Source organism: Sphingobacteriales bacterium (assembly GCA_016719635.1).
Lineage (GTDB): Bacteria > Bacteroidota > Bacteroidia > Chitinophagales > JADIYW01 > JADJSS01.
On record JADJYT010000016.1, the window covers coordinates 288,357 to 329,597 of the forward strand.

The following is a 41,241-nucleotide window of genomic DNA, read 5'->3' on the forward strand; positions in this document are numbered from 1 at the left end:
ACATTTATGAATAACTCAAGTATTGTATAAAATGAATAATGTATTACTTTTATATTGCAGAATAGTTAAAAGAGAATTTCAATCTGCATATAAAAAATAAAGTTCTCTGACAGAAATGTTTCGACTGTATAAAATGAAACAAAAAAACAAAATCAAAAAGCAATGGCAAAGAAAACAGCAAGCGCAAAGCCAGCAGCAAAAAAAGCTCCAGCTAAGAAAGCAGCAGCTCCAAAAAAAGCAGTAGCAAAAAAAGCTCCGGCTAAGAAAGCAGCAGCTCCTAAAAAAGCAGCAGCTCCTAAAAAAGCAGTAGCGAAAAAAGCTCCGGCGAAAAAAGCTCCGGCGAAAAAAGCAGCAGCTCCTAAAAAAGCAGTGGCGAAAAAAGCTCCGGCTAAGAAAGCGGCAGCTCCTAAAAAAAAGTAATCGCATCCGTGCGACGAAAACAATAAACCCGATACCTTTAAAGGTGTCGGGTTTTGTTTTTTAACCTTGCGATTTACAGAAATGAGAATGCACTGACACGCTCAGATTCCTTCCATAATAACACCTGTAAATTTATATCATAAGACGCCGATGATGATTTTTTAGCTTTACAGTTGTGAAAATACTTTCCGGTAATACCCTTCACTTCATCACTGCCCGCCAGGTAGATATGAGAACTCGCGCCTTTTTCTACCGTTAAACCAAATAATCTGGAAAAGGTACTCCAGGCCACTCCAAAGAATGTATTTCCATTCTTAGAGCCTATCGGTGTGTATACGAAACCGGGGTGCAGTGCATTGACGGTAATATTGAATGGTTTGGACTTCTCTGCGAGATAATAGGTGAATAGTACATTTGCCAGTTTGGATTGTTCGTAAGCTTTCAGTACAAAATAGTTTTTCTTTTTATAAAACGATTCTATGTCTATTGTCTTAGCCTGGTAATGGGAGTCGCTGGCAACATTAACAATGCGGGCGTCCGTGCCTTTTTTCAGCAAATCGAACAGGTAATATGTCAGCCAGAAATAATTGAAGTGATTGTTCGCTATCGTCATTTCTATCCCATCCGGAGACAGTTCAAATTTGGAAAACACGCCACCGGCATTATTCAGCAACACATCCAGCTTGCTGAAATCTTTTTTGATTTGTTCGGCAACCTGTTCCACTGATTTCTGAACGGCCAGATTGGCGACATACAAATGTATCTTGCTGTTGCCGGAAAAAGCCTGAATGCCTTTAACTGCCTGTTCTCCTTTTTCTCTGTTGCGGCACAACAAGATAATTTCATGACCCTGTTTGGCCAGTTGTCGGGCGGCTTCGAAACCTAAACCGGAATTGGCCCCTGTGATAAGAATGGTTTTATTGTTCATATAAAAATTTTATTCGTTATAATTAAATCCGCTCCTGCCATTTAAACATCTCATCCCTCAATCGTGCCGCTTCCATAAAGTCCATTTGCTGGGAAGCTCGCTGCATGGCTTTTTTAATTAGTGCTATCTTCTTTTCGATTTGTTCTTTAGTCATGTATGCCGCTTCTTCATCCGCTGCAAAGCTCATCTTCTCCGTTTCTTCTTTGTATTTTCTTTCTTCCCTGGTTTCCGGGCGTTGGCGGATATCCAAGATGGATGCGCGGTGCAAAATGTCTTCCCTGCTTCGAAAGATGGTTTTTGGAGTAATATGGTGTTCGATATTATAGGCAATTTGTTTCTCCCTTCGGCGGTTGGTTTCATGGATGGTTTTCTGCATCGATTTTGTAATGGTATCTCCGTAGAAGATTACCCGGCCATTGGCATTTCGCGCCGCACGGCCAGCTGTCTGTGTGAGCGAACGTTCGTTGCGCAGGAACCCTTCCTTGTCAGCATCTAAAATGGCGACCAGCGACACTTCCGGAATATCCAATCCCTCTCTTAATAAATTTACTCCTATCAGTACATCAAAATCACCGAGGCGCAACCCTTGAATGATTTCCACCCGCTCCATCGTATCCACATCGCTGTGCAGGTATTTGCATTTGATGTTGAGTTTGGTTAAATACTTGGCCAGTTCTTCCGACATTCTCTTGGTTAGCGTCGTCACCAACACCCGCTCATCCTCTTTTATCCGCAACTGTATCTCATGCAGCAAGTCGTCTATCTGGTTTATGCTCGGACGGACATCAACGGGAGGGTCTAACAGCCCGGTCGGACGAACCACCTGTTCAATAAATTCTCCTTCCGTTTTCATCAGCTCATAGTCACCCGGCGTTGCCGATACAAAAACAACCTGATTCAAGAGCGATTCAAATTCATTAAAATTCAGTGGGCGGTTGTCCATCGCACTCGGCAGCCGGAATCCGTATTCTACCAGATTTTGTTTTCTGCTCCGGTCGCCGCCGTACATGGCACCCACTTGCGGAATGGTTACATGGCTTTCATCCACCACGAGTAAGAAATCTTCGGGAAAATAATCTAACAGACAGAACGGCCGGTCACCGGGATTTCTCCGGTCAAAGAAGCGGGAATAATTTTCGATACCGCTGCAATATCCCAGTTCGCGTATCATCTCCAGATCAAAGTTGACACGGTCATCCAGGCGCCTGGCTTCCAGGTGTCTTCCAATGGAATTAAAATAGTCCACATGCGCTTTCAGCTCATCCTGTATCTCATGGATGATGGTTGGCAGCTGGTCGCGCGGAGCGATGTAGATATTCGCCGGAAAGATGGCGATATCTTTCATCTGTTCGATGCGTTTTCCAGACACCGGATCAAACGATTCCAGTTCCTCTATGTCATCACCCCAAAAGGTAATCCGATAGGCATAATCCGCATATGCCAAAAATACTTCTACCGTATCCCCAACCACCCTGAAGTTGCCGCGCTGGAAATCGGCAGTTGTTCTGGCATACAAAATGCTAACAAGATCAAACAGAAAAGTATTTCTGCTCAGGGTTTGCCCTTTCGTTATGCGGATGATTTGATTTTTATATTCAGCAGGGTTTCCCAAACCATAAATACAGGAAACTGATGCAACGACAATCACATCTCGCCTGCCGCTCATCAGTGAAGTGGTGGTACTGAGACGCAATTTCTCTATTTCCGCGTTGATGGACAAATCCTTTTCAATATAAGTATCCGTTACCGGGACATAGGCTTCCGGTTGATAGTAATCATAATAGGAAACGAAATACTCCACCTTATTCTCCGGAAAAAACTCTTTGAATTCAGTATATAATTGTGCGACCAATGTCTTATTGTGCGTCAGCACAAGTGTCGGCCGTTGTGTTCGTTCCACCACATTGGCAATGGTAAAGGTTTTACCGGAGCCTGTTACACCGAGCAGTGTCTGATATCTCTCTTCCTTTGAAACACCCCTTACAAGTTGGTCAATGGCGGCAGGCTGGTCGCCGGCAGGCTGATAGGAAGAATGTAGTTTGAATCGCATATATCACCATCAAAGATATACAAAAGATAAGAATGCACAATTGCTGATAAATACGGTATGGTTTACGTGGGAAATTTTAGTATTTTTAATTAACGTAAAGTATAGTATGCAGAAGGTTCTTTACACGCTTCTTCTTATTTCTTGTTTCTATGTTCCGGCAAAAGCGACAGACTGCTATAATGGCAGGTATAAGCACAAGGTGTTTTCTGACTTCACATTGGTGAATAATGTCATCTATGCACGTAAGCAGCGCAGCGACGGCATGTGGCAAAATTTAGGGTATGATGTGTATCTGCCCAAAAATGATACCGTTACCAACAGGCCGGTGGTAGTGTTGGCGCATGGCGGGGGATATATTGATTTATTGGATCAAAAAAGCCCGGATATAGCCGAACTGGCAATAGACTTAGTTTTACGCGGATATGTTGTCTTTTCTTTGGAATACCGTGAGGAAGGCAACCCGCTTTCCTTATTATCCGAAGAAAATATGGTGAAGGCTGTCGGTCGTTCGCTGATAGATATCCGGGATGCCACCTGTAGTATCATGGATACGACCATTAACCGCGGAAATCCTTATGGCGTGGACTACCATAAAGTGATAGTCGGGGGTGTATCGGCGGGCGCGGTCAGTTTTTTACATGCAATTTTCTTAGACAGCCTGAGTTGGATGCCTCCTCAATATCAGCAGTGGATTTTACAGGTAGAACCGAACTCACAGGCTTTATTAGATAACAGATACTGCGGTGCTAATGTGCTGGGCATGATTGGTATTTCCGGTGCCGTCATGGATACTTCCTGGATAAAACCAAATAGGGAATACCCTGCACTGCTCTTACAACACGGTACTGCCGATCCGATAGTTCCATACAATTATGACCGCCCTTTTCATTTACCGATGCTGCCCTATATGATGGGAAGTTATCTGGTGGATAAGCGCTTCCAGCATCTTGGCCTGCGCTCTGAACTGGAAACCTGGGTAGGTTATTCTCATGTTCCGTTTCTCGGAAATGACTTAAACCTCGCAGCACTGTTTACCAGAAATCCGCTGGCGCTAATCTTTAACAGGGTGGTGTTAGACAGTACAAAACGCCATGTAGCCAATTTTTGTTATAGCTTAATTGATTGCATTGAACGTACCACCGGCATCCGGGAAAATCTGATGGGTACGAATATTGGAGTATTTCCCAATCCGTCCAATGGAAACTTCCTAATTCAGGTTCCAAATGACACCAGAGCAAAAGATTGGAATCTGACTGTTTTTGATGTTGCCGGGAAAGAGCAATATCTTTCTTCTTATCCCGGAAATCCTGATTTTATCCAAATTGATAAACAATTGGGTTCTGGTATTTATTTTCTGAAATTGTTATTTGAAAAAGACGGCGAATCATTTGTGTATACCGGAAAAATAATAATTACCCAGTAAATCAATTTACATGCAAAGAATACTTTACCTGCTGCTTTTTATTTTCATCCTTACGTTATGGTCAAATGCCGACGATTGTACGAACGGCCGATATTTGAATCCCATCTTTCAGCGGGTGGATGTGACCAAAAATATTATTTATGCCCGTAAAAAACAAAGTGACGGTCAGTATATAGATTTGAAATACGACATTTACCAGCCGAATGGGGATACATTGGCAGAGCGGCCGGTTATGCTGTTGATACACGGCGGGGCTTATCTGAAACTATTAGACCAAAACAGCCCTGATATCGTATTGTTATCCGAATATTTTGCCAAACGCGGCTATGTCTGCGTATCGATTGATTACAGACAAGAGACCAACCTGTTGGGATTGTTATCGGAAGAAACGATGGTAAAGGCGGTTTCACGAGCGCTCATTGATACGAAGGAAGCCGTGGATCATCTGGTCAGCACCTACCAGGCAGGAAACCCCTATCGTCTGGATACTTCCAAAGCCATTATAGGCGGTGTTTCGGCAGGTGCCGTTTCCACCATGTTTATCAGCTTTCTGGATAGCTTGCAGATGCTGCCAGCCCAGTACCAGCAATGGATAATCGAGGCCAACGGCCCGGAAGCCGACTCCATCCTGCGTCATAAATTTGATTTCATCAAACCCAAAATAGCCGTCAGTATTTCAGGTGCCGTACTGGATACCGCCTGGATTAAACCAAACGGAATAGATTTACTGCTGGTGCATGGTTCAGCAGATGAAATTGTTCCATACAAATATGACCACCCGTTCCATCTGCCGATGCTGCCTAAACTGTATGGCGGAAAGCTGCAATACCCTGTTGCCGTTCAGAAAGGGATACGCTGCGAATTTGAGGACTGGATTGGAAAAGGGCATGTCCCATTCTTCAACCTGGATTTGGGAAGTATCCTGACGCTCAATCTGATAAACTATACTCTGTTAGACAGCACAGAAAGGCATATTGCTAACTTCTGCTACAAACTATTTGACTGTGACAGCCGTACCACTTCTGTAAAACAAAATCTAATATCCACGCCGCTGGACTTGTTCCCCAATCCAAGTGCAGGAAATTTCTATGTTACACTACCTAAAGAAACCAAAGCGGACAAATGGATGTTGGAGGTCTATGATTTTTCAGGTAAAGTCCAGTATTATAACACATTTCCCGGAAACTCAGGGGTAGTTTCTGTTGAAAGGTCTTTACCGGCAGGTATGTATTTCATAAAACTTTGGCATGAGAGGAATAATCAGGCAGATGTGTATACCGGTAAGATACTAATTACCCGATAGTTATACCTTAACACTTTTTACCCATGACTTTACGCAACAATTTCCTACTTTTGCGTAATAATATAAGTATATGGAATTCAGAGAAATTATTGCCGTAACAGGAATCAGTGGGTTAAAAAGATTAGTAGCCAACAGAAATGACGGATTGATACTGAGCGAACTGGATGGAGAAAACAAGAAATTTTATTCCAACCGCCAGCATATGTTTTCGCCTTTAGAAAATATTGCCATTTATACCGATGAAGATACCGTGCCCTTGCTGGAGGTGCTGATTGAAATAAAAAACCAGAAAGCAACCCTTCCGCCAGTGGAACCAAATGCATCCAATGATGAGCTAAGGAATTACCTGGGGAAAATCCTCCCCAACTTTGACAGGGAAAGGGTGAACATCTCGGATATCAAGAAATTAATCAAGTGGTTTGCCATCCTGGAAGATATGGATGTGCTGAAAAAACCGGAAACAACGGAAGAATCTAAAGCGGTGGTGAAAAAAGAACCAACACATGTTCCTAAAACGCCGGCTAAAGATATGGTGGTACATCAGCAATCGGTAGCCAAACCAAGGATGACAAAAAATAAAGTGTAACAAACAAGGACACAGCCATGAAGGTTTTATTCAGAAGCCTTCATGGTTTTTTATTTATAAAATACTATTCCTATGAAAACCATCACCCGTAATAAAAGAAATTATCTGGCAGAAGATTTAATCATAAATACCTGGAATGATATATCCTCGTATTACGATAAGCTTTCCAACAGAATATTTGAAGACAAGGAGGAGTTGTTAAGATGGATGGCAGACAGAAGCGAAACGGATGCGGCGCTCGATGAAGAATACCGCTGGAGGTACATCCGTCAGACCTGCGATACGGAAAATGAAACCCATACGAAAGTGTATGAAAATTTCATCGAACACATCATGCCGAAATGGATGTCCGCAACTAATGGACTGAACAAAAAAATGGCGGAATGTACATTTGTCCGGGAGTTGGACGCAGACCGCTTTTATGTTTATCTCCGCAGCCTGAAGACACAACTACAGATATTTCGGGAAGAGAATATTCCGCTTTCCCAACAGACGCAACTCAAATCGCAGGAATATGGCAGCATTATCGGTGCGATGACCATCACACACGATGGCCATGAATATACCCTTCCGCAGGCAGCTGTATTCTTACAAAATCAGGACAGGGAACTACGCCTAACCATTTTTGAGAAAACGGCCCATCGACGTCTGCAAGACAGAGACAAGCTGAATAACCTGTTCAATGAACTGGTACAGATACGACATCAGATGGCGTTGAATGCTGGGTTCAGCAACTTCAGGGACTATATGTTTGCCGAGCTTGGCCGGTTTGATTATGATGTCAAGGCATGCGAACAGTTTCATGAAGCCATCAAGACAGAGGTGCTGCCGTTAGTGAAACAAATCCATCAGAAGAGAAAGGCACAACTGAAGGTGGAGACACTCTATCCATACGATTTGGAGGTTGATGCACAAAACCTCCCTGCGCTGAAACCATTTAACACACAGGAAGAGCTGGTGAAGAAATCCATTGAGTGTTTAAATACGGCAGATTCATTTTTCGGGCAATGTATTTCCATCATGAATAACATGGACTACCTCGACCTGAGCTCGCGAAAAGGGAAAGCTCCGGGCGGTTACAATATGACCCTGCCGGAAATTGGGGTACCTTTTATATTTATGAATGCCGCCGGTACGCAGCGTGATGTGGAAACCATGCTGCACGAGGCCGGGCATGCGGTACACTCTTTCCTGATGCGCGACCTGCAATATAATTTCGATCAGGACATCTCCTCCGAAACCGCTGAGCTGGCTTCCATGAGTATGGAATTGATGACCTTCGACGGGTTGGATGCATATTATGATGATGCGAATAAGAAGCGTGCAATAGAAACCCACCTCGAGGGGATCATTACCATGCTGCCCTGGATTGCATTAATCGATAAATTTCAACACTGGATCTATCTGCACCCAACCCATACGACAGAACAAAGGGAAAACAAGTGGGCAGAACTGCATGAAGAACTGAGCAGCGGCGAAGTGAGTTGGGAAGGATATGAGGATCTTAGAAAATGTTTCTGGCAGAAGCAGCTTCATATCTTTGAAGTGCCATTTTACTATATTGAATATGGCATTGCACAGTTAGGAGCCATTGCGGTATGGCGCAACTTCAAACAGAATAAACACAAAGCCATTCAGGATTATAAAGATGCACTAAGCCTGGGGAGTATGAAGAGTATACCGGAAATTTATAAAGCTGCGGGGGTGGAATTTAATTTTTCCCGGGAATACGTTCGGGAACTGATGCAGTTTTTGAAGAGTGAGCTGGTATAAAAAGAAGATGGCAGCTAAAATTGCTGCCATCTTCTTTTTATCTGTATGTATTATTTCTTCCATTTTATGGAACAGCCTATGGCCTTTGTGGTTTTTGTCTCCACTTCCTTTTTGGCCAACAGGGCATTTACAGCATCCTCCACGTATTTTTGATTGACGGTTTCCGGATTCTCCCAGTTATCATCAATGGCACCAATGTATTTTACCGTTAAGCTCTTACCTTCTTTCTGCACAATATAAATATGTGGTGTTTTTATGGCACCGAACTGTTTGGCAACCTCCTGTGTTGCATCCACCAGATAAGGGAATGTAAAATTCTTTTCATTTGACCGTAGTTTCATGTTGTCATAATTATCGTCCGGATATTGTTCGGCATCGTTCGGATTGATGGCAATTACAGGATATCCCTTTCCTGCGTATTTTTTGTTCAGGGCAATGGTTCTGTCTTCATAGGCCTTGGCATAAGGACAATGATTGCAGGTAAAAGTGATGATAAACCCTTTGGCGTCAGGATAATCCGACATGGAAACCTCTTTGCCGTCAATGTTTTTGAGCTTGAAATCTGCAACGGGAGAACCGATTGTGTAAGCATCTGCTGCGACAGTGTAGGATGAGATGCCTAGAACGGTTACCAGGAATAAAAATAGTTTTTTCATGATTTATAATTTAGCGTGAATAATTTTTTCCAGTGTTTCATAATTCTCATAGTCGCCTTCGTGAAAATAAATCTTCGTTCCATTTTTGTACAGCATGGTAGCCGGTATAGTTCCGGACCACTGCTGTTCAATTTTGTCTATCCAGATGTTTGGATTGCCTGCGGACAAGATAAAACATTCTGAGGAATAAGCATTTTTCTTTAAAAAGTCCGCTACATTGTCATGGCGGCTTTTGGCATCCTGGCTTACTAAAATAATTTTTATAGGTTTGTCTGCAAAGCCTTGAGCCGCTTTTTCAAAATAAGGCAATTCCTCCACACAGGGTTTGCACCACGTTGCCCAGAAATTCACCACATATAAGGTGTCATTTTTTTGCTGCACCCGGTTTTCGTAAGCCGAAAGATTCAGAACAGGAAGCTGTGCATGTATAAAGGTGAATGCAAGCAAAAACAGCGCAAAAGCGCTGACACGAAGGATAAGCTTGCGTTCAGGTAAAAACATATCTCAAAGTAACAAACACTATGCTGTAATGTTGGAGTTCAGATGTTAAAAAGGGTGAAACGCTCAATAACCGGTAATCTTTACCAACGGATAGAACCAGCTTCTCACCTGCTGAATGGCGGCAATATTCGCATCGAGATGATTTAAGTTGCCGAGGCTGTAGAGTTGTACATTGCCGCCTTTTGTCTTAAATGTCTGAAAAGCTATCTCACTGTTGTTATAAAAAGCTATCTCATCACCCTCACTGTGATAAAACCGGGTAGGTGTTTGGGGTATCCAGCCATTGATGATATCATATTCCTTAGCAGCATCTAAAAAAGGGGTGTTGGGTTGATTTTTCAGTGCATTGATAAAGGATGGTTGCAGTGCATTATAGATTGTATCCGGGAACTGTTCATTTATAAACGAAGCATCGTGTTCGCCGTCAAACACTACCTTCACCAGGGAGTCATACGGTGGTATAAAAATAGAATCAAAATCGGGATAAATTTTCTGGGTGGTGTTGATGCTGTGCAGCAGAAAAGGATAGATGCCGGAAACAGGATAGGCAACAGGTGCTTTCAATACATTGAATTGGGTGGATTTTTCAAAAGAAAAAAAACCAGCCATAGGAGCACTGGCTTTGAGTAGGAACTCGTATGGATAGTTGGTTTCCAGGAGTCGCTGTGCGGCCAGCGTCGCGTGTCCGCCCTGAGAATATCCCATTAAGAATAATTCGCGCGACAAATTTATATTGCGAAAGGTTTTTTGTAATAATCTTTCCACGCTCCGCAATAAATCGACCACCGCATTCGCTTCTTCCGTCGGTTCAAAATAATGCTGAACGCCTTCGCTGAACCCCAGCCCGACACCATCCGTTTCGCAGATGATGGCACCTGTTTCGCCGGCAAATAAAAAAGGCACATAATAGTCCAGGTCTCCCGTCATAGAAGCGACTTCGGATTTTCGAATCGCCGTACCGTGCTGATAACTGATGACAGGCAGAAAATAGTAGTTGAGTTCGGGAATATATATCAGCCCGCTGGCAGTAATTTCCTTGTTCTCATAATCATGTGTCTTATAAAAAACCCGGTAAACAGAGACATCGTACTTTGGTTGGAAGAGGCTGCCTGCGTTCGGAATATAAACACTGATTCTGTTTATAATCTGTGCTGCTGTAAGCTTGTCTTTATACTGATGAGAAATGTAGGTAACAGGCGGTGGCGGATACGGATCTATGAATCCAGATTTCGTACAGGAGAGCATTAAGAATACTACACCGGAAAATATAAATCTGAACAGAACTTTTTTCAGCATGGGGCCTGCCATTAGGGTGCAAAATTTACTCTTTCTTTACCCCGTATTTTAAAAATGTGACAGCAGTCATGTCCAACGACGAATGTTTCCTGAACGACTACCACATCGTTGATTTCCCCGAAAAATTCTACGGTCAGGCTGTCTGTTTGTTTGGGTATCTGTCCGTCGCTGACCACCGGATAACCGTATAGCCTGTAGCGGTCAAAATCGGCAGGCGTGGCTCCGACGGATGTGTTGATGAGTGTATCGTTCATTTTATTTTTCGTATAAAACTTAGTCAGGGTTCTCGCAACCGGAGGCATGGTGATATCATCTAATATAATACTAATGGACTTGTATTCCATTGTACACATGGTATTATCACAGGAGTTATTCTTATTGCAGGAGCCAGCAAGAAAAGAAATGACCACCATGAAGACAATGAATATTCTTTGCTTTTTCATAAATGAAAACCGATTATTCAAAATTACAACAAAAATAGATTATCAGCCGCAAAATTAGAAAAGAGCTGTTGGTTCACAGCACCTCCTGTTCTTCGCTGATGTAGTAACGAAACAGAAAATAGGTAGAAAGGCCGCACAGCAAATGCCAGACGCCGTGCCATTGAAACAGGGAATCCGGATTACAGAAACAATGTCCGTCCCAACCGAAATGCCACACGAAGAATGCCGTTAAAAAACTAAGGGAACAAAAAACCGCATATTTAAACTGTACCACCGGCCGGTTCTTCCTGAAATGTAGATATTCATATAACATCCCGGTACAACACACCAGCCCGAAAGCGGCGCTGCCCGGATAAAAATCCAAACCGAATACACTTCTGTAAGTGCCCGCAATATTACAAAGCACTAAACTGAGGATGTAAATGGAAATGAAAACCACGGAACGAAGGTTGTAATAACGCGCCAGTCCAAATGCAAGCATAAATGACCCGAAAAGATACATACTGTTCATATCCAGCAAGCCGCCGGTATGTGTTTCCGTAGCATGCATGGCCATAGAACAAGGGCCAAGCAAGACGGTAACTAGGCAATAAAAAAGCGGAATGAATGGATGTTTAAAAAAGAAACCACTTTTATTGATGGCACTATGGCTTAACATCCACGCGCAGCTGATACCTGAAATAATAAAACCTATATTGGAGAAGGAGTTCACCGGTTGTAATATCAGGCCGCTCCCGGTAGCTTCACAAAAATTACCGCCTGAACCATCCGGTATACCAAACCACGCGGAAGCCAGTGCCACATAAAACAACAACAGTATAAAGAGTGTGAAGACAAGCGTAATCCGAAACGTATTTTTTAGCATGCAGATAATTTATCCGGATTTATAAAAACGGCAGTTTTACCACTTTGGCCTTCAGCAATTTTCCTCGTATGTCTATATAGATTTCCGAATCAACGGCGGCCAATGCGGATTTTACATAACCGAGCCCCACGCCATAACCCAGACTGGGCGATTGGGTGCCGGAGGTAACATGGCCTATTTCTTTTCCACCGGCATCTTTTATCAGGTAGTGGCCGCGCGGGATGCCGCGGTCAATCATGGTGAAGCCCACCAGTTTTTGCGGCAGGCCCGCTTCTTTCCGTTGCAGCAGAATATCCTTTGCAACAAAATCCTTGTTGAATTTGGTCACCCAACCCAACCCGGCTTCCAATGGAGAAGTGGTGTCATCTATATCATTTCCGTACAGGCAAAATCCTTTTTCCAGCCTTAAGGTATCCCGGGCGCCTAAGCCGATGGGTTGTAATCCAAAGGGTTTTCCTGCTTCCAGTATTTTATTCCACACCTCCACGGCATGATCTTTATGGAAATATAATTCAAACCCGCCGGCGCCGGTGTATCCCGTTGCGGAAATGATTACGTTGTCTACGCCGGCAAAACTTCCCCTTACAAACCGGTAATAAGGAATGGATTTCAACGCCACAGACGTGAGGGATTGTAAAGCATCAGCTGCCTTTGGCCCCTGTATTGCGAGCAGCGCCACCCGGTCTGAAATATTGTGCATTTCCGCATTGTCGCTATTGTGCCGGTTAAACCAGGCCCAGTCTTTGTCGATATTTCCGGCATTGACCACACACATATAGTTGCCGTCATCGAGGTGATAGACCAGCAGATCATCCACGATACCGCCCTGCTCATTCGGCAGATAGCCGTACATCGCCTGCCCGCGCTCTAATTTCGACACATCGTTGGAAACGATTTTCTGCAGCAGCGGCAGCGCTTTTTCTCCTTTCAGCACAAATTCGCCCATGTGCGATACGTCGAACATGCCAACGGCATTGCGCACACAATGGTGTTCATCCAAATCAGAAGAATAGCGTACCGGCATATAGAATCCGGCAAAGTCCACCATTTTTGCGCCTAAGGCAATATGGGTATCGGTGAGAGGGGTGGTTTTCATGGAAACAAAAGTACGAAAATTGCAACAGATGAAAGTAACTTTTGAAAAGCAGGCTAAAATATAAAAATGCCTAAGATTTTTAGCAACTATATCAAAAAAGAAATTTACATCTTTAATTTTAAATTAGTAACTTTGAAATATAAATTCAAATAAAATGGAAAAAACACGAATCATAGGAAACAGCACAACCGTTTTCTTATCTCTGTTTTTTAGTATACTTATATTCAGTTGTACCAAAGAAGTTAGGTTAGATGAAACAACGGCATCAGCATCTGCTCATTTAAGGACAGCAGCGGATGGTACAAAAAAAGAAGAGAGTGCCGATTTAAGTATGCTAACCTCTCCGTTAAGGGATATATTAAGATATAATCCTGAATACCTGAACACTATTTCCAGGTCGGCGGTTAGTATCAATGCGAGCGGTGGCGGCGGCGGAGAAGATTTTCATTGCTGTAACGGTATTTGTTTAACAGTACCCACCAACCCCGACCCGGGTACTTTTTATTATCCGTATGATGCTTTTGGGAATAAGGTAAATTACATAGGCCAATATGGTCCTGACGACAGACAGAAATATTATGTGTACCTGCCAAACAATGTAACCGCCAATTCCCCGGTGGTAGTGATGATACCCGGTGGTGGTTGGTTTTCAGGGCAAGAGGTGAATGTTTTGGGATTTCCTTATAACTGGGGAGGCAGCTCAAGTGTTAGTATGGTTAAGGATTTATTGGATAATGGATATGTAGTGGTATCTATGGTTTATCGATTAGTACAATTGGGCAATAATCAATCAGAATTTACAGCTAATCCTATTGGCTGGCAAAATCAGATTGACGACATTACACTTGCTGTTAATCATATAAGAGCTAATTTTTCAACTTGTTTATGGGGGAAAAGCTTAAATGCAAACATTATACACATACTTGGCGAGAGTGCCGGGGGGCATTTGGCATTAATGTATGCCTATACACATCCTAATCAAACATACATACACTCTGTCATTTCAATGTATGCTCCAACAAACTTGCAAACTATGGATAACTGGATTAATATTATTCCTTATTCATTTACTTGTATAACCGGTAGTTATTCTACATATGATATCCCATTAGAGTATAATTGTGATTGGCATTTTAGATTTAAAGGACACCATCTACCGTACTATTGGCCCGTAAATTATAACGAGTCAGGTGTAGATAATAATGTGTATTTTAACAACTGTACTACAAATAATCTCGCAACTGTCTTTCCTGGATCAGACTATCATATATATCCAGGGCATAATTTATTTCAATCAGCAAGAAAAGATATTATAACCACACCATTAACAGATGCAACTCTTTTTCAATTTAGTCCAAGGTACACCACTAATGTTGGTGCATATCCTACATTTATTATGCATGGGACAGAAGACAATATTGTGCCGTATGATAAAGGAACTGATGGAATGCAGTCTGCATTACAAACAGCTGGTGGTGTAAAATTTGAAGACAATTTGACTAGTACTTCAGCGATGCCTACAAGTTATATTATACCACACTTGATTAGGAAATATTGTCGTGCGGATCATGGATGGAAAGCTATAGACCCATACAACTCTAATAACACTCAAGTATTAACTACTAATTTAAGAAATAGAATACGAATTGATGTTATTACTTGGCTAAACAATCACTGAAAAAAATGAGAATAATATATTTAATGATTGCGGTAGTATTGCTGTCCTGCAAAAGAACAGATCAGAATATGAACATTCTGTCTGGAAAAATAAAAGCGCTGAAAGTAATCGACTCTGTTAGCAGCTTTGCGTATGAATATGAGTTTTATTATAATGATTCTACAGGCGAATTAATTAATGTAAAAAAGAATAACGCTCCGTATATTGATATCTATCCTGTTAACGATACCACATTGGGTGTTAATAGGCTAAATGATACATCCGGAGTCGAACATTATGAAATAATATACAACCGCCAACGACAGGTTCAATCCATGAAGTGGGTATACGACTCTGCCTTCAAGATGGATAATTATTCCTTTATATACAACACGGATAAACCGGATACAATAAGGGAGTTAGGTATTCCTCCCTTAAAATTTGATATTGTAAATTATGACTTTGCGTTTGAAAATAATAATTGTACTTCACTGGTCTCAAGCTATCAGAAAGCCTTTCTTAGCGGAACTATTCAGGAAACAAAAACGATAAGCTATACTTATTATGATTATGAAAACAACTATACAATCCCGCTTCAAACCATACTGCAAAATCCGGATGTATACATAACAACCCCAACAGATGTACTGACTTTAGCCTATATAGCAAATTTAAGAGAACTTACGGTTGGTTATACGAATCGGAATTTAATTAAAGAAAGAGAAAGTATCTGGAAATACAATTACTATTTTAATTCTAATGGCCTTGTCTCAAAGATAAATTGGTTTGATATTAACAACCCTTCCCTGTTAAACAAAGTTTATTTGCTGGAATATTATTAACTTATCGGCTCCTTCAGGGTTACTGTGAACCTCCTGCGTTCTGTTAGCATCGTGCAATATTCCGATAATTTACCTATTTAGATAAATCCGGAACTTTTAACGTAAAAAAACAGTTATACTCTTTCACAACCAGGTATATTTTTATAAATTGGATAAAATTAAAATGCGAACACCATGGGACTTTGGGACAAACTAAAACACGAGTTCATTGATATCATCGAATGGACGGACGACACACAGGACACGATTGTATGGAAATTTCCCCGCTATCAAAACGAAATTAAAAACGGCGCACAACTCACCGTCCGCGAATCACAGGTGGCGGTTTTTCTGGATGAAGGGAAACTGGCCGATGTTTTTCAGCCGGGCAGATATGAACTGACCACTGCCAATACACCCATCCTGGCCACTCTGCGCGGATGGAAATATGGTTTCAATTCTCCGTTTAAGGTGGACATTTACTATGTCAATACCAAACAGTTTACCGACCAGAAATGGGGTACTAAAAACCCGATTACACTCAATGACCCGCGTTTCGGTATGATAGAAATCCGGGCGTTCGGGAACTTCTCCTTCCGCGTGACGGATGCCGGAAAATTCATGAAAGAGATTGTGGGTACCGATGGAAACTTTACAACGGAAGGGATCTCCAATCAGCTGAGAGCACTGGTAGTGACTAAACTGACGGATGCCATTGCGGAAAGCAAATTGAAAATTGAGGAATATGCTTCCAACCTCGAAGAGCTTTCCAAATTCGGAACGGAAAAGTTATCCGATGATTTTGATGCGTATGGATTAAAGGTAACAACCCTGCTGGTAGAAAATATCTCGATGCCGGAAGAGGTGAAGAAGGAAATCTTTGAATTATCCCGTCTGGATAAGATTGATATGCAGAAACTGACCCAGTGGAAAACCGCCCAAGGCATTGAAAAAGCCGCAGAAAGCGGAGGCATGGCGGGCGCTTTTGTGGGTGTCGGCATGGGAGGTATCTTACAGGGCGGTATGGCAAACGCACAAAACGGTGGTGCCACACCACCACCGGTCATGCAGATTTTTGTGGCGGTGAACGGACAGCAGTCCGGACCGTTTGATGTGCCGCAACTGACACAACTGGCACAGAACGGACAGCTGAAAGCGGATACGCTGGTATGGAAAGCGGGCATGGCAGCCTGGGCCGCAGCCTCTACGCTGCCGGAGTTGTCAGGAATCTTAAATTCGGTTCCGCCGCCGATTGCTCCACCGGCTCTATAATTGAACGAATGAATAAAAATTAAAAGCCCTGTTACAAATTGTAACAGGGTTTTTGAATATATCGTCTGAGTTAGAATTATCTTCTTACAATCTTCAGGGCATATTTTCCCGGTCCTGTGAGAAACAGTGCCAGGAACACGACACCACTCTCCAGTGCGTGTGAATAGCCGTTGAATCCATCGCCGTTATTGTAATGTACAAGGCAGGCTATAAACATGGTGAAAACAAGCATAGCCAGTGCAGGCCGGAATAAAAACCCCAACACGAGACAGAGCCCTCCGCCAAACTCCGCCAATGAGGCCATGAAACCCCAGAATACGGGAAAAAAATTTACACCAATATTGCTCATAGCACCACCAATCTTAACCCACATGTCCGGGCCTCCCATCACTTTGGGATAACCGTGCAGCATAAAAGCAATGCCGATTCCAAGGCGGATTATCAGCAATCCGTAATCTGTATTGTACTTGTTTAACATCTTGGTTTTGATTTATTTACTAAAGATACTTTTTTATTCGTATTCCCGGCTTTTCTCTACCGGTGGTTTTCCCTGAATTATTTCTTTGGTGGTTTGGGCTGAAGATAAAGTTTCCCGTTTGGCGGAATTTTACATCATCAAACAAACACATTCATCACCACTAAAAAATAACCAAAATGAAAACAGTAACCACCACCATCGCAGCCATCCTGTTCGCAGTAATGTCCATCACTTCTGCTTCGGCTAAAACCACCACCATGACCAAAGACCGGTTTGACCTGGTGTTCAAGGGTATCGACAACAGCATCGTAGGTACCTGGGAGAAGAACAAAGATGCCGCTTCCGGCACCGCTTCCGAGTTCTGTCAGTTCAATGCCAATGGAACCTATGTTTCCTTTACACAGGCAAACGGCAAGATCATGGTAACGGGCAGAGGCAGCTGGATGGTGAAAAACGGACAAATCACCATTGTGAACGGCGGAGAGGTTTCTTCCGTCGCGGCATACAGCGCAACAGACAACCAGCTGGTTTTCGGGGAAGAAACTGGGTATTCCAAACCGACGGCAGCGTTTGCCAGCAGATAAGATCATTGCGGAAAATCATTCATCAACAATATAAAATCAAACAAAATGAAAACAGTAAATCAAATCAGAAGCATGGCGGCTATAGCAGCAGTCATCTTCACAGCCACCCTGAGCGGATGCAAGAAAACAGAGGTCGCACCGGTGACACCGCCGCCTGTTAATAACACACCGCCACCCGTTGTGGTGCAGCCGTCAGTAAATACCAAACCACGGTTCATTACAACCACAGAAAATGGAAGCACCATAAAGTCCCAGGCTTATGAGTACGATTCTCAGGGCAGACTGATACGGTTTTTTTCTAAGAATACCACATCCGTTGATACCGTTATTATAAACTTCAATGTAGTACTATTCAAGTCAGAGCGAAATTCCGGTGTCAGCATCCAAAAGCTGTTTTTAAACGGAGATAAGACAATGAAAAATCTGTTTACCTCTAACATCGAAGTACAATTTGAAAACAACCAAAATAAAATAAGCAGGTTAGCTCAAAGCGTCGATAACGGACCCTTTAATAATATTGCAGGGTTGGACTATACCAATAACAACCTGAGTTCCATTACCGCAGAAGCTGTATTGTCCTTTAATTACTATAACGATCTGCCTTACCAAAAGGGCATTAACGAACCGCCTACAGCCTTCAAGCCTTTTCAGTATTATAAGGTATTGGAACAGGAAGGAGCTACAACCAGCGTATTATACAATAAACTGCTCAAACAATCCGTCCTTAATGCAGGAATCCGCCGGGAGCAGCATGATTATATCTATACATTCGATTCCGACAACCGGGTAACGAAGATTTCAGAGACAATTACAATCACCATCGGCAGTTCTTCCACCCAAAAAATACATGAAAACATTATTGCTTATTAAACAACAAACAATATTCCATCACTTCAAAATCTTCAGTCATGAAAACACAAACAAACATACTCTGCATTGCTGATAACAGCTTAAAGAGTTTACAACAGAAGATCATTCGAACCACCCTTGGTATAATCCTGCTGATACTGATGCTTTTTATGCAGTCCTGCAAGAAGGAAAGCCTCTCCGGACCAGGTGGTGTTGATAGCAGGCTTACCGGCACCTGGCAAAACCAGGAAATACTGGGAAGCGGCGATGTCACACAAACCAGTGTGGCAGAAATAACGTTTAATGCTGACGGCTCCGGATTTGAAGAAACATTTAGCCTGGGCCCGTTCGGACAAACCCCGAGAGAAAGAAGTAACTTTTCCTGGACAGCCAGAGGCGGTAATGTCATTCGCCTGCAGTTCGAGAATGGCTCTGCAGATTTTAAGGTTACCATTACCGACAGCGGCGATGGAATGGCCTTAACCTTTCCAAACGGCAATAGGGTAATATACTCAAGAATCGGATAGCTTAAAATGCCGTTCTTTATATATAGCCGCCCCGGCGGTGGTTATATATCTTAAAGCTACCGGTGGTTTTCCCTGAATATTTTCTTTGGTGGTATAAGCTGAAGATAAACGCCCCTGTTTGAACGAATTTTACACTATCAAATAACAAACACTAAAAATAAACAAAATGAAATCGAAGATTCACGAACTCAAAAACTTAAAAACGAAGACAATGAGTAAGATTGTCACAACAATCGCAATCCTGGTATTTATGACATTATCAACGGCATTCGGACAAACTAAAAAGATTGACAGGGCCATCGTTGGCAACTGGGCTCAGCAGGACATGATTGCCAGCAGCGGATACGGTGATTATGCCTCTTACACATCTGTGACCTATTACCAGTTTTCGGCAGACGGTACCGTTTGTGTGACAGACGGAGGATCGGTAAGCAGCGGAAACGACTGGAGCTACAGCGGGAAAGGCGGAAACGCTAATTGCGGCAAATGGTATGTTCAAGACGGGTATATCTGCTTTGAGCAAAACGGTCAGCCATACGGATACATCAAATACACGCTCCACAACGGAAAGCTGGTGTTGGGTCAAAGTGGAAATTACAAATTCTTAGAACCGGCAAATTAATCAAAAAAATTAATAATTATGAAAACGAACAAAACAATCAGAAGTAGGGTAGCCATGATGGTTATCCTCTTCGCAGCAGCGGCAACAGGTTGCAAAAAAGAAAGTGAAATAACGCCCGGCAACGGCATAAACACCCCGCCGGTCAACCCGGTTGCGACAGCGGTATCTACCAAACCAAGAAGTATTATTACTTCTGAAAACGGAACAGATTTACGAAAGCAGATTTACGAGTATGATGCTCAAGGCAAGCTGACAAAATATGAGTCAACCGGCACTTCATCAGATTCTGTATTAGTGAATGGAAACAGCGTTACATTTAAAAGACCTGGTTCAAATAATGCCGTCCTGGTGCTTACTTTTAATCCTGACAAGACCTTCAAGGCATCATTTACTGCTAACACACAGTTTGATTTCATAAACAACCAGTCAAAACTAAGCAGGATGACGCAGGCCAGCCCTAACAACATACCTGCAACAGATGCCGTATTTAACTATACCAATAATAATATTGGCTCAATGGCCTCTGAAATCCGAGTTGAGTTGGATTACTTCGATAACCTGCCATACCAAAAGGGTATCAATGAAATACCAATAGCGCTGAAACCGATAAAATATTATAAAATAATGGAACAGGAAAACGCCACATCGACGGTATTGTACAACAAAATGCTTAGAAGTGTAAGCCTGGTTTCCGGCAGCAGAAGAGAAACGCACGAGTATACATATGCGTTCGATGCAGATCGCCGGGTAACTCAAATAAATGAACTGATAACAAATTCAACCGCTACATCATCTTCTCAAAGAATTTTAAAAAGCAGCGTTTCCTACTGATTCTTAAAACCCAAAAGAATAAAGAGATATTCGGTAAGTTTTTATTTGATGGGGTTCCGGAACTTTAATAGTTTCGGAACTTTTTTTTATTTCTCAATCAGCAACGGGTGGTTTTCCCTGGGTATTTTCTTTGGTGGTTTAGGCTAAAGATAAACACTCCCGTTTGAACGAATTTTACACTTTCAAATTACAAACACTATAAATATACAAAATGAAAACGAACCAAAAGATCAGAAGTAGGACAGCCATGATGGGTATCCTCTTCGCCGTAAATATGTCCTGCTGTAAAAAAGAAACCCTCAATGCAGCTCCTGCTGGCGTTAACAGAAAACCGGTTTCTATAATTACCCAAACCGACAGAGGCGAGATTGTATCTGAAGAAAAATTTACCTGTGAAAAAAAATCTGTTGGTGAAATATATTTCTATCGGATCTGCCCTGAAAGATTCTATGCTTATCATTCAGGACAATAACCGTTCCGGGGTGGAGGCATACTTTACCTTTGGAAGAAGGGTTTTTAAAAATGAAACAATACTTGACCCCGGACAGCAAATAACACAATCCTCCACCAATCCGTTAAGTTCTCAAATGGCAGATGTTGTATATACAGATAATAACATCGCCGGTTTTGTTACAGGGAATGACACGGTAAGTATCACGTATTATGATGAACTGGATTACCAAAAAGGAATAAATGCAATTCCTGCCGGACTGCCGATGCTCAGACATTTCCGTTTGCTCGAACTCAATGATATGACCTCCACCAAACTGTATTCAAAACTTATAAAGTCCGTAAGATTCAAGAATTTCAGTTCAATCAACAACCTGTTTATAAACAATTATGATTACACATTTGACGCACAAGGGAGAATTACAGAAATCCGAGACGAATCGTCTTTTGGAACTATCGGATTTGTATTTTCAAGTTCAACAAAAACAAGAACCATTTCCTACAAATAAATCCCCTATGCTGTTTGAAAAGTAAGAACCGCTCCTTCCGGCGGTTTTTGCTATAACGGTATCTCAACATTTATGGAGGTTCCCTTTCCTGCTGCAGAATCAATATCCATTTTTCCACCCATCAGCTCTATCCTTTGCTGCATACTGTGCAGGCCGATACCCTCCATGTTTATAATCGTCTCCACATCAAACCCTTTGCCATCATCTTCCACTGCCAGGGAAAGCCGCTGTTCATGTCTGCTTACCTGTACCAATACTTCTTTTGCGGCAGCATATTTTAAAATATTATTCAGCAGCTCCTGAATAATACGATAGGCCAGTAGTTCCATTTTAGCCGGCAGGCGTTCTTCCAGTCCATAATGCTGAAAATCTATTTTCAGATTACCGCTATTTTCCGCCTGCCTGCAAAACTGTTCCAAAGCCTCCACCAGTCCTAAGCGCTCCAGCGCGGAAGGCATCAGCGCATGCGATATCTTTCGGATGTCCTGTGAAGCCGTATTCAATAAGTCCAGCGCTGCATTATATTCGTGGTCGTTTTGAATCTCCTTACGTGATTTTTTAAAATTCGTGAACTGCAGTTTGATCATACTCATCAAGCCGCCGATACCGTCGTGCAGCTCTTTGGCCAGCCGCATACGCTCCTGCTCCTCACCATCCATAATCGCCTGGGTCAGTTCTAATTTTTTCTGCTGCTCAATGGTCACAATTTTATTTTGCAGCAAGACCTGCCGTTGTCTGAAAAAGATATAAACCATAACCGCGCCCGCCAGTAAAACCGCCAGTAAAAAGATTGTAATAATCAGTCGTGTTTTTGCCTGTCTTATTTTCACCTGCTGTTGGGCAATCTGCGTTTCCTTCTTGGCGGTTTGGTATTTCGTTTCGAGTTCATTCAGTGTGTTGTTTCTTTTTTCAGAAAAAACACTGTCGTTGTATTGCTGGAAAAGCTGTGCCGCCAGGTAGGCGTTTTTATAGTCCCCGGTGAGCGCATAATATTCTTTTTTCAACGCATACAGATTCTTATACAACTGGAACGAATTCGATTTCTGCGCATATACCATCCCTTTATCAATGGCGGTATTGGCATCCGGCAACCGTCTAAGTTTCAAATGTATCGCTGCATTTTTGATATACGCCAGGCAAATATCATATTCTGCTCCCGTCTTTAAAATATAGGATAAATAGGCAGCTGCGGAGCGTTGCGCTTCTGTGGGCTTGTTGTCTGCCAGATAGTATTCGGTGAATGCCTTACAGGCATACGCCTGCACAAAATCATCATCGATAGCCTTACCGATGCCAAGCGCCTCGGCCGCGAGTGTCTTCGCACTGTCCGGCATTTTATTGTTCACAAATGCCACAGACAAATCGTGTGCAATCATTCCGATGCTGAACGAATCTTTCTCTTTTAACGACGTCTGATACGCCAATTTGTTATACACCAGATTCTTTTGGTATTGTTCCGTGTTGTTATAAATGGAGGCGATATTGCTGAAACAAATTGTAAGTCCCTTATAAAAATTAATCTGCTCAAAGAGGGCGGCGGCTTTGAGGTAATGTTGAATCGATAAATCAAAATATCCTTTTCGCTGGTAAATGTTAGCGATGGTATTGTACGTAATACCCTGTTCCTTAATGTTGTTAAGCTGCTGAAAAATGGCTGTGGCATTTTTACAATATGCCATAGCCTTGTCTATATCCGTCTGGCTGGTAATCAGCGCCAGCCGGCGGTAACTTTTCCCGATTATTTCCGGCTGCTTTTTAGCTGCCTCCTCATTGCGGACGACGTATGAGTAATAAAACAGTGCACTGTCCGGATTATCTTTGTCCGATTTTTGAGCTTTTTCATAAATCGTTGTGATGTCCTCCGTTGCCCGAACAGAAAATGGCTGTGCCCAAAAAGCCAGTAATCCTAAAAAATATGTAATACGTTTTATCAAAAAAGTAAATGTATCCTATAAAAGTATTATTTTTATTAGGTATTTAATAAGAAACCATGATGACAGTTGGCATTATAGATGATCACGGAATTGTGCTCCAGGGTGTGAGCATGCTGTTTAAACAGCAAGAAGATTACGATGTGCTTTTTGCAATCAATAATTTGACGGATGGACTGGAAGCATTAAACGGCACGCCTCCTCAGGTGTTATTTTTGGACATCAACATCAAGGGCGATGACGGACTGGAGGCCATTAAGGTCATCAAAAAGAAAAATCCATCCATTAAAATCATCATGCTTACCTCCTTTGAGGAAACGGCGCTGGCCAAAACAGCCCTGCGCAACGGTGCCGATGGTTATTTATTAAAAGATGCCACCGAAACTGAATTTCTGGATGCGGCAAATGCCGTTGTGAACGGACAGCAGTATATCCAGAAAAGCGTACAGGATTTACTGCTCAAAGATGCCATGGGACAAAAGAAAGACAACTCCTATATTCCCAAACTTACCCGCCGTGAAAAGGAAATTCTGCAGCTCATCGTGGATGAAAAAACCACGCAGGAAATTGCGGATACGCTGTTTCTGAGTGTCAGTACGGTGGAAACGCACCGCATGAATCTCATCAGCAAACTCGGGGTGAAAAATGCCGCCGGACTGGTAAAGATTGCTCTTGAAAAGGGATTGCTGAAAGACTAAATCTTTTCAAACACCACCCGGAACTTCGCCTGTTTATTGGCTGCTGTACGGGCAAAATAGCTGACCCGGAACGCCTCCGTTGTTCTGGATTCGATTTCCCATATTTCATTCGTTCCGGTTCCTGCCACCCTAAGCAGCTCACCACCGTTTTGTTCTTCAATGATTCCCTGATCTTTAATGTCCGGATCTAAAACATTGCATTTTGTCGGGCCTTCATCTAGCTGGAATGTATTGGTCACGGCATTGAATTTCCAGATATTATCTTTCGCACAATCCGGCTTAGAGGTTAGTATGTCTACTACCGGAATCGTATCAATAACGGAATCTGTTGAAACAAGGATACTGGCTTTGCGCCAGTTGCTTTTGGCCAGTTCGTCAATAAGGGAAGGTGTTGATTCTTTGGTGCAGGCAAATACCATTAAAACAATAGCCAAAACGGCAGTTGCCTTAAACGTAATGGAAGGTGGATTTTTCATACTGTTCGTTTTTCGGTTGAACTAAATGTACTACAAATATTAATATTTTTATGCTGCCTTTTATGGCGGAAAACCACATTTTTTTATTTTAATGGTTTTCATGGAGATGTGTTTTCATTAATTTTTGGGTATAAAATTCTTTTAGTTGTGTTATTATCATTTAACTTTACAACATGCAAACCACCGACGAACACATCATTAATAAGTTCCGGGAGATGATTGAAAATCGATATGTGTACAGTGATTTAAAACAACGATTCGATTTGCCGCCATCTATAACGGAAGATGTCATTGAGGAAATCAAAACCTATTTTCTCGACACGATTTATCCGCATGCTTCTGAGCGCAAAAAGCTGGAAACGGCATTTAAAGATTTGGCGGATTATGTGCATTCTCCCCGTAAAATCTGGGGTTTATTCGGCGATATGGCCAGGGCCCTTTTCAAATTCGGGCGTCACTTCATGCAGGCGCTGCGGGCCGGCATGGATTCACTGAACTCATTTATGGGTGCCAAAAACTTTGAACAGTCCATGGCTGCCATAGCTAATAAAAATGGCATCATACCGCCCATGACAGATGAGGATTTTGAAGAAACCCTTTATCAGTTGCCCCGGGAAGATATCGAAAAATTTATCCATGATGTCAGGAGCCTGTTCGGCGCGATGGTGAATACCGTATTGCTGAAAAAAACACTGGACATTTTGCAGCATGTGATAGAAACGATGGAACACAAACCGGAGGTTTTTCCGCAGGCGGATATAGATGGTATTAAACTGGGCAAGGAGTTGCTGCAAAGGGGCTACAGTATTTTTTCAAAATATGACGAGCCTACCAAAAATGCCATCGTCGATTTTATTTACAAGAACGAGATGTGGTTTGTCGATGAAGTGTACAGAAAGAAAGAAGGAAAGTAGTTTCTGTATTTAAGTGTGACGTTTTATTTAAGAAACATTTACATTTCATAACAATCGTTTTTCCTAATTTTGAAGGATATACCTTGTTGTAACAAAAAACTCTGACCCTTTTATGGCGAGAAAAATAATTTACACGGATGATGCTCCCGAACCGATAGGTCCTTATTCTCAGGCCGTATATATCAGTGGAATGCTGTTTGTTTCCGGGCAGATTCCTTTAGATCCGTTTTCCGGGACATTAATTAAAAACGGGATTGAAGACGAAACCGTTCAGGTGATGGAAAACCTGAAGGCAATCCTGCATGCCGCCGAGATGGATTTTTCCAATGTGGTGAAATGTTCCATCTTCTTATCCGACATGCACGATTTCCCAAAGGTGAATGAAGTGTATGGCAGATATTTTAAAACCAATCCGCCGGCCAGAGAAACCGTGGAAGTAAGTGTATTACCCAAAAATGCGAATATTGAAATTTCCTGTATTGCTGTCCGTTAATGCCTGTCCTATGAATAAAATCTATCTATCAGCCCTCCTTGTTTCTTTCTTTATAAAAGCCCTCGCGGCAACCAATGGCACAGGTCAAACTGATACATCCAAAAATATAACCTTTCCGGCTGTCAATTGCCAGCCCGCCATTGACTCTTTCCTGGCAAGGTGGAAATCCACCAAAGAAGCCGGTTTTTACCTCGTGAATAAAAACATGCAACAACAATATAATTTCATTACGATTGACAAGGACAAATACACCAAAACGTCTTGCCCGAAAGGCTATCCTTTGCCTTCCTTCATCAGTTGTTATAATAAATCCGCCAAGAGTATCCTGGACTCCCTCTTTAAGTTGAATTTCCTGCAAAAAGCAGATTCAATCTTAAATAATTACGATAAAACCGGAAGAGGTTATAAAAATGCCGAATTTCCGGGGGGTGCAGCCGCTTTGATGAAATACCTGAATAAAAACGTTATCCTTCCGAAAGAAACACCGCTGAGCGATACAACGAAATTAATACGCGTGTTCTTTTCATTTATTGTGGATGAAAAAGGCAGGATATCTGAAATCAATAAGGTAAAATCCAATTGCAAGGTTTGTGAAGATCCTGTTTATCTTGCCATAACAAAATTCCCCGCATTTGATCCGGCTATGGAGGCAGGGAAAAAGAAAAAGGTAAAATACATACTGCCTTTTACCAGGAAGCTATAAATTTATCGCTCTCTTTTTGGCTGTGACAAATGAAACAAGTTCATCCACATTATCTTTGTCAATTATTCCTATAATCTGATTATCTTCTTTTACTATCAGTATGTGTTCGGCAGTATTGGCCAGCAGCTGCCTGGCAGTTAAAAGATCTAAACCTGCGTCGGCAAAGGCCAGCGCCTTGTGCATATACTTTGTAATCGATGCATTTTCATCGTCTTTTCGCAAAGCCCTGACTATGTGTTTTTTTGTCAAAACACCAATCATGGTTGTTTTATGATAAATGAGTATCATCTTATTTTGAGTAGACAGTATCATCTTTATCGCATCCTTAATGGTGTGGTGGTCCTGCAGGGATTTATACTGGTTGATGACAATATCTTTTATCGTATAGTTTTTAAAGATCCCGATGATTGCTTCTGACGATTGTTTCATGATTAATTTTTTACTTATGGCCGAAAACACACTGATTGGTGAAACGAAAAAGCGTCAGATTTATTGCCGCACATAAAAACGCGGACAGCCGAGCTGGGTGCCCAACTGCCCGCCACACACACAAATAGGAAAAAATATCCCATAAAACTTATTTTCTTTATCCGGTCAGACATATTCCGTACGCTTTCAATATCTCGTGCTGTGTTTTTTATTTGTTTCATCATAACAATCCTTCTGTCTGCAAAAACTAAGAGGACCTGTAGGCTATCGGATGATACGCTTTTTTGTGCTGACCCAAAAAGATACGTGCATATATTCGGAGGACAGCAACTTCAATTAAGATAAATCCTAATGCTATGCTTATAATTAACAGCGTTTCATGGGTGTGTATATACGTAAACAGCAAATCAATTCCGATAAACGTTGGCGTGAAAGGAAATCCAAGCAACGCCAGACAACTCAGCAGAAACAATGCCGCAACTCCTTTCCGCTCGTGTGCATAGCCATGAAAATAATTTAATGAAATGTCATTATCAATTGCCTTTATCTTCAACAGACAGATCAATCCGGAAATGGCAGCAAGCAATATGCCGCTCAGGTATAAGGCAATATGCATAAAATTAATATGCTCATTCATTGATATGGCCAGGGCTATCAACAGCTGACTGGCAATGATATATAACCACGCCCTGATGGCGTCGTCTCTTTCGGTAAATGCCTTTACAATAAAGATAAAGGCTAAAACCGCGTAGGAAACATCTAAATATAAAACAACAACAGCCGGCAGATATCCCTCAAAGAGCAACCCAAACAGGCCTATGAAATAGAACACACCCACCGCCACCAGGCTGCTGGTCTTATCCAGGAATTTAAATGTGTTTCCAATCCATTTAAAGGGTTGCCACAAGATGCGGTATAAATATTGATCAACATTCCACTCCCTTACATTCAACAAAAAGACAGTGTTTTTTATCTTTGCCATAAAGGTATGCTCCGAAGCAGATTGTGCCGGACTATAACTAAAGACCATATCGTGGATTAAATAACTCAGCACCGAAGGCGAAACGAGCAGCTGGTAGGTTCGGAGAAATGCATTTCCCGCAAAATGCAGCAAGGCCAGTATATGCAGCCCCAGGGCCACCTCTATAAACATGATTCCAATCTGAGTAATGGACGAATAGGCAATTTGTGTCTTCACAGAAGATTGTACGCTTGAAATGCCGGAAGCAATGATGCTTGTAAACAAACCTATTGCAACCAGCAACAATTTAATTCCAAAATTATCTTCCCATAACGGATAGGTTCTGATTAATAAGAAAACACCCAGATGCACCGAAAGGGAGCCATAAAAAATGGCACTCGAAACAGTGGGACCCTCCATGGCCCTGGCCAGCCAGGACGAAAAAGGAAGCTGTGCTGACTTGATGGAAACAGCAACGACGATTAACAGGCACATGGTTTGTATATAAACCGGATGCTGCAACAGAACCTCATCCAGGAATCCGGCCGTATGAAGTTCATGGAACGTGATGTTTTTATGAAAGATGTGGTGTGCCATCCACATGGCAACTATTAAACAAACATCTCCAAGCCGATAGAGAGAAATAACCTTTAATCCATTTTTTACCGGCAGGTACCTGTCACGGTAAAATGCAATCAACAAAAAGGAAGTAATGCCCAATATTTCCCAGCCGATAAATAACGTCTCAAAGTTTCCCGAAAAGATGACAAAGTTATACCCAAGATAAAAGAATAACAATGTATTGAAAAACCGTTTGTATCCTTCGTCCCGATGCATATAATATTTACTGAAGACGGTTACCGACAAGGAAACGACAGAGCCAACCATTGCATAAGCGGCCGTGGTAACATCATAATAAAAATTTATAAAAAACTCAAAGTGTTTAGATTTATAAAGTACGAGGTGTTTGATGTCTATGGTAGTAAAGCTATTCCATATCCATAAGGCTGTTATGACAATCAGTATCATTAAATGTACACTAATGGATGCGATGGCGATGGTGGCAATAGGCCTTTCACTGTTTTTATTAATAAACAGGCTCAGTAAAAACGCCAGCAGCGGCAGATAGATAAATAACTGAAGTAAGTGTTCCATATAATTATTTATGCAGATAAACCGGCATGTTTTCTTTTGTGGCGTGAACAATATGATTCGATTCCATTTCTTGTGCATTTTCAATCAGGGCATGAATATCGTTGGTGGTTCCAATCTTATTATCAAACGGCTGATACAACCTAAAGGCTCCTTCCTTAAAATAGTAAATGTCATTTGTTTCCGGATGGATGGCCGCAACATGCACCCATTCATGGATAAACCATTCGTACATCTCCGGCGAAGATTGTATTGTTTTCAGAACGATTTCAGGATAATGCTCCACAATGATAAATAAACGAACGGGGTCATGAACTTCTATCATCTGCCACGGCAACCCAGGACGTAAGTCTCCGTCGCTGCTGTTGGCAACCCCAAACAGACCCATTACATTGTGCGGTAATTTGGTCCCGGCACCCAGCTTCTGATTATCCACCCGCGAAAAGTAATACTCCAGATTAATCCCTCCGCAAACGGGGCCGAGGGGCCGCATCACACCAGCCAGCAAATCACCTGTCGGGTCTGTTTTATAGTTGTATGAATTCAGAAAGGCGCGGCGGTCTAAAAACAAGCCTTTTGTAATTTTCCGTTCCCCCACAATGCAAAGGGTGTTGGTGCCATGGCCTAATTCAGGTCGTGGCTCAAACAAAGAAACCGAACGATCCAGGATTGCCTTTCGAACCTTTTTAACATCCTGTTTCGTATTAATGGAGGCAAATCGCCGCGAACGTTCTTTCGCGTTCAAATCAAGTGCCTGTTCAAATGAAGCCCTATTCTTCTTATGTTGTATCTGATTCAGCTCACTTAGATTTTCATCATCGTAATATTCTATCTGGTCTGCAGCAGTATCATGCAGTGCACCAATAAACCGGGTGGTTTCCGGAATATCAATTCCGTTATTTCTTAAACGTTCCCGGACTTTCGGATGATTTGCCATAAATGCAAAAACACGAGCATTTACCGAGCCGGGCCGGCCGCTGCACGCTCCGCAATCATGTGCACCGTGGTGCGGGTTGTTAGCACTGCTGGAGCCATGGCCAACGACATAGACAAGCGGTGCAAAATCAGCTTTCAGTCCGATACCTCTTAACAAACCCTCCACCCGGACTGCCATTTCATCGATTGTAAATCCAATCTGTAAATTGTTTTCAATATCGCCCGGTTGTTTATTTTCTATCGTAAGCTGAGCTTCCTTGTGCATGTGGGCAAATGCATTGGAAATGGCCGGACTCATTTTGGGTGTAAACAATTGCTGGAGCAACCGAACTGCCGACCAGAATCCAAGTATAAACGTACTTAAATAGCCCGTTAAAAAAGTATGCGTTTGGTGTGTATACAATGCCTCGTGCTGATGACTTCTTTTTACGTTGATTTCTTTTATCAGATACTTCGGCGTGACCGGCGCAGGACATAACTTATCATAAAACCTGGCACCCTGGGGCTGAAAATAAAATTCCACGCCAAAGAAACCGGGACAACCCAGTGTTTCACATTCCGGGTCTGATGATTCCAGATTCCTTCTTATGGAACACTCTCTTTCATCGATACAGAAAATAGCCTGAAAGCTTTTTTTCTGAATCGGCTTTTTCTGTGTCTGACTGTTGATTTGAATACCGGACAATACGACATCATAATAACTCCATTCGAACGCATCCTGCCATATTCTAAAAACCTCCTGCAGCTGGCCGATGGGCACATCTGTAAATAGGTCCTGAGGGGGCTGAACAATCGCGGCGGTTATGGGTTGCCACTTTTTTCCCAAATTGTAATCCAGGGCATCAATTTCAAGTAAAAGCTCAAAAATGATTATGTCCCTTAATGAAATTATTTTGGTATCAAACAAGGTGTCCGGTTTCTCTTCCACCGTAGCGGCCATTCCCGACCAGCCTCGATGGCTGAATTGCTGGTCAAAGAGATACTGGTTAAAATATGCTTCATCACCGACAATCAACTTTAATAAGTCTGTAATTGTTGGCTGCTCCTGCAGCAATTGTTTTGCACGCTTGGTCTTAAATAAGCTGGAAAAACTATTCTTCTCCAGTGCCGTCAGGGACGCCAGAAACCCTTTGGGGTCTAGCGGAAACTCCCAGATAGAAATTCCCTGATCTAAATAACTGGCCAGCACACGGAATAAAAGCGGCTGCACCAAATTATTGATGTCAATCCTGTATTGTTCTTTCCATTGGCTTCTCAGCACACCGATTCTGGGTGTGATGGTCTCATTGTAATTCTTGAACAACACATTTTGTTTCCATTCGTTCAGAAGCTCAGCGCCTTTCCGCTCAACAATTATTCTTTCTAAAACAGCATCATTGATTCTGCCGGTTTCATATAGTTTTCTGAACTCCCCCAACTGCAGGGTCACCTGATAGCCGAATATTTTAGATGCCTTAAAGATGGCATCATAAAATTTCATATCCTGGAATGCATGGAGCGAATTATGATGAATAAAATCTTTGAGCGGAGTCTGTGTGGGCAAATAATGCTTCAGCTCCTGCAGGATATGTTGTTCATCAAAATTGGTGTGACTCATATTTAACGATTTAGATAGTCCATATTAGTGCCTTAGTTCCGCTACGCTGAATTCGATATTCTGCTCATCGCGTATATACATCACATCATCATAAAAATCTACTTTGCCGGTTTCAACATTATACATGGCGCCAACTACGCCAATCTCTCCGTTCTCAACCAACTGCTCTAAAATGAAACTGCGTTCGATGATGCTTTTTACGGAACGTTTAACATTGATTTCTGCCACGTTTTCAACAAACGTATAGTTCGCAGATGTTCTGTCTTTTTTGGTTTCTTTTTCCTGGTAAACAGCCGGTTGCAGTTTAGATAACAGCTCTGTCAGATTTCCCATTTCGACATGGTCGCACGCGCCTTTTACCGCACCGCATTTTGAATGCCCCAGCACTACAATTAATTTTGACCCCGCTACTTTACAGGCAAACTCCATACTGCCGAGTATATCCGTGTTTACGATATTGCCGGCAATACGTACCGAAAAAATGTCGCCCAGTCCCTGGTCAAATATTAATTCGGCAGATGTTCTGCTGTCAATACAGCTTAGTATGGTGGCAAAAGGCCACTGTCCGTCTCTGGTATCGTTTACCTGCTGTAATAAATTCCGGTTTTCCTTATAGTTTTTTATAAAACGGTCATTTCCCTCTTTTAAAATTTCCAGCGCCATTCTCGGCGTGGTGTTTATCTGGGTTTCTTTTGTATGTGTTTTCATTTTCAGCTTATTTTAATTCATGAATGGATTGTACATGTATGTCATTCTCGATTTTATATTCTTCTTTGAAGCCAATCAGTATCGGCGTGATGTTTTTCTCCTTGGCCTGGACTTCTCTGAAATTTCTTATCAATTCCAGTACATCGTAATCAATATAGGTTGTTTTGGACGCATCAATGGTGACAACCGAATTTTCAGGTAAGTGTGCCAGCGTCTGCTTGATGCTTGCCTTGTTTAAGAAGGAGACTTCTTCCGCCAGCTGTATCCTGATTTTATCACCGGCATGGTAGTCTTCCTTGTGGAAGAAATATGCGTTTTTCAGGTTGCCTTTTAATATATAAAAAATACTGACTGCCAATCCTACGCCTACGCCTTTCAATAAATCGGTGAACACCACCACAAGTACCGTGACTATAAACGGAACCCACTGGTGTTTTCCATTTTGAAACATCTCTTTGTATATTGAAATTTTAGTCAGCTTATAACCTACGGTGAGCAATATGGCCGCCAGTGCCGCCAGTGGAATTTTATTTAGTAATGTTGGAATCAGGGCAACACACACCAGCAATAAGAAACTGTGAAACATGGCCGACACCTTTGTTTCGGCTTTTGCATTCACATTGGCAGAACTTCTGACAATTACACTGGTTATGGGCAGCCCCCCTATCAGGCCGGAAACGATATTTCCGATTCCCTGCGCCTTCAGTTCCAGGTTTGTTGAGGTGACTCTTTTATGCGGATCAATATTGTCTACCGCCTCTATGCTTAAGAGTGTTTCGATTGAAGCCACTACTGCAATCGTGGCAGCAATGGTGATGACCTTTACATTGGTAATCTGTGAAAAATCAGGGAAGGTGAAAAACCCCAGAAACTCATTCAGGCCGTTGGCGATAGGCACATTCACCAGATGTGATTTTTCAGTTATGGCAAGCGAAGAGCCCGTGGTTACGAACAGTTCGTTTAAGACAATACTGACAATTACAGCCACCAAACCACCGGGAATAAAACCCGCTCTGTTTTTAATAAACGGTTTTTCCCAAAGAATCAAGATCGCAAGGGCTGTTACCGCTATCAGTGTAGCGCCCAGGTTGATATGCTGCAGCGGGTGCAGAAGTGCTGTGAATGTATTTTCTCCGTTTGCCTGTATAAAATCCAGGTTTCCTTCTATATCCGCATCATAGCCAAATGCATGCGGAATCTGTTTCAAAATAATTAAGATTCCGATTGCCGTCAGCATACCTTTTATGACGTTTGATGGGAAATAATTGCTGATGGTTCCGGCTTTTAAAAAGCCCAATACCACCTGCATGATACCGGCTAATACGACTGCCAGTAAAAAAACATTGAACGCACCCAATTGTTGAATTGATACCAGCACAATGGCCGCCAGTCCCGCAGCGGGACCACTGACGCTCAGTTGGGAATTACTAATGGATGCGACAACCAATCCCCCTACAATACCGGCAATCATGCCGGAGAAAAAAGGCGCACCGGATGCCAGTGCGATACCAAGGCAAAGCGGCAATGCCACCAGGAAAACGACTATACCGGCAGGAAGGTCCTGCTTCCATGTTCGGAAATATTTTTGCATAATAAGATGTTTACAGTGTGTGTATGATTATCATCAGGCTTTTCCCTGACCAGTTAACGGTCTTCTATAAGGAAAACCATTGGAAGAAATAATGATTATGCCGCATCGGGCGGAAAATAGACAGCCATGGAGTGATCTTCATCTATTGGAAGATGCTGATATTGGGCAAGTCTGTTTTTTTGCAGGGCATTAAAAATGCCGATTGCCCTGTTTTTTATATCTGCTGAAATGTAAGGGAAAATTTTAGTCTCTTTAGCGGTATCTTTTTGCTGATGTTCCTCTTCCGCCATTTCTGCCATACTGCTGGCCGGACTGTAAAAATACAACGGATTGGTCACCATGAATGTCATGGCAAATAAAATCATATAGGTGAACAGCATTTTCACGGCGCAATTATACCCTCAAAAACAGATATAGACAAGCATTTAACATTATTTAGATGTAAATAGTTCAACAAAAAAAACATTTTTTTAGCTTATCTTGCTACTGAAAACTTTATCCCTTATTTATTTAAAATAGGAAGATCATCATGCAGACTTTTAACGAACGGTTCCGGCAAATTGCATTCTTCTTTTTTTTAGTGGCGCTCGGGCTGCTTATTTTTTTACAGCTTCAGTTTCTGGTGCCCGGAATTTTGGGTGCAGTAACCCTATATATTTTAAACAGAAAACCTTTCTTCATTCTGATCTATCAGAAAAAATGGAATAAGTATCTTGCAACCACCCTGCTAATATTTCTGGATGCTGTGATTTTATTGATACCCTTTGGCCTTGCCACCTATTTTGTATTACCGAAGGTGCACAATTTTTCAGAGAATGCCGGTGATTTGTTTGCCGGCGTAAAGGCAATCATAGAACGTGTTTCGGCCTCCATCGGCGTTACAATACTTTCCAAAGAATCATTGGGCAATATTCCGGCATTGGTATCTTCCAATCTTCCTGATTTTCTCAATTCAGCTTTCAATGCATTCATGAATATTTCCACCGTGTACTTCCTGCTGTTTTTTCTGCTGATCAATGCACAAAAATTAGAAATGATCCTGTTAAAATACATTCCTTTGAATGCCGAAAACAAAAAACTGATTACTGCAGAAACAAAAAACATCGTGGTATCCTATGCCATCGGCATACCGGTAATCGCCATTGCCCAGGGTTTTTGCGCCTATATCGGTTATACCATTTTCGGCATCAAGGATCCGATGTTGTGGGGGTTTGTAACCGCTGTTTGTTCCGTTATACCTTTTGTCGGCTCCGGCTTGATCTGGATTCCCCTGGCGGTATTTTTATATATCCATGGAAATGCGGGTGATTCGCTGGGACTCGCCGTCTACTGTGCATTGGTGGTATTAAATATTGATAACCTGCTGAGGCTGGTCTTTCTCAAGGCCTATGCCAATATTCATCCTCTGATTACATTATTCGGTGTCATTACCGGATTGAAGCTTTTTGGATTTATCGGGCTGATTTTCGGGCCCCTGCTCGTTTCATCCTTACTGCTGCTGATTCGAATTTATATCATAGAGTTTTCTTCCGAAAACAACAGTGCATAATCCCGGATTTTTCCAGTTTTACATTACGCGTTTATGCTTAACGACTCAGCTGTTCCTGTAAAATCTTATTGACCATATCATGCTGTATCAGGAGCATGGAATGGGAGCCGCCCTCCACCGGAATGGCGTTTTTAATATTCCTGAATGGAAACATCTCATCCTTCGTTCCGTGAATATGGATAATATCTTTTCTGTAATCTTCCGTGCTTTTCCATTTTACAATCGCATCCACACACCATTACACGAATCTTGGGGAGTTATTTTTTGCCATACTGACGGCCAGATGGCGCAGTCCGGGTTTTTTCAGCACCTCCCGTTTGAACATGCTCCCGAATTGAATCGAATGGATGAAACCCTGTCCGGGAAGCAGTTTATGCATATTGGTGAATTTCATCTGCTTCAGCAGTAACGGCATTTCGCTCCGGCTTTTCACGGAAGAAATCAACACCACCTTCTCGGCGCACATGGCGTATCAGTTCCATCGTCATGATACCCCCATCGAATTTCCAACGATGTTAAACGGTTTCGTGGTGTCCATCAGCGGAATAAATTTCTGCGCATAGGTTTCCATCGTATCATGGGTATGGTGTTCCGGGAATGGTAGATAAACGGGGTTTTCCACCACCGCCATCTGGTATTTGAAGATGCGCTCATCCGAGGCGATACCGCCGATAAAATACGTTTTTGTTGCTGTCACAGCTCTAAAATAAGGAAAAAGAAGGAGTTTTTTCTGATACCCCCCTGCTCAGTCAGGATCTCTCAGTGCGCGTTCAATATTTTTATCCGGAACCAACCACATGATAGCGGTGAGTGCAATAACAGCGCTGAAACCAACGGAAAGAACAATGCACAGGGGATGGAAACGGCATAAATGACAAGTGAGAGGATGCCTTTCTTTTCCTGTGTCTTCAGGGCTTCTGTCAGTCGGGTGCTGCTTCAAATCAGATGCGATGGCAGCCTGAAGAATGAAAAAGGCAATGGCGCAAGATAATAAATTGACGGCATAGGTGGCTACCGGAATCCGGGCGAAATGATTCTCTCCCATCCAGCCCGTGGTGAACGGAATCAGGAAAGAAAAAACAAAGACACATATTGGACCAGATGAGTTTACTGTTTACACGATGCGCCGTGTGCAGCAAATGGTGGTGATTGCCCCAATAAATGCCCACATACACAAAACTCAGCACATAACTGATAAAGACCGGCGCCAATTCCCAAAGGGCAGGGCGTGGCCTCGTGCGGAATCTTTAATTCCAGGACCATAATGGTAATGATGATGGCGATGACACCATCACTGAACGCTTCAAACGGGATTTGGTCATGGTTGATTTTATAAACAGACAACTGTTGTTACACAATTTCTTTTCAAAAATACTCAATAAATCCATTGCAGGAGTGCCCAGCGAATGGAAGAAAATTCGGGCAGTCTAGACGGGTGTGTTCATCGCGGTTAAAAATCAGTTCGGTATTGTTTCCCGCTCCGGTCAAAATACACCAGCCAGGGCGCCATACGGTCTGCCAGCAGGTGCAAATATGGTACAACTGCTCCTGCCGGGTGGTATGGGCACTTGTGGGTACCGTGAATTCCAGTTTATACGTATCCGTAAATTTGGCATATCTTTGGGCGCGGTGTACTGCGTTTCATTGGGCAGTGCTTTCAATAGTGTATCTGCGAACAATCGGCTGTCCTCTTCATTTTTTATGCCATCCGCAATGATGGTGATGCTTATCCCTTTAATCATGGCTGAAAAGATACGGATTTCATCTTTTAAAAATCGGAAAATAAGCATGTCACGTTTGGTGTAAAATCATCTTTTATTTCCGTCGGGTTTTCGCATCTTTACATCATCAAACAGCTGAAGCTGGAAACATAAAAACCAACCTTAGAAAAGAAACCAAAAAACCAAACTAAGGTCCGGAAACATAGAAACCCTACTCCTAAACGTCCGGAAACCTAGAACCCAAAGAGAGCGACCGTCGCTTTTTTATTGTCATCATCGTCATTGCGAGTGAAGCGAGAAATCTTCCTCCTTTTTAGAAATAAGCCTGGTTGCGGAGGCTCTTTCTTTGTTGGTAGAAAGGACAGTGTGCAATAAAGTGCAGACTGCTTATTCTATGAACATCGCCGTCCTTTCGAGTGAGACACGAGCGAGAAATCTTGCTTCTGTTTAGCAGTAAACTTAATTGTATAGGTGCATTGTTTTTTGCTTATACGTTTCCGCTATAGGTTGGGTCAAAATCCACCATCCACTCAATACCGAATTTATCTCTGAACATCCCGAAATAGGAACCCCAGGGACTGTCAGCAATCGGCACTTCAATACTTCCGCCTGCTGAAAGTCCGTAAAATAACCCGTCGGCTTCTGTACGGCTTTCTGCGCTAATAGCAATTTTAGATCGGTTTTCATTCTCACTGACCGGTCCCATGCTTTCCGGAACGTCATTGCCCATTAAAATGTTCTTGCCAACAGGTAGGGCAATGTGCAGAATTTTGTTGGCATCATTTTCCGCTACAGGGGAATTCAGGGCCTGAGAGGTCTTTAAGACGCATAATTTTTGCGAACTCTCCGCCGAATACTGATTTGTAAAACGTAAACGCTTCTTCGGCATTTCCGTTGAAGTTAATGTGAGGATGAATCAGTGCCATATTTTTTAGTTTTCAGTTTTTTTCTTTCTTATTCCTGCTATCTGAGTGAAGGGTGTCGAAAAACGGTATGCATATTTGCAGTGATCATTCTTCCTTTTTTTTTATTTAAGGGTCCAATTGTGTCAGCTTTATTTTCTAAAAATATCAATAAGCTTTTCTACATGAATTTCTAAATCAATGTCGCCACCTGCACCAATTGAAAAACCCGTGTTGGCTGCTGGCATTATTTTATAATGTGTTGATAATTAATCTATGTAATATGTATTTCAATGACAAGTTGTGTACAATTATGTTAATTCAAAATGATACACTTTTCAAATGTCAGTAAAATTTGATCCGTCCTAAAATATGTTTACCGTTTTAGTTATTAAATCCCGCTACAGGTTTACAAAATTATAACTGCCAACAATTTTCACGTCAGAACTATCTTAGTAAAATTTCACACATAATACCTACAAGATAATGTGTTGTTTTATATTTTCTGAATGCAAGACGCACTATTTTCCAGTCCAAATTATCAGGTTCTTTTTCGCCTGGATAATAGAAACCCAGAAAATCATCATTTTTGTAATAAACATCCATGTTATTGGAAATATCATTGTCCGCATAAAAATTATTATATTCTATTTGATTGTGAAAGAGGGCTTTATCTGTGAATATAATTTCATCAAAAAAGTCTGGTATTGATAATATTATTGAATCTTCGGAGTTATCCCGGTAACCCCAAAATATGTTTTTCTGTTAGGTTCCTAAAATCTTTAGCGAACAAAATCTGATCACTCTGCTACAACATGTGCCAGAGGTGAAAAGCGGGCACCATCTGTTGGGTGAATGTATTTAGCTAATTTGTAGTACTTTGCTTTACAATATTTCAAAATTTCTTTGCTTTTTGAATCAGCAATGAATCGTCTATCCCTGTTTTTGGTTGATAAAGGTTGAGCATTAAGTATCAATGTCGATTTAAAAAAATCAGAACCCAAATGATTTTCTTCATTTAATTTCTTTTTCTAAATAGAAAAAGACACCATCCCATCTTATAATCACATGGGTATCATCTAAAACAAAATTTCTTCTCTACAGGCGTTTCGGGGCTATTGTTGACAAGCACCGGATTTTTTCACTTGTTATCCCTAATTTCTATCACATCCGAATTATATTGGACAAAAATTTCTTAGCAGGAAATACTGTATTCTCAATATTCCAAAGCGGTAAACCGTATCGTTAGGGAAAAATTTCTTTTATAGGAAGGAATTTTCAAATGGGATAATTGCATCTTTGAAAAATGATACTGTTAACCACTCACCGGCTGTTTTGTCATCCATTGCCGAGAATTCAGAAAAACATATTTTGTTATTTTCCATTCCCGCTAATGATTGATTGTTTAACATCTGTAACTTCAGTATTCATTTTACGCTTTCTTTTTCGGAAGCATTAGAATTGCAGGATAAAACAAGCAAACACTATAATAATAGCTACGTTTAAATATATACTGTATCTCATAGTTTTATTTTTATAATGCTGAATCTAAGTAATAAATGCAATTTTGTTTAAAATAGGTTTATCGTTAGTAAAAATAGCATTTGCTATCTCATTTGGGGTATAAAGCCAGAGTTTTTTTCTAGGTCTGTTGTTGAGTTTATTTTCTATTTCATTTAATTTTTTCTTGCGTCAGGTATTCAAAAGATGATTTTAGGAATATATCTGCGAATAAGACCGTTGGTATTTTCCACCGTTCCACATTCGTAACTTTGGAATATGGATGTGTAAAGAAGTATTGAACACCGAGCTGTTAAACTACATCTTCATGTCTGGCTAAATTCCTTACCATTGTCAAAGGGACAGGTGCAAATAAGGCCGAAAATTGCATCGGGTTTTTATGGTTTTTTGACGCGAGCCACCTGACTTGCGTGTTTTTCATCTATCAAGACCATTTTGGTATACAACGTTTTCTGTCTACCATTGTCAATATAGCACTTTATGATTCGCACCGATAATGGTATCTACTTCAAAATCTCCAAACTGTTCTCTGTTATTAGCCTTGCATTGGACGCTGTTCGATACTGACTTTGTTAGGTATCTGTCCTCTGTAATCTGACTTATTACCACGTTTCTTCTGGGCATCTTTGCTTTTTAGCCAGGTATTGATAGTACTCCACCCTGTTTTTTGTCCTTCCAATGATATTGATAAATAGTTTCATGGCTGACTTTGGTACAACCCCTAGCATTAGACGGGCGTACTATCGCTCCGGTGATAGCTCTTGTTGTAAAAGATGGGAAGCGCCCAGCAATTGTACGGAGTCCGTAAAGTATTTATGCTTTTGCTTGATCTGATGCCTGAACACAGCGTACTGATGTAATAACATTCTTAGCATCATATCTGCCGGAATACATCTTATTTCTGGCAATCTCCCTGCTGACACATGACGTACTCTTTACCATCCCATTCGGCAATCTTGTTTGATTGAATTGTTTTGACAATAAGGTAGCTATTTGATACCTTTGCTCTGCGGTGAGTT

Annotated in this window: 40 protein-coding genes and 2 pseudogenes; 19 read left to right on the plus strand and 23 right to left on the minus strand. The window is 41.8% G+C overall.

All coding sequences use genetic code 11. The features are described 5' to 3' along the window. The first annotated feature begins 162 nt into the window (after positions 1 to 162). Complete coding sequence (locus IPM95_16005; protein ID MBK9330761.1) at positions 163 to 420, plus strand: hypothetical protein; 258 nt, start codon at positions 163 to 165, stop codon at positions 418 to 420. A 73-nt stretch (positions 421 to 493) separates the two neighbouring features. Here the strand turns inward: IPM95_16005 and IPM95_16010 are convergent, their stop codons facing one another. Both IPM95_16010 and uvrB read right to left on the minus strand, forming a co-directional pair. Continuing rightward, on the minus strand, positions 494 to 1,348 hold the full coding sequence (locus IPM95_16010; protein MBK9330762.1) for an SDR family oxidoreductase: 855 nt from the start codon (positions 1,346 to 1,348) through the stop codon (positions 494 to 496). A 22-nt stretch (positions 1,349 to 1,370) separates the two neighbouring features. After that, positions 1,371 to 3,398 (minus strand): excinuclease ABC subunit UvrB, encoded by a 2,028-nt coding sequence (gene uvrB, locus IPM95_16015; protein MBK9330763.1) that lies wholly within the window; start codon positions 3,396 to 3,398, stop codon positions 1,371 to 1,373. Between the two features lie 106 nt (positions 3,399 to 3,504). Here uvrB and IPM95_16020 point away from each other — a divergent pair, with 106 nt between their 5' ends. From IPM95_16020 to IPM95_16035, 4 genes are all read left to right on the plus strand, one after another. After that, positions 3,505 to 4,821, plus strand: a complete 1,317-nt coding sequence (locus IPM95_16020; protein ID MBK9330764.1) for a T9SS type A sorting domain-containing protein — start codon at positions 3,505 to 3,507, stop codon at positions 4,819 to 4,821. Positions 4,822 to 4,831: 10 nt separating this feature from the next. Beyond that, positions 4,832 to 6,124: a T9SS type A sorting domain-containing protein gene (locus IPM95_16025; GenBank protein ID MBK9330765.1), complete on the plus strand. Its 1,293-nt coding sequence runs from the start codon at positions 4,832 to 4,834 to the stop codon at positions 6,122 to 6,124. A 70-nt stretch (positions 6,125 to 6,194) separates the two neighbouring features. Continuing rightward, positions 6,195 to 6,710: a DUF5606 domain-containing protein gene (locus IPM95_16030; protein MBK9330766.1), complete on the plus strand. Its 516-nt coding sequence runs from the start codon at positions 6,195 to 6,197 to the stop codon at positions 6,708 to 6,710. A gap of 72 nt (positions 6,711 to 6,782) precedes the next feature. Then, positions 6,783 to 8,483 (plus strand): M3 family oligoendopeptidase, encoded by a 1,701-nt coding sequence (locus tag IPM95_16035; protein ID MBK9330767.1) that lies wholly within the window; start codon positions 6,783 to 6,785, stop codon positions 8,481 to 8,483. A 50-nt stretch (positions 8,484 to 8,533) separates the two neighbouring features. On the opposite strand, the gene IPM95_16040 is transcribed toward IPM95_16035, so the two are convergent. The 6 genes from IPM95_16040 to gcvT form a co-directional block, all read right to left on the minus strand. Beyond that, the gene (locus tag IPM95_16040) at positions 8,534 to 9,139 is read right to left on the minus strand and encodes a thioredoxin family protein (GenBank protein ID MBK9330768.1); all 606 of its coding nucleotides are present in this window, start codon (positions 9,137 to 9,139) and stop codon (positions 8,534 to 8,536) included. 3 nt (positions 9,140 to 9,142) lie between these two features. Further along, on the minus strand, positions 9,143 to 9,640 hold the full coding sequence (locus tag IPM95_16045) for a TlpA family protein disulfide reductase (GenBank protein MBK9330769.1): 498 nt from the start codon (positions 9,638 to 9,640) through the stop codon (positions 9,143 to 9,145). Positions 9,641 to 9,703: 63 nt separating this feature from the next. Next, positions 9,704 to 10,936: a hypothetical protein gene (locus IPM95_16050; protein MBK9330770.1), complete on the minus strand. Its 1,233-nt coding sequence runs from the start codon at positions 10,934 to 10,936 to the stop codon at positions 9,704 to 9,706. A gap of 11 nt (positions 10,937 to 10,947) precedes the next feature. Then, positions 10,948 to 11,379: a hypothetical protein gene (locus IPM95_16055; GenBank protein ID MBK9330771.1), complete on the minus strand. Its 432-nt coding sequence runs from the start codon at positions 11,377 to 11,379 to the stop codon at positions 10,948 to 10,950. 73 nt (positions 11,380 to 11,452) lie between these two features. Further along, the gene (locus tag IPM95_16060; protein MBK9330772.1) at positions 11,453 to 12,244 is read right to left on the minus strand and encodes a ceramidase domain-containing protein; all 792 of its coding nucleotides are present in this window, start codon (positions 12,242 to 12,244) and stop codon (positions 11,453 to 11,455) included. Positions 12,245 to 12,263: 19 nt separating this feature from the next. Then, positions 12,264 to 13,340, minus strand: a complete 1,077-nt coding sequence (gene gcvT, locus IPM95_16065) for a glycine cleavage system aminomethyltransferase GcvT (protein ID MBK9330773.1) — start codon at positions 13,338 to 13,340, stop codon at positions 12,264 to 12,266. 154 nt (positions 13,341 to 13,494) lie between these two features. On the opposite strand from gcvT, the gene IPM95_16070 reads away from it, so the two are divergent. From IPM95_16070 to IPM95_16080, 3 genes are all read left to right on the plus strand, one after another. Beyond that, a complete protein-coding gene (locus IPM95_16070) occupies positions 13,495 to 15,018 on the plus strand; it encodes an alpha/beta hydrolase (protein ID MBK9330774.1) in 1,524 nt (507 codons plus the stop codon). A gap of 5 nt (positions 15,019 to 15,023) precedes the next feature. Then, the gene (locus IPM95_16075) at positions 15,024 to 15,839 is read left to right on the plus strand and encodes a hypothetical protein (GenBank protein MBK9330775.1); all 816 of its coding nucleotides are present in this window, start codon (positions 15,024 to 15,026) and stop codon (positions 15,837 to 15,839) included. A gap of 174 nt (positions 15,840 to 16,013) precedes the next feature. Continuing rightward, entirely contained in the window at positions 16,014 to 17,090 is a 1,077-nt protein-coding gene (locus IPM95_16080) for an SPFH domain-containing protein (protein ID MBK9330776.1), read from the plus strand. A 76-nt stretch (positions 17,091 to 17,166) separates the two neighbouring features. Here IPM95_16080 and IPM95_16085 read toward each other — a convergent pair whose 3' ends face one another. Beyond that, entirely contained in the window at positions 17,167 to 17,568 is a 402-nt protein-coding gene (locus IPM95_16085) for a DoxX family protein (GenBank protein MBK9330777.1), read from the minus strand. A 176-nt stretch (positions 17,569 to 17,744) separates the two neighbouring features. Between IPM95_16085 and IPM95_16090 the strand changes: the two genes are divergently transcribed. The 6 genes from IPM95_16090 (at position 17,745) to IPM95_16115 (ending at position 21,940) form a co-directional block, all read left to right on the plus strand. Then, positions 17,745 to 18,152, plus strand: a complete 408-nt coding sequence (locus tag IPM95_16090) for a hypothetical protein (GenBank protein ID MBK9330778.1) — start codon at positions 17,745 to 17,747, stop codon at positions 18,150 to 18,152. Positions 18,153 to 18,197: 45 nt separating this feature from the next. Beyond that, positions 18,198 to 19,022 (plus strand): hypothetical protein, encoded by an 825-nt coding sequence (locus tag IPM95_16095; GenBank protein MBK9330779.1) that lies wholly within the window; start codon positions 18,198 to 18,200, stop codon positions 19,020 to 19,022. A 38-nt stretch (positions 19,023 to 19,060) separates the two neighbouring features. After that, positions 19,061 to 19,528, plus strand: a complete 468-nt coding sequence (locus IPM95_16100; protein MBK9330780.1) for a hypothetical protein — start codon at positions 19,061 to 19,063, stop codon at positions 19,526 to 19,528. 166 nt (positions 19,529 to 19,694) lie between these two features. Beyond that, a complete protein-coding gene (locus IPM95_16105; protein MBK9330781.1) occupies positions 19,695 to 20,150 on the plus strand; it encodes a hypothetical protein in 456 nt (151 codons plus the stop codon). An 18-nt stretch (positions 20,151 to 20,168) separates the two neighbouring features. Beyond that, positions 20,169 to 20,981: a hypothetical protein gene (locus tag IPM95_16110; protein ID MBK9330782.1), complete on the plus strand. Its 813-nt coding sequence runs from the start codon at positions 20,169 to 20,171 to the stop codon at positions 20,979 to 20,981. 392 nt (positions 20,982 to 21,373) lie between these two features. Further along, complete coding sequence (locus IPM95_16115; GenBank protein ID MBK9330783.1) at positions 21,374 to 21,940, plus strand: hypothetical protein; 567 nt, start codon at positions 21,374 to 21,376, stop codon at positions 21,938 to 21,940. Positions 21,941 to 21,990: 50 nt separating this feature from the next. On the opposite strand, the gene IPM95_16120 is transcribed toward IPM95_16115, so the two are convergent. After that, positions 21,991 to 23,874 carry a sensor histidine kinase gene (locus tag IPM95_16120; GenBank protein MBK9330784.1) on the minus strand — a complete coding sequence of 628 codons (1,884 nt, stop codon included), beginning with the start codon at positions 23,872 to 23,874 and terminating at the stop codon, positions 21,991 to 21,993. Positions 23,875 to 23,930: 56 nt separating this feature from the next. Here IPM95_16120 and IPM95_16125 point away from each other — a divergent pair, with 56 nt between their 5' ends. Then, entirely contained in the window at positions 23,931 to 24,569 is a 639-nt protein-coding gene (locus tag IPM95_16125) for a response regulator transcription factor (protein ID MBK9330785.1), read from the plus strand. On the opposite strand, the gene IPM95_16130 is transcribed toward IPM95_16125, so the two are convergent. After that, a complete protein-coding gene (locus IPM95_16130) occupies positions 24,566 to 25,045 on the minus strand; it encodes a hypothetical protein (GenBank protein ID MBK9330786.1) in 480 nt (159 codons plus the stop codon). The genes IPM95_16125 and IPM95_16130 overlap by 4 nt on opposite strands. 173 nt (positions 25,046 to 25,218) lie before the next feature. On the opposite strand from IPM95_16130, the gene IPM95_16135 reads away from it, so the two are divergent. From IPM95_16135 to IPM95_16145, 3 genes are all read left to right on the plus strand, one after another. Next, positions 25,219 to 25,959: a hypothetical protein gene (locus IPM95_16135; GenBank protein ID MBK9330787.1), complete on the plus strand. Its 741-nt coding sequence runs from the start codon at positions 25,219 to 25,221 to the stop codon at positions 25,957 to 25,959. A gap of 112 nt (positions 25,960 to 26,071) precedes the next feature. Next, positions 26,072 to 26,452, plus strand: coding sequence for a RidA family protein (locus tag IPM95_16140; protein MBK9330788.1), 381 nt, complete (start codon positions 26,072 to 26,074; stop codon positions 26,450 to 26,452). Positions 26,453 to 26,462: 10 nt separating this feature from the next. After that, complete coding sequence (locus IPM95_16145; protein ID MBK9330789.1) at positions 26,463 to 27,155, plus strand: hypothetical protein; 693 nt, start codon at positions 26,463 to 26,465, stop codon at positions 27,153 to 27,155. Here IPM95_16145 and IPM95_16150 read toward each other — a convergent pair. From IPM95_16150 to IPM95_16175, 6 genes are all read right to left on the minus strand, one after another. After that, complete coding sequence (locus IPM95_16150; protein ID MBK9330790.1) at positions 27,150 to 27,584, minus strand: CBS domain-containing protein; 435 nt, start codon at positions 27,582 to 27,584, stop codon at positions 27,150 to 27,152. The two genes, IPM95_16145 and IPM95_16150, sit on opposite strands and share 6 nt — an antisense overlap. A gap of 247 nt (positions 27,585 to 27,831) precedes the next feature. Beyond that, positions 27,832 to 29,700 carry a hypothetical protein gene (locus IPM95_16155; protein MBK9330791.1) on the minus strand — a complete coding sequence of 623 codons (1,869 nt, stop codon included), beginning with the start codon at positions 29,698 to 29,700 and terminating at the stop codon, positions 27,832 to 27,834. Between the two features lie 4 nt (positions 29,701 to 29,704). Next, positions 29,705 to 32,230 (minus strand): DUF2309 domain-containing protein, encoded by a 2,526-nt coding sequence (locus IPM95_16160; GenBank protein ID MBK9330792.1) that lies wholly within the window; start codon positions 32,228 to 32,230, stop codon positions 29,705 to 29,707. A 24-nt stretch (positions 32,231 to 32,254) separates the two neighbouring features. After that, on the minus strand, positions 32,255 to 32,938 hold the full coding sequence (locus tag IPM95_16165) for a carbonic anhydrase (GenBank protein MBK9330793.1): 684 nt from the start codon (positions 32,936 to 32,938) through the stop codon (positions 32,255 to 32,257). 7 nt (positions 32,939 to 32,945) lie between these two features. Continuing rightward, complete coding sequence (locus tag IPM95_16170) at positions 32,946 to 34,529, minus strand: SulP family inorganic anion transporter (protein ID MBK9330794.1); 1,584 nt, start codon at positions 34,527 to 34,529, stop codon at positions 32,946 to 32,948. Between the two features lie 95 nt (positions 34,530 to 34,624). After that, positions 34,625 to 34,915: a hypothetical protein gene (locus IPM95_16175; GenBank protein MBK9330795.1), complete on the minus strand. Its 291-nt coding sequence runs from the start codon at positions 34,913 to 34,915 to the stop codon at positions 34,625 to 34,627. Positions 34,916 to 35,058: 143 nt separating this feature from the next. On the opposite strand from IPM95_16175, the gene IPM95_16180 reads away from it, so the two are divergent. Continuing rightward, positions 35,059 to 36,078, plus strand: coding sequence for an AI-2E family transporter (locus IPM95_16180; protein MBK9330796.1), 1,020 nt, complete (start codon positions 35,059 to 35,061; stop codon positions 36,076 to 36,078). A gap of 37 nt (positions 36,079 to 36,115) precedes the next feature. On the opposite strand, the gene IPM95_16185 is transcribed toward IPM95_16180, so the two are convergent. The 6 genes and pseudogenes from IPM95_16185 to IPM95_16210 all read right to left on the minus strand — a co-directional run bounded on the left by IPM95_16185 (position 36,116) and on the right by IPM95_16210 (position 38,725). Further along, positions 36,116 to 36,310 carry a hypothetical protein gene (locus tag IPM95_16185; GenBank protein ID MBK9330797.1) on the minus strand — a complete coding sequence of 65 codons (195 nt, stop codon included), beginning with the start codon at positions 36,308 to 36,310 and terminating at the stop codon, positions 36,116 to 36,118. A gap of 6 nt (positions 36,311 to 36,316) precedes the next feature. After that, on the minus strand, positions 36,317 to 36,544 hold the full coding sequence (locus IPM95_16190) for a hypothetical protein (protein ID MBK9330798.1): 228 nt from the start codon (positions 36,542 to 36,544) through the stop codon (positions 36,317 to 36,319). 18 nt (positions 36,545 to 36,562) lie between these two features. Beyond that, on the minus strand, positions 36,563 to 36,775 hold the full coding sequence (locus tag IPM95_16195) for a hypothetical protein (GenBank protein MBK9330799.1): 213 nt from the start codon (positions 36,773 to 36,775) through the stop codon (positions 36,563 to 36,565). 48 nt (positions 36,776 to 36,823) lie between these two features. Beyond that, positions 36,824 to 37,341, minus strand: a pseudogene (locus IPM95_16200) (DUF1211 domain-containing protein). Positions 37,342 to 37,562: 221 nt separating this feature from the next. Beyond that, a complete protein-coding gene (locus tag IPM95_16205) occupies positions 37,563 to 37,868 on the minus strand; it encodes a hypothetical protein (protein MBK9330800.1) in 306 nt (101 codons plus the stop codon). 418 nt (positions 37,869 to 38,286) lie between these two features. Continuing rightward, a pseudogene (locus tag IPM95_16210) lies at positions 38,287 to 38,725 on the minus strand (VOC family protein). Positions 38,726 to 41,241 lie beyond the last annotated feature (2,516 nt).

Excerpts from the sequence above, each read along its gene's own strand:
- IPM95_16150 (MBK9330790.1), bottom strand. The coding sequence starts at position 27,584 with ATGAAACAATCGTCAGAAGCAATCATCGGGATCTTTAAAAACTATACG.
- IPM95_16055 (MBK9330771.1), bottom strand. The coding sequence starts at position 11,379 with ATGAAAAAGCAAAGAATATTCATTGTCTTCATGGTGGTCATTTCTTTT.
- IPM95_16080 (MBK9330776.1), top strand. The coding sequence starts at position 16,014 with ATGGGACTTTGGGACAAACTAAAACACGAGTTCATTGATATCATCGAA.
- IPM95_16145 (MBK9330789.1), top strand. The coding sequence starts at position 26,463 with ATGAATAAAATCTATCTATCAGCCCTCCTTGTTTCTTTCTTTATAAAA.
- IPM95_16050 (MBK9330770.1), bottom strand. The coding sequence starts at position 10,936 with ATGCTGAAAAAAGTTCTGTTCAGATTTATATTTTCCGGTGTAGTATTC.
- IPM95_16020 (MBK9330764.1), top strand. The coding sequence starts at position 3,505 with ATGCAGAAGGTTCTTTACACGCTTCTTCTTATTTCTTGTTTCTATGTT.
- IPM95_16030 (MBK9330766.1), top strand. The coding sequence starts at position 6,195 with ATGGAATTCAGAGAAATTATTGCCGTAACAGGAATCAGTGGGTTAAAA.
- IPM95_16190 (MBK9330798.1), bottom strand. The coding sequence starts at position 36,544 with ATGTGCGCCGAGAAGGTGGTGTTGATTTCTTCCGTGAAAAGCCGGAGC.
- IPM95_16035 (MBK9330767.1), top strand. The coding sequence starts at position 6,783 with ATGAAAACCATCACCCGTAATAAAAGAAATTATCTGGCAGAAGATTTA.
- IPM95_16205 (MBK9330800.1), bottom strand. The coding sequence starts at position 37,868 with ATGCTTATTTTCCGATTTTTAAAAGATGAAATCCGTATCTTTTCAGCC.
- IPM95_16095 (MBK9330779.1), top strand. The coding sequence starts at position 18,198 with ATGAAAACAGTAAATCAAATCAGAAGCATGGCGGCTATAGCAGCAGTC.
- IPM95_16140 (MBK9330788.1), top strand. The coding sequence starts at position 26,072 with ATGGCGAGAAAAATAATTTACACGGATGATGCTCCCGAACCGATAGGT.
- gcvT (MBK9330773.1), bottom strand. The coding sequence starts at position 13,340 with ATGAAAACCACCCCTCTCACCGATACCCATATTGCCTTAGGCGCAAAA.
- IPM95_16100 (MBK9330780.1), top strand. The coding sequence starts at position 19,061 with ATGAAAACACAAACAAACATACTCTGCATTGCTGATAACAGCTTAAAG.
- IPM95_16135 (MBK9330787.1), top strand. The coding sequence starts at position 25,219 with ATGCAAACCACCGACGAACACATCATTAATAAGTTCCGGGAGATGATT.
- IPM95_16025 (MBK9330765.1), top strand. The coding sequence starts at position 4,832 with ATGCAAAGAATACTTTACCTGCTGCTTTTTATTTTCATCCTTACGTTA.
- IPM95_16125 (MBK9330785.1), top strand. The coding sequence starts at position 23,931 with ATGATGACAGTTGGCATTATAGATGATCACGGAATTGTGCTCCAGGGT.
- uvrB (MBK9330763.1), bottom strand. The coding sequence starts at position 3,398 with ATGCGATTCAAACTACATTCTTCCTATCAGCCTGCCGGCGACCAGCCT.
- IPM95_16090 (MBK9330778.1), top strand. The coding sequence starts at position 17,745 with ATGAAAACAGTAACCACCACCATCGCAGCCATCCTGTTCGCAGTAATG.
- IPM95_16110 (MBK9330782.1), top strand. The coding sequence starts at position 20,169 with ATGAAAACGAACAAAACAATCAGAAGTAGGGTAGCCATGATGGTTATC.
- IPM95_16160 (MBK9330792.1), bottom strand. The coding sequence starts at position 32,230 with ATGAGTCACACCAATTTTGATGAACAACATATCCTGCAGGAGCTGAAG.
- IPM95_16075 (MBK9330775.1), top strand. The coding sequence starts at position 15,024 with ATGAGAATAATATATTTAATGATTGCGGTAGTATTGCTGTCCTGCAAA.
- IPM95_16170 (MBK9330794.1), bottom strand. The coding sequence starts at position 34,529 with ATGCAAAAATATTTCCGAACATGGAAGCAGGACCTTCCTGCCGGTATA.
- IPM95_16105 (MBK9330781.1), top strand. The coding sequence starts at position 19,695 with ATGAAATCGAAGATTCACGAACTCAAAAACTTAAAAACGAAGACAATG.
- IPM95_16005 (MBK9330761.1), top strand. The coding sequence starts at position 163 with ATGGCAAAGAAAACAGCAAGCGCAAAGCCAGCAGCAAAAAAAGCTCCA.
- IPM95_16085 (MBK9330777.1), bottom strand. The coding sequence starts at position 17,568 with ATGTTAAACAAGTACAATACAGATTACGGATTGCTGATAATCCGCCTT.
- IPM95_16130 (MBK9330786.1), bottom strand. The coding sequence starts at position 25,045 with ATGAAAAATCCACCTTCCATTACGTTTAAGGCAACTGCCGTTTTGGCT.
- IPM95_16155 (MBK9330791.1), bottom strand. The coding sequence starts at position 29,700 with ATGGAACACTTACTTCAGTTATTTATCTATCTGCCGCTGCTGGCGTTT.
- IPM95_16040 (MBK9330768.1), bottom strand. The coding sequence starts at position 9,139 with ATGAAAAAACTATTTTTATTCCTGGTAACCGTTCTAGGCATCTCATCC.
- IPM95_16070 (MBK9330774.1), top strand. The coding sequence starts at position 13,495 with ATGGAAAAAACACGAATCATAGGAAACAGCACAACCGTTTTCTTATCT.
- IPM95_16060 (MBK9330772.1), bottom strand. The coding sequence starts at position 12,244 with ATGCTAAAAAATACGTTTCGGATTACGCTTGTCTTCACACTCTTTATA.
- IPM95_16010 (MBK9330762.1), bottom strand. The coding sequence starts at position 1,348 with ATGAACAATAAAACCATTCTTATCACAGGGGCCAATTCCGGTTTAGGT.
- IPM95_16180 (MBK9330796.1), top strand. The coding sequence starts at position 35,059 with ATGCAGACTTTTAACGAACGGTTCCGGCAAATTGCATTCTTCTTTTTT.
- IPM95_16165 (MBK9330793.1), bottom strand. The coding sequence starts at position 32,938 with ATGAAAACACATACAAAAGAAACCCAGATAAACACCACGCCGAGAATG.
- IPM95_16045 (MBK9330769.1), bottom strand. The coding sequence starts at position 9,640 with ATGTTTTTACCTGAACGCAAGCTTATCCTTCGTGTCAGCGCTTTTGCG.